Consider the following 56,989-nt stretch of genomic DNA (forward strand, 5'->3'; position numbering starts at 1 on the left):
ATGAAGCCCGGATCGACGTCTCCAGCGGCATGATACAACTCGCCATGGCAAGCCTGCTACTCCGGCGTGTCTGCCACTGAACAGGTTGTCAAACGGACTCTGAAAACTCAGAATGCTCGTAGGCTGAGCATAGGAAAATTGGCGCGCAGGCCATCGGTCGTGCTATCAAAGGAGGTGGCGCCCACCCTTAATGAGCCAAGCCAATGCGGGTGTTTCCTGAAAAGTACCGCCTGGAGGAGTTAGGAGGCGCGCGGGCGTCCCATTTCTGCAACGCAGACGACGCCTTTCAGCAACTTGTGGGAGACTGGGTGCTGCACCTCGACGGTCGGGCAACCGTAAGCCCCACCCTTGGTCAGGACGGCAGCATCGATCATTGGCTGGAAACGGACCGCTTCGACTCACCGCTACTTCAGGGGGCCTTCTTTCCGCTGGTCGTCGAGTGCAAATGGCACAATGAAAAATCGGAAAACCACGCGACCAACGTCCTGGCCGGATGGAAGGCTGTGGAACATAAGCTCACGAAGCAGGCGGAAGCTGGCTGGCCAGGCCTGTTCAGGCCATGGCGCCGCGCCCAAGGCTATCTGTATTGCGTGTCGGGCCGCATCTCCCAGGATACCCGTGACGAGTTGCAAAAGCGGATCGAGACCTTTTTCCGCAACCTCCCCGCGGACCGGCGCCCGCCCATCCGGTGGGTGTCGGTGGCGGACTGGTCGAACCTGCGCGCCACCTTCGACGCGCACGCTCGCCTGCGCGATGCGTGGCTCGGCAACGGGGCGGATGCGCTGCTGGAGCATGCCACCTACGAGGTGGGGCTGACCGGTGCCCGCGCCTACCTAAAGGACGAGGCGCTGGCCTTCGTCGCGCCGGCGGAGGACTCCAGCCAGCACCCGGATCGGCTGCTCGAACAGCTGGACAGAAAAGCGAACGGGGGCGGCGTTCTCCTGGTCGGCCCCGGCGGCATCGGCAAGACCCGCACCGCGGTCGAGGTGGCGCGGCGGGCCGTGGCGAAGGGATGGCGCGTCCTGCACGTCGCCGCCACAAGTCGCGACAGCCAGGGCAACGAGGCCAGGACGACCGTCGAGATGATCGCGGCGACCGCATTGCCGGGGATCGAGACGGCGCCCGTGCTGCTGGTCGTCGATTGCCTGGAGCAGTGCCAAGCGCTGAACAGCGACACCGACCTGCAAGCGCTGCGTCAGCGGGTCATCGGTCCGGCCGTGCAGCGCGGCGGCCGCCTCGCCGTCCTCGCCATCGCCCGGCCAGGCGCGGCGAAGGACCGGGAGAACGAGTGGAAGGGCTTTTTCACCTACCACACCTTCGCCACCGCGGAAGAACAGCGTGACCGCATCGTGCGCCGAATGGTCGAGGCCGTGGCTCCGAACGCCTGCCGGCGCTGTGGGATGGATGCACTGCTACCCGTCGTCGGGACGCGGCCGATTATCGCTCTGTTCATTGCCCGCGAGATCGAACGGTGCGGCGCCCTCAGCGATCTTTCCGTACTTCTCGCCAACGCTCGCCAGGACCAACCCAATCTGGGACGCTGGCTGGAAACCCGCCTGCGGGACGACGGGTTGGTGCCGACGCGAACCGCGGAGGGGACCGGCCTGCAGCGCCGCGTCCCCGAACCGCAGGCGGCTATGGTCGCCGCTGCGGCGGTGCTAGCCGCGACACCGCTGCTGTTTTCGAAGCTGCCCCAGATTGCGCTGACGGCCCTGCACACCGCAGGGGAAGGCGATGCGGAGGATGCACAGTATTACGTTGATCTGCTGGTGGAGATGGGATGGCTGGAACGCGATGGCGACGGGTATGCCTTTGTCGCGCATGACGTGGTGGCGGACGAGGTCGTCGAACGTTGCCTGTTCGATCCCGTAAGGAACCGCCCGCGCCCGAAGGTACTGGACGGACTGCTGCGACCGGGATTGGATGACCTGCGCGTCCTGGGCCGGTATGCCGCCACCTTCACCCGCGCCTTCGGTGAGCTGGAGGCCGACCGGCGCGAGGCCCTGGAGCGTGCCTTGGGCAACTGGCTCGACCGGCACGAAGAACTCTGTGGTCACGCGCTGCGGTCGGACAAGCCCGACACCGTGGCTTACGCCATGGGGGCGGTGCTCGCCTCTCCCTTGTCCGGCGCCGTTTTGGCGCACTGGGATGCCATTGTCCGGCCTTGGCTGGCTGCGTGCAGCGGCGTGCATGAAGCCCGTCACCTGCTGAGCCGAGCGCTGAAGACGGTCCCCGACGGCCGTTTCGGCGACCTCCGGATCTCCGCGGAGACCTGGATCGCAGCACACGGCCTGACACCCGCGGCCACTCATCTCCTGGATCCGCTTCTGGGCCGGAGCGATCTGGACGGCGAGGACGCTGCCCGCGCCATCGCTGCCACGTTCCGCTGGCTGGACCACGGGGACTCCGGCACAAGCGCTGAGGCCCGGTTCGTCCTGGCCCCCCTTCTGGGCCGGAGCGATCTCGATGACAACGATGCCGGCCGCGCCATCACCGCCGCCGTCCGCTGGCTGGAGCACGAGGACTTCGGCACAAGCGCCGAGGCCCAATTCGTCTTGCATCCACTTCTGGGCCGAAGCGATCTCGACAACAACGATGCCGGCCGCGCCATCACCGCCGCCTTCCGCTGGCTGGAGCACGAGGACTTCGGCACAGGCGCCAAAGCCGGGTTCGTCCTGGCCCCGCTTCTGGGCCGGAGCGATCTCGACGACAACGATGCCCGCCGCGCCATCACCGCCGCCGTCCGCTGGCTGGAGCACGGGGACTTTGGCGCACGCGCCGAGGCCGGGTTCGTCCTGGCCCCGCTTCTGGGCCGGAGCGATCTGGACGGCGAGGACGCCGGCCGCGCCATCACCGCCGCCTTCCGCTGGCTCGCGAACGGGGACAACGCACTCAGAGTCGACGCATCCCATGTGCTCAAGCCACTGTTGCGCCGGGGGAAGGAACTTGATCAGCGACAGCTTGAAACGGCGATATCCCAGGCTCATGCATGGACGAGTCTCCGCTGGAGGGACAGGGATGCGGAGTTCCTTCTGAATCGCCTGCTGCGACTGAGGCCACAAGTGTTGCATAGGCCACGCTGGCGGCAGCTTGCGGCGAGGGCGTTGGTGCGGCTGCGATCCGGGCTACCGACCGAGGGTGCGTCCACCGCGGCGGCGTTGCTGAGCCGCCCGGACGAGTTCCGCAGCGAACGCACACGGCGCTGGCTTTTGGCCCGTTATCTCGCGAGTGCTGCCCATCCTTTGGATAAGGGAAGTCGGCTGCCTGTGGAAATGCGTCTGTCTCTGCTGAAGCGTCTTTTCGCCACCGCACGGTCGTCCGGCCGAACCTACCCGGCACTGACCGCGGCGATTGCCGCATATTTCGAGACGCGCTGGATGGAGGAGGACGTCGATGGTTACGCCAACTTCCTCGCTCCGCTGCTGCCGCTTGCGCATCGCAGCGGCGACGCGCGGCTCGTGGAACGAGTGGAGGGGTTGATCGGCCGGATGCTGCGGTCTTCCATGCTGAGCACCGAAGGGCGGCGCTGGTTCGAAACGGCGAGCCATTCGCTCCTGCACAGCGGTGCATGGCTGGATCGGGAGCAGGGACTGGCGGCTCTCGAAAGGCTGGGCTTCGCCGGGACGTCTTTGGCGATCGTCGAAATCCCAAATCTCCCGAACGATTGAGCCCATGATCTCACGATCGGATTGGTTTTTTTCTAGGTCGGCAAGCCCTGCTGCCTGCTGAGCCATGGAGAAGTGAGTGCCCTGGAGGGTGTGATGGCGCGGCGGGTCTGTTGGGTTCGCCAAGGCTCGGAACGAGTTCTGGTGCCGGAGCATCGGGAATGCGCGGATGGCGGATGCGCATCCGCTATGAGAACCGCCGGACAGTGCTGAAGCTGAGCGGTTTTGAGCGGCTTCGGCTCAAGATCCAAAGCTGCGAGAACCCAGCGTATACCCGCCACCACCAGCCCTATCGGCCGGAGGCGGAAGGGCAGTTCACCCTGCCGCATCACGAGTTCGGGCTCGACGTCATTGCCCTGATCGGGGGGGGGGCGCCATCGCGAGCATCGCAGCGTACCGGAGATCCACCCCACTCTGCGCGAGCGCGGGCTGATGATCAGCGAACGCACGGTTACCAATCTACTCGACCGCTACGACGAACTGGTCGCCGCCACGCTGGACGCACCGTACCGGGCGGCGGTGGCCGCACAGGGTCGCGTTATCCTGACGCTGGACGGCTTGCAGCCGGACGTCGGGCACGAGGTGCTGTGGGTGACCCGCGATTGCCTGCCGGCACGGGTCCTGCTGGCGTGCTCGCTGTTTTCGGCGACCCAAGCCAACCTTCGCTGGGCTGCTACGGGACGTGATCACGGCGCTGCCCGTGCCGTTAGCTGGGGTGGTGAGCGACGGCCAGCATTCGATCCGGCGGGCGGTGGCCGAGGCGCTGCCCGGCGTGCCGCATCAATTGTGCCAGTTCCACTACCTGCGCGAGGCGGCGCGCCCTCTCTTCGAGGCCGACCGCCACGCCAAGAAGGAACTCAAGAAAACCGTGCGCGGCGTGTGGCCGATGGAGCGCCGGACCAAAGGGCAAGAGGGCGGTACCGCGCCGGTGGTTGCCGCCTACTGCGCCGCCGTGCGATCGGCGCTCACTGACGACGGCCACCCGCCGCTGGCCGCTCCCGGCTTGACACTGAAGGGCCGGTTGGAGGCGATTGCCCACAGTTTCGACCGGGTCGAGCAAAAAGGGGGCTGAGCCAGCCGTTGCGACGTTTGCGCGACCTGCTTCGACGCGGCTTGGTGCGGACTGCGGCGCTTTGGCCGGACGTGCGCGAAACCCACCGCTGGCTGCACGCGGCGGCCTACATCCTGGCCAACGCCGCCAGCCATCCCGCCGCTGTGGCGCAGGCGCGCTACGACCGCTTGATCGCGGTGTGGAGCACACGGCGCCACCGGGCCGGCGCCCTGACCGCGGCGGCCGATCACTTCGCGAAGGTCACCGCCAGCTATCGGCCCGGTCTGTTCCAGTGCTACGCCGTGCCCGACATGCCGCGCACCAACAACGATCTCGAACATCTGTTCGGCAGCCATCGCCATCATGAGCGCCGGGCCACCGGGCGCAAGGGCGCTTCGCCGTCCTTGGTGCTGCGCGGGGCCGTGCGCATCCTGGCTGCCACGGCAACCCGCATCGCTCCCTTCACCGCCCGCGATCTCGCCACCGACCACGCGCGATGGCTCAACCTCTGGCGGACTTTGGAAACCCGGCGCCAAGCCCGGACTTGGCGGACGCGCTTTCGAGGCAATCAGCAAACCTACCTCGCTGACCTCGACAGCCGCGCCTGCCAGCAAGGCTTGCCGATCTGTTTTTTTGCTGGGAGGAATTTCTCGTAATTGGCTTGGAACTGAAATTCCGTTCCCGTGCCTATGGGTGTTCTGGTAAGATTTCTACCCCTTTCGGTAGCGTTGACCAACGGCCATGTCTGTCACCATTCCCTTCCTCAATGTTTATGTTCTCTGGCATGCCGAAGCGAAGTGCCGGCCGATGGCCGGCGCGCTGTTCAAACTTTTGAGCTGGAACACCGAGCGGCCCTTCGCGCGAGAAATCGGCATACCTACGTTCTTCCGCACCCGGCCGGACGGGTGGTGGAACGCTGGACCGGCCGGCATCGACCTGGACGCAGCCGCTCACAGCGTCATCTTCGCGCTGGTCGAAAGCAAGTTTGTGCTGGATGACAACTGGGTCACGGCGCTGACGCGCTTGCAGGCCCAGGTGAACGCCTCCGGCAATCGCCACAGGCTGGTGGTGGTCGCCGTCGACCAGAACGGGCTTCAGCTTCCGGAAGCAATCACTGCCCGCTTAGCCGTCCGGCTGTTCGATTATCCGGCTGGCGTCCAGGTCCAGGAACTGTGCCTGCATGCGGCGGCGCAGATCAGCCGTGTCATAGAAGGCGGCGTTCCGGGCGCGCCGGCGGGTGTAAAGCTTTTCATCAGCCACACCAAACGCGACCCACGCTCACTTTCCCTGGCTAAGGAAATCAGGGAGCTGCTGACGCGGGACGGGCCGGCAATCAAGTACTTCTTCGATACGGTCAACATTGATGTTGCCGAGGAGATCGAGAAGGTGATCGAGACGGACATCGACCGCAGCACGCTGCTCGTTGTCCGCTCTGACGGTTACGCCGCCAGCCCCTGGTGCCAACTGGAGGTGTTAGCGGCCAAGCGCAAGCAGCGGCCAATCGTTATTCTCGATGCGCTGGAGGAGCGGGAGGATCGCACGCTGCCGTGCATGGGCAATGTGCCCTGCCTGCGCATCGACATCCGCCCCTCCACGAAGATGGCGGAGAAGCAGGCGCGCCTTCTCGACGCCGTTGAGGCGACCGTGGTCGAGACCATGCGCTTCCTCTATGTGCGCGGGCGGCTCGAATATCTGCGGAGCCTGGGCCGTCTGCCGACCGACGCGGTTGTGTCGCCTCGCCCGCCTGAAGACCGCGATCTGCGCCGCCTTGAGGCCCTTACCGCACACACCGTCGTCTATCCTGATCCCCCGCTGGCACAATGCGAGTTGGAAGACCTTCAGCACCCCCAAACGACGCTGATCACACCGCTGACCTACGGCGCGCGCGAACTGAGCCGCCGGACTGTTGGACTCTCCCTTTCAACACCGCCGGAGGGCTTGGATGAGGTCGGGCTTTCGGAGGCCCACCTGTCGGCAGCAACGGACCTGATCGCCAGGGCGCTGCTGTCCAAGGGGGTAACGCTGGCCTATGGCGGCGACCTGCGGTCGGGCGGAATCACGGACTTCCTGGTCGGCTTGGTGCGGGCGCACAACGCCACCCAGCGCGATCCCTACAAGCGGATTCGCAACTATCTGCCGTGGCCCAAGCACCTGACGGTGAGCGAGGATGAACTGGCAGGGCAGGCCAAGCACCTGCAGGTCATCCCCGTCCCACCGCCGCAGGACTTGGTGGACGCCGGCCTCGTGGACCCGCACACGGCTCCGGGGAGGGACAGCGCTGGGGGAGCCTACGCCTGGGCTCGTGGCATGCTGGCCATGCGCGAAAGGATGACGGCGGACACCGACGCGCGTGTCGTCCTGGGCGGCAAGCTTCGCTCCTTCACAGGGCGTTACCCGGGTATCGTCGAGGAGGTGCTGCTGTCGTTGCAGGCACGCAAGCCAGTGTTCATCCTGGGCGGTTTCGGTGGCGCCGCGCAGGCGGTGGCGGAACTGTTGCGGGGGGAGACACCGGCGAGGTTGGATACCAAGGCTATGCGCGCGGACCAGGACTATGACGCGATGGTCCGCTTCTACGACCGCGACATCGTGGACCGCAAGCTTCCGCTGCCGCCCATCGACTGCGAGGCCGTCTTCCGGGAGATCCGAAACGTGGCCGGGGCTGACTTGAACGGATTGAACAATGGCCTGTCGACGGAGGAAAACCTTGCCCTGCTCCGGATGCAGGACATCGATGAGGCGGTCTGGCTGATCCTGCAGGGCATGACCAGACTGTGGTCGATGGGGCGGGCGTGAGGCATCCGCCGTGAACGGTTTCCCGACCCGCACCGCCGTCATCCTGACCGCCATCCCGGTGGAAACCGGGGCTGTGCTGCAGCACTTGTCCAACCGCACCGTGGAGACGGTGACGGGAATGGTGTTCTACATCGGGAATTTCGGTGACTGGCGTGTGGCCGTGACGACTACTGGCGAAGGCAATGATCAGGCGGCTGCGGCGACGGAGCGGGCTATCGCCCACTACGCGCCGGAAGCGGCGGTGTTCGTCGGCATCGCTGGTGGCCTTAAGGATGTGGCTATCGGCGACGTGGTGGTGGCCGAGGTCGTCTATCCCTATGAGAAGGGGAAGCAGACCGACGAAAGGTTCCAACCGCGGCCAAAATCGCACCGCCCCCACTTCGAGCCTTATCAGCAAGGGCAAGCCTTGGTGCTCGATTCTGCTTGGTGGACGCGATTGCGGCAATCGGTTCCCGACGGCACAGTCTTCACCGGACCAGTGGCCGCCGGAGAGAAAGTACTAAGTACCACAAAGGCCGACCTCTATCTGTCATTGCGAAATCATTTTGACGACGCCCTCGCCGTCGAAATGGAGGGATACGGCTTCCTCGGTACGGTGTACAAGAACAGCTCGGTGAAGGGGCTTCTGGTCCGTGGCATCTCCGACCTGCTGAAGGACAAGAGCATCACCGACGCCGAGGGCAGCCAGGAGATCGCGGCCGACCGGGCCGCTGCCGTCGCCTTCGAAATTCTCGCCCGTCTTCCGGCGCCGGCGCCGATGCCAGCAATCATCCCTTCAGCCGTCGAGATCCGCGAGGTGGGACCGGGCCGCTTCGCCTGGACCGGGGCATTCGGGCCGGATCAGGCGGAACGGCTGTGGGAGGACCCTCCGCCAGTGGGGACCCTGCGCATCGCCGCCCGGTGGTCCGGCAGTCCGCCCAGGTTGCGGCGCGCGCTGCTGCGTTTGCTCTGCCATGCCCGGCGGAACGCGTTCCACGTCCAGGCCGTGGACCGGGACGAGTGGCGTCAGGGCTGCACCTCCTACCTAAACGAGCATATGCCCGTTCGCCTCTCCGGCGGGATCGGCGACCGATGGCAGGCCATGCCGGACACCGGCCCGCCGTCGCCCTCCGCACCGGGCGGGCAGCCTGCCGACGATCTCGCCGGACAGATCGAAAAGGCGCTCGACGAATGGTCCTTCAACCGGCTGGACGAAGGGGTGAAGGGCTGCCTGAGCCGGAGCTTGGCTTGGTCCGGCGGCGACGTTCTCGTCGAGGAAGCCTTGGCCGAGCGTCTGCTGGAGGTGTGGGACGCGTGGAAGGCCGAGATGGGCCCGGCGATCCGGCAGCGCTTTTTCGAAATGCTCGTCTCATTCCTCGACGACGAAGGCCAGCCCCAGGGGTGGGTCGGCATCGGACCGCAGACCATGGACGGCTGCATGGTGCCGGCCACCATCCTGGCCCTGGTCGTCGCCGAATGTGGCGACGCCATCCTGCACCCGCAGGGGGATGGGCCGTTGAAGCCGCACTGCGGAGTGCCCGGGAATCTCGCTTCCCAGCGGCTGTTCGGGCATTGCTCGGGCGTCCAAAGGGTCAAGGGCAAGCCGGTTACGCATCATACCGAAAAGCTCTCGCAGTTTCCGTGGCGATCGCGCTTGGTCGTCCTGAGCGGCCTGGAAAGCTCCTTGGCCCTGCAACACGCCACAACCCGCCTGATCGGCCGCAGGTCGTCGGACGGGCGGCTGAACGACATCAGTCTGGCTCGGCCCGTGGCACTGGCCTTTGAGAGCGATTTTGCCGACGCTTTGAGCGAAGGGCGCGCGGCTGTGGAACTCTATCTGCGCCAGATCTTCTACGCGTTGTGGAGCGAACAGGCCAATTACCTGAAAAACATCTCCTCCCCCGTTCCGACGGAAGCCGGTTCGAATGACTGATCTCGATATTCTGGCCAACGCCCTGGCCGTGCGCGCCGAAATGGTCCAGCACGATTGGCCCGACGCCCTGTCGCTCGCCGTAAGCCGCACGCCGAAAAACATGTTGAAGAGGCGTCTCTGGGTGGAGCATGCGGCGGCCGGGATCACGATGGAGGGCCGGCCTCTCGTCGCGGAGGACGATCTGCCGAGGCATGCCGCCGCCCTGTCCATCGGCTACCACCGTGTGCTCATCGGTTCGCTCGGCACGGATCCGGACAGCCATGCGGTGGAAGGGGAACTCCGCCGACACCTCAATCAAGCGGCCATCGACTGGTCCTGGCTCGGCCACACGGGCGACGATCTGCTGCTGATCCTCGTCGGACCTTCGGGGAGCGACGAGGACGAGGCGTGGCGCGAGGCCATGAACACCATCGAGCGCGACGAACGCGTGTGCCGCAAGCTGGTCTGGCTGCCGCCTTCGGACCCGAAAAAGCTTGGCGATGCGCTGGACGGCCTTTTGAACCGCACCTTCCTGGCGCGCCCCTGGCCGCCGACGCGACGGCACGACGGCACAGCGGAAGGACAGGGCGGCGAACACATCGCCGGATCGCCCGCAGGAGACCTCGACCGCGTGGCGCGGCTGTTCACGCGCATCGCTGGAGAGGGTTTCAGCGAAGACGAGGCGAAGCGGTGGATCGCGATCCTATCCGATCCAAAGGAAAGTCCGGATTTGGCCGAGCGGCTTGTCCACGCGCTGGAGGTCACGCCATGACGGACCAGATCTTCCTGAGCGAGATCCTGCTGGACAACTTCCGCAGTTTCGGCGCCGAACGCCGCATCCCGCTGCATCCTGGGCCGAGCGTCCTCATGCTGGCCGGGGCTAACGGTCTCGGAAAGACGACGCTCATCGAGGGCATCGAGTGGGCGCTGACCGACGGCATCCGCCGTTTCACGGGCCGGCACCCCAGCAAGGACATCGAGGCGGCGCTGACGCGCAGGGCCAGGGGTGTCCGTGCCGGCAGCCACGGCGTGACGCTGACGTTCGATGATGGCACGGTCATCACGCGCGGGCCGAAATCCCGCCCCAAGAAGGAACAGGTCATCAAGGACTTGGCCGTTCCCGATTGGCCGCACCCCATCCACGACCTGTCGGCCTACCTGGGCCTGACGCATTTCATGAGCCAATCGCCGATCCTTCGCCTGACCTCCCGCTCGCCGGAGGAACGGTGGAAGGATCTGAAGGATCTGACCGGCGCCGCCCGCATCGACCGCATGATGGAGCGGCTGGGACAGGGGATCAAACTGCAGCTTTTCAACGGTGCCAAGCGCGCAGCGGAAAAGCGGGATGCCCTCGCCAAAGCGCGGGAGGAGCTTGAGGATCTCCTGCGGCAGATCCGCGAGCACGATGCTCTGCTCGGCGCGGCGGCGGCCTATCCCGCCGAACATGTGATGGAGGAGGGCAGGGCGCTTATCGACCGGCTGCAAGCCGCAGCCGGCACGGCCATGTCCCGGCCCGACAACGCGGCTGATTTGCTGAAAGCACTCGCCTTGGCCGTCGAACAGGCGCAGGCAACGACGGAAGCGCAACGGACAGCGTTGGCACGGGCCGAAGCGCAGTTGCAGCCGTGGCAGGCGCGGGTCGCCCAGCTCATGCCTCTGGACCGCAGCATTGCCGGGGTGAACGCGCTGCTCACCGCATGCGGCCAAGTCCATCAAGCGGAAGAGACGCGTGATCAGCTTGAGCGGCGCCGATCCCTGCTGGCGCGCCTGCCGGCGCTGGACGCAACGATACAGGCGGCATCCGACCAACTGGAAGACTGCCGCGCGGCTGGCGCGGCGGCACAGGATGCCCAGGCGGAACTGAAGGCGCTGGATGCCCTGGTTGCCGAAATGGACGAACACGTCCGCAGCGACGAGAAGATCCTGGAGGGATGGCGGGCACTGGCCGATGCCGGGAGCCGTGCGCACAACGCCCTGCGCGCCGTTACCGACGAGGCACCTGACCGCGCGGCTGCCCAGGCCGCATATGATGCGGCAAAGGCGCATCAGGAGGAACTCCTGCACGCCCACACTCAGGCGGAACTGGAGTTGGCCGAGGCGGAGGCCCGCCGTGTCGCAGCGGCCGAAAGCGTTGAAGGCAAGGCGGTCCACCTCAGCGCGTTGGTCAAGGAGCTGCATGAGGGCCACACCGAGTGTCCGCTGTGCTTGACGGAGCACGGCAAAGGCGAACTGCTCGCCCGCGCACGCCGCGCGCTGGAACGGCAGGATCCGGAACTGAAGGTGGCCACGGAGCGTGTTTCGGCGGTGCGCGGCGACCTTGGGGCCCGCGTGGACGCGCTCACCAAGCACGCCCCCCGGCTCGCCGCCGCCCTTGCACGGCTCGACGCATTCAACACCAGGGAAGGCGAAGCGAAGGCCCTGGCCGAAGGGCTCCGTCACGACCCGCGGATCGGCGGGCGGCCGCTGGAAGGGTTGACCGAGTGGCTGGCCGACCGTCTCGCGGCTGCGGAAGTGGACGTGGCGCAACGTCGCGAGGAACGCCGCGCCCTTGATCCCCACGATACGCTCCAGGACCGCCTGTTGCGCGCCGCTGATGCGGTGACGCGCGCCAACGAGGCGATCGAGGCCGCCGAGAACGCATTGCGGCAGCGACGTGCGGAGCGCGATGAGGTCGCGCGCGATGCCTTGGCCGCTGTCCTAGGCTCCCTCGATCAGGACTTGCCGGCGACGGAAGCGGCGTTGGCCGAGGCCGAGCAGGCGGTCGCCAAGGCGAAAAGAGACTTGGCGGCGGCGGAACGAGCCCTGGATCCCGGTCTGGGCGTCAGCGACGGGAAGCAACCGCTCGCGCAGTGGGCGTCGGAAAAATTGGCAGCGCTGGCGGCGCAACGCGAGCCCCTCGCCGTCGCGCAGGAGGCCGCCTTGCACGTCTGGCAGGCGGCTGGGTTTGCTGGTGAGCCCGCGGCCGCGACCCTGGCGCTGGCGCGTGCCCAGGCCGAGGCGTGGGTGGACGTGGTGCGTGGCGTGGGCGAGCGATGCGCCGCCCTCACGGCTGGGTATGAGCGCTGGTGTGCCGACGAACGCCAGCAACGCCTGCGGAAGAGTATCGATGATCTTGTGAAGAAACACGACGCACCCGACGCCGTGGCGTGCCTGTCGTCGCTGGATGAACGGATCGCGGCGGCGGAATTGGATGCGCGGGCCTGGAGCCGGGCCCGCGGCTTGGTGGACGCTGTCGGCAGCAAAATCGAAGACGAACAGAACGACTTCATCCAGGCCATCATCGAACCGCTGGAAGAGCGGGCGAACGCCTTCGATTTAGCTTGGTCTTCCTTCCCCGATAGACGTGTCGGCATGGAGCACCGCCGTCTTCGCAACAAGTCGAAGGTGGAGGTGCTGGTGGATGGAGACGACGCGGAACTGCGCCTCAGCGAAGGGCAGGCCGGCGTCAAGGCACTCAGCTTCCTCCTGGCTGCCAGCACATCGCAACCCTGGTCGCGCTGGCGCGCTCTCCTGCTCGACGACCCGCTGCAATACAACGACCTTGTGCATAAGGCCGCTTTCCTCGATGTGCTGCGCCCCCTGGTGCGCGCTGAACGCTACCAAGTGATCATGTCGACCCACGACATTGAGGAAGCGCGCTTCATTGAACGCAAATGCCGCAACGCGGGGATCGCGTTCAGCCTGTGCCACCTTCACGCCATTGGAAAGAACGGCGTTGACTATTACTTGGAGTAATCGGCCAACGCCTGTTCTGGTTTGGCGCTGGCGCGGCTCTTCAGTCAGTTGCGGCCGCTTTGGCTTTGCTCGTTGACTGAGGAAGCGTCACACCGCCACTGGTGGCAGCGTCAATTCTCGGCGGTTGCGCGCCCCCGCAACCAAACCCACGCGAACAGCCCGCCTCCTCTGGAGGCGGGCTGTTCGCGTTTCGGGTTGGCGTCATCGCACACCGCCAGAATGCCGGCGCCAGAATGCCGGCCAGTTCGTCAAACAGGCGCAGTTCCTCAGAGGCTCCTCGCGGGCTGCTACCTTTCGACGTTCGCTGACCGTTCTAACCAGGCAGCCCGAGGACCAGGATTGCCGCTCAGCTCAGGGTGTACTCGGCAAAGGACGTGCCATTACCGGACAGCCAAGGCCGCTTGATCCGGCCGGCGGTGTCAGGATTGGGATGGCGACGCCGCGACGCCGCCCGGTGCCACCATCTGTCAGCCGCTAATCGTTTGCCCAGCGACATTCGGGGACCATTTTGTAGGTGTAGTCGGGTTCCCGATAGCCGTCCGGATTCTGCCGCTTTGGAAGTTTCACCTTCTCACGCGGCAAGTCCTCATAGGGAATGTGGGACAGCATGTGGCGGATGATGTTCAGCCGTGCGCGCCGCTTGTCGTCCGACCGGGCCACGTACCAGGGCGCCCAGGGCGTGTCGGTCGCAGCGAACATGTCGTCCCGTGCGCGCGAATAGTCGTACCAGCGGCTGTAGGACTTCAGGTCCATCGGCGACAGCTTCCACACCTTCCGCCCGTCGTCGATCCGCGCCTCCAGCCGGCGTGTCTGCTCCTCGGGACTGACGTCGAGCCAGTATTTCAGCAGAACAACCCCGGACTCGATGATGGCCTTCTCGACCTTGGGAACGGCATCGAGAAACTGTTTGACATGCTGATCCGTGCAGAAGCCCATGACCCGTTCGACGCCGGCGCGGTTGTACCAGCTGCGGTCGAAGATCACGATCTCTCCGGCAGCGGGCAGGTGGGGAATGTAGCGCTGGACGTACATCTGCGACTTCTCGCGCTCGGTTGGGGCCGGCAGAGCGATGACGCGGAAGACGCGCGGGCTGACGCGTTCCGTGATCGCCTTGATGGTCCCACCCTTGCCGGCGGTGTCGCGGCCTTCGAAGACGATGCAGACCTTGAGTCCCTTGTGAACGACCCACTGCTGCAGTTTCACCAACTCAACATGGAGTTTGGCGAGTTCCTTTTCGTAGCTCCGTCGCTTCAGCTTTTCGTGTACGGCGTCCTCGACGGCATGATTCGTGAAAAGACCTTCCGCGTGGCTGTGCTTCCGTGCCTTCGCATGCTTCGCCATCATCATCGCCCTGTTGTAGAAAGCGGACGCTTATCAGGGCACAGACGACAACGACGCGGAAGTATCCTGCCGCACGTTCCTCCCTGCTACGGTAACAGCTGGGTGTACGTGCGCCCGACTTGGGCCGCATCACGCCTTCCACAAGCCTGGGATCATTTTGCCAACAGTTCGCGTTTCGGGCGGTGCCTTGCTGATCCGCACGTGGTTGTCGTGGAACGCCGCGCCGCCGAAGGGGGCGACGGCGTCCGCTCCGGTGAGGGTATTGATGCCGCGTCCGCCGTCGTGGGCGCGGTTCGGCCAGATGGACTCCGCCACGACGACGCCCCGCCGCACGCCGTCGAAAAGCTGCGCGTGCAGGAAGACCGAACCACGCTGGTTCGCGACCTCCACCCGGTCGCCGTCGGCAATGTCCAGCGCCATCGCGTCCTCCGGGTGTATCCGCAACGACGGGCGGCTTTCCCGTGAGCGGGAACCCGGCGTCTCGGTGAAGCTGCTGTTCAGGAAGTTGCGCGCGGGCGCGGTGACCAGACGGAACGGATGTTCTGCATCCGCCTCCTCGATCACCGCCCAATGGTCGGGGAAGGCGGGCATGGCGTCCGCCGGACCGAAGGTGGCGGGTGCGGCGAAGGGCACCTTCGGCCATTGCGGCTTCAGGCGGAACTTGCCGTCCGGCCAGGCGAAGCCCTGGATGTAGTGAGCGGTTTCGAAATCCGGCTGCACGTCCAGGAAGCGGGCCGCCTCCAGCTCCTCCAGCGTGCCATGACCGGAACGCCGCAGCGTGGCGTCGATCAACTCGCGGGCGGTCATGTGGAAGCCGGGGTGCTGGTCCGACCCCAGCCGCTGCGCCAGCCCGCCGATCACCGCGTGGTTCGGGCGGCACACGCCCGGCGGGGGCACCAGGGCCGGGCCGAACAGGATGTGCTGGTTGCCGCCGGCCTGATAGAGGTCGTCGTGCTCCAGGAACATGGTGGCGGGCAGCACGATGTCGGCCATCCGCGCCGTTTCCGTCATGAACTGCTCGTGCACGCAGACGAACAGGTCATCGCGGGCGAAGCCGCGTCGGACGCGGGTCTGGTCGGGCGCCACCGTCACCGGGTTGGTGTTCTGGATCAGCATGGCGGTGACCGGTGGCCCGCCGCACAGCGCCTCCGCATCGCCTTCCAGGATCGGGCCGATGCGCGACTGGTCGAGCTGCCGCACCGCCGGGTCGCGGAGGTCGAGCCCCTCGATCAGCGTCTTGTCCCAGCCGTAGACGCCGCTGTTGCTGTGGAACGCCCCGCCGCCCTCAATCCTCCATGCACCGGACACCACCGGAATGCAGGAGGCCGCGTGCATGTTCACAGCACCATTGCGCGAGCGGGTGAACCCGTAACCAAGGCGGAAGAAGGACCGCTTCGTCCGCCCGACCAGTTGGGCGAAGGCCTCGATCTCCGCGGCGGGCAGCCCGGTGATGGCCTCCGCCCAGGCCGGCGTGCGGGTGGCGAGGTGGGCCTCCAGCCCGGCGGGATCGTCGCCGTGGCTGGCGAGGTAGTCGCGGTCGGCCAAGCCGTCGCGGAACAGCACATGCATCACCGCGCAGGCGAGCGCCCCGTCGGTGCCCGGCCGGATCAGCAGGGGAATGTCCGCCTGCTCCATGGTCGGCGTGCGGTAGACGTCCACCACGGCGATCTTCGCCCCGCGCTCCTTGCGGGCGCGCACGGCGTGGGTCATCACGTTGACCTGGGTCGACACCGCGTTCGTGCCCCAGATCACGACGAGGTCGGACACCGCCATCTCGCGCGGGTCCGCCCCGGCCAGCCGGCCGGCACCCGCCAGCCAGCCGGACCATGCGGGATTGACGCAGATGGTCGAGAAGAAGCCGGACCAGTTCCGGGCGTGGCGCAGCCGGTTGATGCCGTCGCGCTGAACGAGACCCATGGTGCCCGCATAATAGTAGGGCCACACGGTCTCGGCTCCGAACCGCCGCTCGGCCTTCAGAAAGCGCTCCGCCACGATGTCCAACGCGTCGTCCCAGGAAATCGGCTCGAACTGACCGGAGCCTTTCGGGCCGGTGCGGCGCAGCGGATGGGTCAGCCGGTCCGGGTGGTGGATACGCTCCGCGTAGCGGGCGACCTTCGCACAGATCACCCCGGCCGTGTAGCTGTTGTCCGCCGCCCCGCGGATTCGCCCGATGCGGGTTCCGTCGATGACCTCCACCTCCAGCGCGCAGGTGGACGGGCAATCGTGCGGGCAGGCGGAAGCGTGGCGGCGGGAAGCGGACGGGGTGGGCATGATGGTCCTTTTCGCGGCGGGCCGGCATCCTACGCCAAACCGCGCCCCCGAATCAGCCGGCTTATCGGCCGAGCGTCAGCGCGGGGCGATTCGGAAGGCCGGTGCGTGGTCGGGCTGCGTGGTCACCACCGCGACCGGCAGCACCGGCCGGGCGCCCGCCGGCAGGGAGATGCGGAAGCGGCGGAACAGCGCCGCCAGCACCAGCACCGCCTCGGTCAGGGCGAACTGCGCGCCGATGCACACGCGCGGCCCGGCGCCGAAGGGCAGGAAGGCGAAGCGGTCGGGCACCGGGGCGCCGGGAAGGAAGCGCGTCGGGTCGAAGGCGTCCGGGTCGCGCCACAGGCGCCGGTGCCGGTGCAGCACCCACGGCGCGATGGCGATCAGCGCCCCCGCCGGGACCCGAACGCCGCACAGGTTATCCTCGCCGAGCGACAGCCGCACGATGGTGTAGGCCGGCGGGTAGAGCCGCAGCGTCTCGTCCACCACCGCCCGCGTGAAGGGCAGGCGGGCCAGCGCGTCGTGGGCTCGCTCGGGATCGGTTTCGGGTGCTGTGTCGAGCGCCAGCGCCTCCTCCGCCACGCGCTCCTGCGCCTCGGGCGCCTGCGTCAGCAGCCAGCAGGCCCAGAACAGCGTGAGCGCGGTGGTTTCGTGCCCGGCCATGATCAGCGTGGCCACTTGGTCCCGCAGCTGGGCGGGCGTGAAGCCAGCGCCGGTTTCGGGGTCCGTCGCCTCGTCCATCAGGTCGAACAGGTCGCGCGGCCCCTCCGCCCGCCCGGCGCGCCGGCGTTCCGCGATTATGCCGTCGATCAGCCCGATCCAGTCCCGGCGGAAGCGCCGGCGCAGCAGGTCCCAGACGGTCGGCACGGCCAGGGGGAACAGGAAGTCCGTCGGGTGCGGCCGGGCAAGGTGCCGGTTGTAGCGGCCGATCATGCGCCGCAGGGCCGGGCCGAAGCGTTCCGTCTCCAGCGAGAACATCGACCGTCCGGCGATGTCGAGCGCCAGCGCCTGCATGGCGCGCAGCAGATCGACCCCCGCGCCGCCGGCGGCTTCCGCCCCAAGCCGGTCGAGCGCCGGACCGGTGGCGCGCGCGACGTGGCGGGCCAGCATCGGCAGCGTGCGCGGCGTGAAGGACGGGGCGAGCAGACGGCGCTGCCTTCTCCAGGAGTCGCCGCGCGCCAGCAGCACCCCGTCCCCGACGATCGGGCGCAGGATGCGGATGGTGGCCGGCGTCCGGCCGTAGTTGGCGTCGTTGTCGACCAGGACCCGCCGGATGGCTGCAGCGTCGTTGACGAGAAAGCTCGCCCGCCCAAGCACGCGGCGCTCCAAAATCGCCTCGTCATAGGCGCGGCGGGGCCACGCCGTCAGCGCGTTGGTCCGGAACGCGGCGAGCAACGCCCGCGGGGGCAGGTCGGTGGCCGGCGGCTTGGGGACCGGCGGCACGATCCCCGATTCAACAAGCGATGCCATGGCCGCCCTCTCTCCGCTCAGGCGTTGTCGCGTCCGCCGTCCACGGCAACGTTCCGGTCCGGCATACGGTCGGGTCCGCCCGGTTGAGGCTGCGGCCGGTCCCGGTCGTCGGATCCAGGCGCGGACCCGGCGGTCGCGCTGGTGCCGAGCCCGAGCACGCCCCGCGTCCCGCCCTCCGTCGCGCCGACTTGCGGGCCGCCCCCGGCCTGAGCTCCGTCCTGGCCGATGGCCGGCGTCGCCGGGCCGCCCAGGGCCGCCGGATCAATGCCCCCGCCGCCGGTGCGCGGGGAGGGGTTGTCCACCGATCCCGTGGGGGATCCGGTTGGCGCGTTGCGGCGCTCATCCTCGCTGGCGGGAAGGCCGGGGTCGCTGTGCGGGGTCTTGTTGTCCGGAGTCTTGTCGTCGGCACTCATGGCGAAATCCTGTCCTGAGAAAGCGGGTCGTTCCGCTCAACAGGATGCGCCGAGTCCCGTCACGTCGAACCATGCCCCGACGCTGTGCCGCAGATCCCGGTCGCGGTCCTCCTCCGGCGCCGGGGCGATGTCCCAGGCCCAGGATCGGTCGGGGGCGGGCAGGGCGACTCCCCACAGAGAGTCCTCCCGCTCCACCACGCGCCCGCCCTCCAGCCACAGGCTCTCGACGTCGGTGAAGAGCGCCGCCGTCTCCGCGCTGCGCGCCAGCCAGTCCAGATGCCCGCGCGCCAGCCCATGGGCGAAGGCGGCGCGCTCGGCCTCGGGCATTTTGGGAGCCGTCCGCTCGATGGCGTTCAGCGGCAGCAGAGGCAATTGCGACAGCAGATTGCACGACACCGCGAAGGCAAAGCGCTCTCCCTCCAGCACCGGCGGCGTCGGCACCGGCAGCGGCCCGCCCGCCGCCAGCGCTCCGTCCAACGGTTCCAACACTCCGCTCACATCCAGCGTGAGCAGCCTCACCGCCGGCATCCGCCGCACCTCTTGCCGAACGGAGCGCGTGTGGACCAGGTCCACCAGCACCACCTCGTCGAATCGCTCCACCAGTTCGGCCAGGGGAATCTCGATCAGCAGCCCGGATCCGGCGACCAGCGCCCGCCCGCCCCTGGGCACCCGCGCCGCGGCCTCCGCCACGAATCGCCGGCAGGCGGCGACATGCGGCGCCCAGGCGTCCTTCTGGCGCCGGTACCGCGCGCCGAGCGCCAACGCCTCGGCGAGGTATCCATAGCGCCGGGCCAGCGGCGGGTAGGGGGTGGTCAGATACTCGAAGGCTTCCCGCAGCACCGCGCGACACGCTCCCCCAGCGAAATTGGCCCCTTGACCGGAATCGGCCGCAGGGTACCTATGGCGGCATGGTCGAGATCAAGAAGAAAGCGGCCCTGGTCACGGGGGCTGGCAAGCGGATCGGGCGCGCCATCGCGCTCGACCTCGCGGCGCGGGGCTGGGCAGTGGGGGTCCATTACCTGAACTCCCGTGCCGACGCCGATTCGGTCGTCGCGGAGATCGCGGCCATGGGCGGCACCGCCGTGGCGCTTAAGGCCGACCTGGAGCGGGAATCGGAGGTGCAGGCCCTCGTCCCCGCGGCGGTGGAGCGGCTGGGCGCCCTGACCCTGCTGGTCAACAACGCCTCCCGCTTCGAGCGGGACGAGGTGGCCGACGTGACCCGCGATTCCTGGGACCGGCACATGGAGGCCAACCTCCGCGCCCCCTTCGTGCTGAGCCAAGCCTTCGCCGCGCAGCTTCCGCCTGAAGCACATGGGCTGATCGTGAACATCATCGACCAGCGGGTGTGGAACCTCACTCCGCACTTCGTCACCTACACGCTGTCGAAGGCCGGGCTGTGGACGCTGACGCAGACGCTCGCCATGGCCCTGGCGCCGCGCATTCGCGTCAACGGCATCGGCCCCGGCCCGACCCTGCGCAACGCCCGCCAGTCGGAGGAGGAATTCGCCGCCCAGCGCGACGCCACGCCGCTTCAGCGCGGGACCTCGCCGGAAGAGATCTGCGCGGCGCTGCGCTTCCTGATCGACGCGCCCGCGGCGACCGGGCAGATGATCGCGCTCGATGGGGGTGAGCACCTGGGCTGGGCGCAGCCAGGGCAGGGCTTCGTGCCCGTGGAATAAAACTTAGGTCATAGGCTCCGGAAAGGGGCCTTTCCGCGCGACCGCGCTTTGTACACATCGGACCCAAGGCGCGCAAGGGGTGGTTTTCATGGGGAGTAAATTTTTCGCCGCACCCCGAACGGCACCGCTTGACTCGAATTCTCCTCTGCCAAATCAATGACTTAGAAAAAACGCCTTAAAAATAGGCAGACCCCAGAGAGGCCTTGCGCCGCCTCGCTCCCAAGGTGTTAGTCCGCATGTTATCGACACACTTATCCACAGGAGTCGTGGATATTCTTCCGAGGGGGTGAGTCGTTCGTTCTAATCCTCCTGGGCAGGGGGCAGTTGACCCGGCCCGCGCGCTCGACGACATTCGGACCATGGCCGACACCGCTACCGACCCCACGGAACTCGCCCCGCCCGAGCCTTCCGCAGAGAACGCGTCCCCGGACGCCGCTCAAGGTGAATCCGCGCCCCAGCGCGCCCGCCGCCGCCCGGCCGACCTCGCCCGCGGCGCGGAGGTGATTCGCGAGCATCTGAAGACGCTCCCCCAGACACCCGGCGTCTACCGCATGCTGGCGGGCGACGGCGCGGTGCTCTATGTCGGCAAGGCGAAGAACCTGAAGCGGCGGGTGTTCAACTACACCCAGATCAACCGGCTCCCCGTGCGGCTCCAGCGCATGGTGTCGGAGACGGAGACGATGGAGTTCGTCACGACCCACACGGAGGTCGAGGCGCTCCTCCTCGAATCGAATCTCATCAAGCGGCTGATGCCGCGTTACAACGTGCTGCTGCGGGACGACAAGACCTTCCCGCACATCATGATCACCAAGGACCACGACTACCCGCAGCTGACCAAGCACCGCGGGGCGCGGTCGCGCGACGCCGACTATTTCGGCCCCTTCGCCTCGGCGGGCGCGGTCAACCGGACGATCACGGCGCTCCAGCGCGCCTTCCTGCTGCGCAACTGCGCCGACACGGTGTTCGCCGCGCGCACGCGGCCCTGCCTGCAATACCAGATCAAGCGCTGCACCGCGCCCTGCGTCCAGCGCGTCTCGCCGGAGGAGTATCAGGCCCAGGTCAACCAAGCCCGCGCCTTCCTGTCCGGCAAAAGCCGCGACATCCAGACCGAGTTCGCGGCGAAGATGACGGAGGCGGCGGAGAATCTGGACTACGAGACGGCCGCCCGCTACCGCGACCGTATCCGCGCGCTGACCGCCGTGCAGGCGCACCAGGACATCAACGTGGAAGGCGTCATCGAGGACGCCGACGTCATCGCCGCCTATGCGGAGGGAGGGACGACCTGCGTCCAGGTCTTCTTCTTCCGGGGCGGCCGCAATTACGGCAACCGCGCCTATTTCCCCAGCCACGACAAGAGCGCGGAGACGCAGGAGGTGCTGGCCGCCTTCATCGCCCAGTTTTACGAGAACAAGGCCGCGCCCAACCTCGTGCTGGTCAGCCACGAGCTGCCCGAACTGGACCTGCTGACCGAGGCCCTGTCCATGCGCGCCGGCCACAAGGTCGAGCTGGTGGAGCCCAAGCGCGGCGACAAGCGCCGCATCGTGGACCACGCCCTGACCAACGCGCGCGAGGCGCACGGGCGTCGGCTGGCCGAAAGCTCCTCCCAGGCGCGCCTGCTGGAAGGGGTGGCGGCGGTCTTCGGGCTGGACGGCCCGCCGCAGCGCGTGGAGGTCTACGACAACTCCCACGTCCAGGGCGCGCACGCCATCGGGGCGATGATCGTGGCCGGGCCGGACGGCTTCATCAAGAACGCCTACCGCAAGTTCAACATCAAGACCGAAGGGGCGGCCGGCGACGACTTCGCCATGATGCGCGAGGTGATGACCCGCCGCTTCGGCCGAGCGGTCAAGGAGGATCCGGAACGCACCCTGGGCACATGGCCGGACCTCGTCCTGATCGACGGCGGGCAGGGGCAGCTGAACGTCGTGCAGGAGGTGCTGGCGGAGCTGGGCATCGACGATGTGCCGCTGGTCGGCATCGCCAAGGGTCCGGACCGCGACGCCGGGCGGGAGCGATTCTTCATGCCCGACCGCGCGCCCTTCCAGATGGAGATGCGCGACCCGGTCCTGTATTTCCTGCAACGTCTGCGCGACGAGGCGCACCGCTTCGCCATCGGCACGCACCGGGCCAAGCGCACCAAGGCGCTCGGCAAGTCGATGATCGACGAGATTCCGGGGATCGGCCCGTCCCGGAAGAAGGCGCTGCTCCACCATTTCGGCAGCGCGGTCGCGGTATCGCGCGCCGGGCTGGCGGATTTGGAGGCGGTGGAGGGTATCAGCAAGGCCGTTGCGAAAAAGATATACGATCATTTCCATTCCGACGGTTAGAATGCCGTCACCCGGCGCCAGACCCTTCCGAATCCCGAGTCCGATCCGATGCTGACCAGCCTGCCCAACCTGCTCACCCTGTCTCGCATCGTGGTGATCCCGGTGGTCGTCGGGCTGTTCTACGTGCCGGAGGCGTGGGCGGCCTACACGGCCTGCGGCCTGTTCGCCGCCGCCTGCATCACCGACTATTTCGACGGCTATCTCGCCCGCGCGTGGGAGCAGGAAAGCGTCATCGGCAAGTTCCTGGACCCCATCGCCGACAAGCTGCTGGTCGCCGCGACGCTGATCATGCTGGTCGCCTTCGCGCGGCTGACCGGCCTGTCCGTTCTGGCCGCCGTGGTGATCCTGCTGCGCGAGGTGCTGGTGTCCGGCCTCCGGGAATATCTGGCCGGCCTGAACGTCGGCGTGCCGGTGACGTGGCTCGCCAAGTGGAAGACGACGATCCAGATGTTCGCGCTGGGCTTCCTGATCGTCGGCGACTACGGCCCGCCGCACATCCCCGTCACGCTCATCGGCACGCTGGGCCTGTGGGTCGCGGCGATCCTGACCTTCGTCACCGGCTGGGACTACATGCGCGCCGGCCTGAAACACATGATGGCGCACCAGCCGCCGAAACGGCCGAACCAGCAGTCCAAGGGCGCCCCCGCCAACACCGCCCGCACGCCCGGCTGAGCCGCCGCCTGCACTTGTCATTCGCACGCATGCGCGTTTCTGGTAATGGACGGGTGTAAGGCGCCGGATGAACCAAGGCGCCACGGCGGGAGGATAGGGGTTTCATGAAGACGTTCGGCCTGACGGGATGGAGCGGCAGCGGCAAGACCACGCTGATCGTCCGCCTGATTCCGGCATTGGTCCGCCGCGGGCTCCGCGTGTCCACGATGAAGCACGCGCACAAGGGATTCGACATCGACCATCCCGGCAAGGACAGCCACAACCACCGGATCGCCGGCGCCACGGAGGTGCTGGTCAGCTCGCCCCGCCGCTGGGCGCTGATGCACGAGATCCGCGACGACGAGCCCGAACTGTCGCTCAGCGAACTGCTGCCCAAGCTCTCCCCGGTGGACCTGCTGCTGATCGAAGGCTTCAAGCGCGAACCGCACGAGAAGATCGAAGTGTGGCGCCGCTCCGTCGGCAAGCCCCTGATCGCGCTCGACGATCCCACCATCGTCGCCATCGCCAGCGACGGCCCCGTCCCCGAATCCCCGGTCCCCATCCTCGACCTGAACGACGAGGAGGCGGTGGCCGCCTTCATCGTGGAGCGTTGTGGGCTGGTGGGGCGGTAAAGCGGTTGCCCCCACCCTCCCGCTTTCGCGGGTCCCTCCCTCCCCCGCTACGCGGGAGAGGGTATTGGGGCTTGCGGCGGAGTTCCCTCTCCCGCGAAGCGGGGGAGGGTTAGGGAGGGGGCAAAACCTTGCGGAAATGCTCCTTCCGCGATAAGAATAAAATCTTACAACATTCACCCCTCCGCCTCCACCCCATTGTGCAACCGGCCCAATCTGCACAACGATGCACAACGGGCTTCATACCAACCGCCCCGCCGGACTAGAGTGCGTCCATGGCTCAGCTCAGCAATGATTGCTTCGCCTTCGGCGGCGAGATGATGGCGGTGGAACAGGCTCTGGCCTTGCTGGCTGAGCGTGTCCGCCCGGTGACCGGCACCGAACGCGTCGGCCTTTCCGACGCTCTCGGGCGCGTGCTGGCGGAAGACGTGGTGGCGCCTTTCGACGTGCCGCCGCACGACAACTCCGCCGTGGACGGCTATGCCGTCTTCTTCGACGATCTGACGCCCGAAGCCTCGACCATCCTCCCGGTGACGGGGCGGGTGGCCGCCGGCCATCCGCTCGGCCGTCCGGGGCAGCGCGGGGAGGCGGTGCGCATCTTCACCGGCGCGCCCATGCCCGCCGGCTTCGACACCGTGCTGATGCAGGAGGACTGCAAAGCGGAAGGCGAGCCGGGGCAGGGAGGCACCGTCGCCATTCCCGCCGGCATCAAGCGCGGCGCCAACCGCCGCAAGGCCGGCGAGGACATGCAGCGCGGCGCCACCGTGCTGTCCGCCGGCCGCCGCCTCCGTCCGGAAGATGTCGGCCTGATCGCCTCGCTCGGCCGCGCCGACATCGCGGTCCGCACGCCCCTGCGCATCGCCGTCTTCTCCACCGGGGACGAGGTGCGGGAGCCGGGCGCGCCGCTCGACGCCGGCTGCATCTACGACGCCAACCGCTTCGCCCTGATCGCCGCGCTGCGCCAGCTTGGCTGCGCGGTGACCGACCTCGGCATCCTGCCCGACCGGCGCGACGCCATCCGCGACGCGCTGGGCGCGGCTGCCGACCGCCACGACGCGCTTATCACCTCCGGCGGCATGTCCACGGGGGAGGAGGATCACGTCAAGGCGGCGGTGGAGGCGCAGGGTTCGCTGCATTTCTGGCGCCTTGCCATCAAGCCGGGACGCCCGGTGGCGCTGGGCACGGTCCGGAACGCGGCCTTCCTCGGCCTGCCTGGCAATCCGGTGGCGGTGATGGTCACCTTCCTGCGCATCGCCCGGCCGATCCTGCTGCGCCTGATGGGCGCTGCGGAGGAGGCGCCGGCCTTGTTCCCCCTGCGCGCCGGCTTCACCTACAAGAAGAAGGCCGGTCGGCGGGAGTATGTGCGCGCCACGCTGGCCCGCGCCGCCGACGGCGTGTTGACCGCCGTCAAGCACCCGCGCGACGGCGCTGGCATCCTGTCGTCGATGGTCGAGGCCGACGGCCTCGTCGAGTTGCCGGAGGACGTGACCCGCGTCGAGCCCGGCATGATCGTGGAATTCCTGCCCTTCAGTGAGGTTCGGTGATGAAGGTCCTCTATTTCGCCTGGCTGCGGACCAAGATCGGCGTGGCGACGGAAACCGTCGATCTGCCGGCGGAGGTCAAGGACGTCGGCGGCCTCGTCGAATGGCTGAAGACCCGCAGCCCGAAGCACGCGGAGGCGCTGGCCAACTCCAAGGTCGTCAAGGTTGCCGTGAACCAGGAGCATGTCCCCTACGACCACCCGGTCTCGTCGGGCGACGAGGTCGCGCTGTTCCCGCCGGTCACCGGCGGCTGAGCCCCCGCGATGGCCGGTAGCGCGCCGCCGTCCCGCCAATATCTTTTCCAGCCGCCCGAGCACGGCTTGCAGGCGGAGCTGTATCTGCCCAAGCGCGCCGACTTCCAGGGCGTGCTTTACGACACGCTGACCGACGCGTTCAACGCGGCGAACATCCGCGCCTATCTCGCCGACACGCACACCCGCGCGCACATCGTCCGCCTGCTGGACCGGCACTGGCCGGAACTGGCCCACAACATGGACCTCATCGCCGCGCGCCTGTCGTCGGGCATCCAGGGCTACACCATGTACGAGGTGGACGGCGTCTACGCCGGAGCCGGCGGCGTGGTGTCGGAGCGCACGCAGATCGTCCGGCTGATGTTCGTTCCGGGGATGGACGCGCTGGCCGACCGCATCCCGCTCGACCCGGATCCGGAGCGCAACCGCGCCCGCGTGCGGGACGAGGCGCAGATCCTGCTGCGCAACTACGGCGCCGACGCCGCCTTCTTCAAGGCGCGCAACGCCGAGGCCCTGCAGCGCGGCGCCATCCCGGCGGAGCTGCTGGACCTCTGCCGCGCGCTGGAGGATTGGGTGGAGGAGGTCGGGCTGGTGCTGTTCGGCTACATCGCCGGGCGCGTCTGTCTGGCGATCCAGGACCGCAACCTGCGGCCGGAGGAAGAAATCTGGGTCACCTCGAACTGGGGCTTCACGCTGAACGCCCTGCGGCTCGGGGGAGACCCGAACAGTGGGGGGAACGCGCCGTGACGGTGAAGGTGCAGCGCGAGGATTTCGACGTCGGGGCCGAACTGGCCGCGATGACCCGTGGCCGGACCTCCATCGGCGGGGTGACGCTGTTCGTCGGCCTCGTGCGCGACATGGCGGGCGGGGAGGCGGTCAGCGCCATGACGCTGGAGCACTATCCCGGCATGACCGAAAAGCAGCTTGAGGCCATCGAGGCGGAGGCGCGGGCGCGCTGGCCGCTGGACGACGCGCTGATCATCCACCGCTACGGCCGGCTGGAGCCGGGCGACCAGATCGTGCTGGTCGCCACCGCCAGCGCCCACCGCGAGGCGGCCTTCGAAAGCTGCCATTTCCTGATCGACTGGCTGAAGACCAAGGCCCCTTTCTGGAAGCTGGAGGCCACCCCCGACGGCGAACGCTGGGTCGAGGCCAAGGCCACCGACAACGACGCGGCGGCCCGCTGGTCCAAGGATTCCTGAATCCGAACGCATGTCGGATGAGAGGCGCGCCACAGCCCCCGCGCCCCGCCGTGATTAACCTCTCCGCCTCGCCACCAAGCGAGCATACCGGAGGGATTAAGCATGCGCGTCTGGCCCATGGCCCTCGGCCTCTGCGCCCTGCTCTGGGCGGGGACGGCAAGCACCGAAACGGTGGTTCTGGACCGTGACCACGGCTGCCGGATCCGGGACCAGCATCCCGCCGCCGGCAAGACCGTCCACTGGACCGGCCCGTGCCGCAACGGCTTCGCCCAGGGCGGCGGCGTGCTGGAGTGGGAGCAGGACGGCGAACCGGCCGGCTGGGCGGAGGGCGTCTTCATCGACGGCCGTCTCGAAGGCCCGGCCCGTGTCGAGTGGGCCGACGGCAAGGCTTTCACGGGCACCTATCGGCGCGGGCAGGCCGTCGGCCACGGCATCCTGACCTTCCCGGAAGGCCATCGCTACGTCGGCGACTTCCTCCACGACCGGCCCTCCGGCCGGGGCGAATTCATCTCCTCCACCGGCACCCGCTACGCCGCGCGGGTCGATGCGACGGGCGCCGTCTGGCCCGGCGCGATGCTCGGCCCCCGGATCCGCTCGGCCGAGGCCTCCCTGCCAGGAGTCCGGCGTCTGCCCGAAAGTCTGGACGAGTGGCTGCGCGAACCCATTCCGGCACCCGACCGGTAGGCAGACCTGCGCCCGCCGCATTTGCCAACCACCCGCCGGCCATGCTCCCATGCCGTGCCATTTTCGGGAGATCGCGATGAGCTGGCAGACCCTGGGGTTGTTTCTGGTGACCGCCTTCGTGCTGTCGATGACACCCGGCCCCAACATGCTTCTGGCGATGAGCCTCGGCCTGCGCTACGGCGTGCGCCGCGCCGCCTGGGGCGGGCTGGGCATGGTCACGGCGCTGACGATCCTGGCAACCCTGTCGGTGCTTGGCCTCGGTGCCCTGCTGCAGGCGTCCGAACCGGCCTTCCTGACGGTGAAGTGGGCGGGCGTCGCCTACCTGACTTGGCTGGGCATCGCCGCGTGGCGCGCTCCTACGGAGCCGGCCGCCGCGGAGTCGGACAAGACGGTGATCGAGGAGGTGTCGGCCATCCGCCTGTTCCTGCGCGGCCTGTTCGTCGCCTTCAGCAACCCCAAGGCCCTGGTCTTCATGGCCGCGCTGTTTCCGCAGTTCATCGAACCGTCGGCCCCGCTCGGTCCCCAGCTCATCGTGCTGGTCTCGGTGATGGTGGTTGTGGAGTTCGGCTGGATCATGGCCTACGCCACCGGCGGCAACAGCATCGCCGCCCGCCTGTCCAGCGCCACCGCCACCCGGACCCTGAACCGCCTGACCGGCGGCCTGATGATCGGCGCCGGCGGGCTGCTCGCGCTCGCCCGCCGTCTCTGAGGTCAGTTCACGCGCCGCAGCGTGGCTTCGAGCCGTCCCTTGCCGGAGCGCTCCAGCCACGTCGCGGCCAGCCGCCCGTCGGGTCGGACGTGGTAGCGCAGCACGTTGCGGCCCTTCTCGTCGAAGATCAGCTCGTCGTTCTCGATGCGGCCCTTGCGGCGAACCCGCTCGATGATCTGGTCGGGCTCCATGCCCGGACCGAGCACATAGTCGGCATAGACCGTGTCGCCCTCCACCCGGTCAACCGCCAGCGCCACCTCGCGCCCGTTGATGTAGGCGCCGTACCAGGTGCCCAGGAAGGGGCGGGCGACCGACACCGGCTCCGACGACCCGACGCCGCGCGTGCCGGATTGAGCGGGGCCGGGCAGGGCGGCCTGCAGCAGCTCCGCGCTCGGCGTGCGGCCCCAGGCTTCGTCGCAGGACGGGTCGCCGGCCACAGGCGGCGCTTCGGCGAAGCGCACGATGCAGGCCCCGAACCGGCGGACGAACATGCCGGTCGTGGCGGCGCCGTGCCCGGTCAGCAGGGCCGGCTGGTCCACCACGATGTTGGCAAGCCCGCGCGAAGCCAGGATGTTGCGCGACACCTCGCCGCGTCCGCCCGGATCAAAATCGTCGCCGTGGAAGAAGAACAGCATGACCCGCGCCTGCCGCACGTTGCGCAGGATCGGCCAGAGCTGGGCCGCGTTGTCGCGGAAGCTGTCGTAGGCCTCCGCGAAGTTGCCGAAGGCGGCCGGGGCGGTGCCGACCACCGCGTCGACCCGGTCGCTCTGGCCCGCGGCCATCAGGGAAATGAAGGCCCCGAAGGACTGGCCGGTGAGCACCACCTGCCGGTACCCCCGGTCCTTGAGCTGGTCGGCATAGCCGGCCAGCGCGCGGGAGCTGTTGGGCAGGGTATCGCTGACCCGCATCCGGTCCAGCCGGTAGACGTCCCAGCCGGCCTCGCGCAGCGCCTTCATGTACAGAGGCGTCGGGGCGTTGGAGTCCTCCACCTCGATAGAGCGGCCATGGCTCCACACCACCGCGCCCCGCGCCCTGGTGGGGCCGAGCAGAGTGTCCTCGCCATAAGCCGGGTTCAGGCGAATCTGAGCGCTGGCCGGGTGGGCCGTCGCCAGCATCGCCAGTGCCACCAGCAGTCCGAGCAGTGCCTGTCCGAAAATCCGCGTCATCCTTCCACGCTCCAGTCATCGAGCGAGGTAAGAATTCGCCGTTATGGTTAATCCAACCTTTCCGATGCGGACTATCCCACCCTTGTCACAGGCCCGTCTATGCAAATGAGAATGACTCGCATTTTGGTTCGGAATGGGTTACGGTCGCCCCCGTCAATCTCCTGCGGAGGACGCAGCATGTGCGAGACGGTGGATGAGGGGCGTCTGTCGCCCTGGACGGTGACGGACCTGACGACGGCCGAGCGGGCGATCCTGATCGGTGTTCGCCAATGGTTCCGCAACGGGACGGCGGGTGGAATGGCGGCCATGCGGGCCGGCTTCGGCGTTGCCGGGGTGCCGTCCACGGCGTTGCTGCCCCTGTTCGCCCTGCTCGGCTCCTTCGCGGTCGCCGACGCGGGGCGGCCGGAGATCCGCTGCCCGCCCTGCGCGCGGGTCGGCATGGACGAGATCGCGCTGCTCGACGCGCTGGCCGCCTTGCAGGCCGGAGAGGAGGATGTCGCGGCTCAGCTCTTCGACCGTTGGCTGCCGCTGCTCGCCCTGGCGCTGGCGACGGATTCCGCCCGCGAGCTGGTCACGGTCCTGGACGGCGCGCGCATCCGGCTGCCGCGGCGCCGTCCGGCCCGGATCATTGCCCTAGCCGCGGAATAGAGACCGACGGTACGGAGGCCAGCGACGCGGCGGCCCGCCGCAACGCATCGCGGCGCAGAGTCTTCTGCAGGATCCACTGGTCGATGGGCACCTGCACCAGTTCCCCCGCCGGTGTGCGGTAGGAGTAGCGGCCCCGCTCGGTCCCGCAGGGCTCGTAGCCCAACCGATCATAGAAGGCCAGCACCCCGGCGTTGTCGCGGTCCACGCCCAGTTCGGCTTCCGCGAAGCCATACTCCACCACGGTGCGTTCCGCCGCCGTCATCAGGCGCGTGCCAAGCCCTTGCTTGCGGAAGGGCTGGAACACGCGCAAGGCCCACAGGGTGCCCCGCCTCAGGTGGCGTTTGCGAAGGAAGTCGATGCAGAGTTGGCCGGCGGGGAAGCCGTTGACCTCGGCGACCAGCAGAGCGCCGTTTCCGCGCTCCTGCGTGCGGAAGGCGTTGGCGATGATCTCGCGATGCGGGGTGTGCAACCCGAACCATTCCAGCGCCGGAAGGTCGTCCCGGCGGGCCAGCCGGATCGTGACGGGCAGGGTGATCGCATCGTGCGTCGCGGCGGCGTCCATTCCTCCTCCCAGGGCTCATGCCGTATGTTCCTGGAAACGGCTTTCGGAAGGCCGCGTTCCCCGGTGAACCGGCACACGTCCGTCCGCGTTGATCTCCCCGGTTGATCGAACCGGGGATTTATCGACGGAGGGGATGCGTGGACACTTTATGGCCGTCCGAGGCGGCCGATCTGCTGGACCGCGCGGCGGCGCATCTGCGGGCGCGCCGGGTCCGCGAAAGCCTTGAGCTGTACGAGCGCGCGCTGTCACTCGGCGTTGATCCGCTCGCTATCGGTGGGGAGCGGTGGAAAGCCCACATGCTGCTGGGCGAGTTCGAGGCGGCCTGGGCCGTCAGCGATCATGTGCTGTCCGCTATGGAGCCGGACGAGTTCAATCCGACGGACCGGCCTTTCCACCAACGCCCGGTTTGGGACGGCGCTACCTTCGACGGGCAGGCGGTTCTGGTGCGCTGCTACCACGGGCTGGGCGACATCGTGCAGTTCGCGCGCTACCTGCCGCTGGTGGCGGAGCGCGCGTCGCGCCTGTGGGTCCAGGCACCAGACGGTGTGCAGGCGTTGCTGGCGGGCCTTCCCGGCGTGGAGGGCGTCGTCCCGCTGTCGGACGAGGCTCCGATGCCGGCCTTTTCCGTGCAGGCTGAACTGATGGAGCTGCCCTTCGCCTTCCGCACGACGCTTGCGACGGCTCCCGGCGGCGTTCCTTACCTGTCGACCGAGACGACGCGGATCGCCGCGCAAGCCGCCAAGCTGCCGCAAGGCGGCCCTCGAGGCGACCGGCTGCGCGTCGGGCTCGCCTGGGCCGCCGGGGCCTGGGACGGCGGGCACCGCTCACTGCCGCGGCACCTCGTCCGGCGCCTGATGGATGTGCCGGGCGTGGACTGGGTTTGTTTGCAGCGCGGCGCGCCACTGGACGACGCCGAAAGCTTGCCCTTTTGCGACAAGCCCCCGCGGACCACGGACCTGCGCGACACCGCGGCGATGATCCAGACCCTCGACCTCGTGTTGTCGGTGGACACGGTTGTCGCCCATCTCGCCGGGGCGCTCGGGAAGCCGGTCTGGACGTTTCTGCACCACGAGGCAGACTGGCGCTGGCTCCTCCACCGGGACGACAGCCCCTGGTACCCGACCATGCGGCTCTTCCGTCAGCCCTCACGCGGCGATTGGAACTCCGTCACCGAACATGCCAGGGTTGCGCTTGCTGAGGCGTGAAAGAGCTTGATGGGTGCGCATTGCGAAAATTACCTCTCACATCGCGAGAGAGGTCCATAGGATTAACAATCCCTGAACGCGCATCGGTCTGGAGAGGACCAAAGAATTATGACATCTGTCAGCGTTGACGCCCGCTGCGTGTCAGGTTAGGGTCTAAACCAGTTCAGGGCTGGACAATTCAGCAGTACACCGACAAATTTTCCGGGATACCGGTCGGGCGATGGAGGGCAGGGCAATGATGAGAATCGTGAATCTGGGGCGCACTGGCCTTTTCGTCGTGATGCGCGGCGGCGCGCTGGCCACTCTGGGCGGACGCAGCCACTGGCGCTCGCTGGACGACGTGTGGATGGCGGCGCGGGCTGAGAACGTGACGATCAGCGACATGGTTGTCCGCACGGCCATGTAACGCGGTCCGGCAGGCGGACACGCACAGCACAAAGCAAGAGCGCCGGCGGCTGCCATCCAACCACCGGCGCTCTTGCTTTGTGCTCAGGTCTTCCTGAAGCGGATTTCAATCCGCTTTGGACCGCGACGGCGGGCCCGGACGCTCGTGCGTCTGAAGCCCGGCCTCTCGCGGGAACTTCGTTCCCGCTGGCGGCAGGCGGATGCCACAGGCATCCGCTGAGAGCCGGCGAGTGAGGCCATTTGAATCTGAAGCGAACGGAAGTTCGCTTCAGGGAAGGGGCGTCGGTCAGCCGGCGCGCACCCGGGCCAGGAACCGGTCGACCTCGGTGCCAAGCGTGGTCGACTGACGGGTCAGTTCGTTGGTCGCGCCAAGCACGTTGCGCGCCTCGCTGCCCGTGTCGGCTGCCGACGCGTTCACGCGCACGATGGTTTCGCTCACCTCGCGCGTGCCGATGGAGGCCTGCTGAACGTTGCGGGCGATCTCCGTCGTGGCGGCACCCTGCTCCTCCATGGCGGTCGCGATGGAGGTCGAGATCTCGTTGATTCGCGAGATGGTCTCGGAAATGGAGCGGATGGCGCCGACCGCTTCCTGGGTCGCCCCCTGGACCGCACCGATCTGCGAGTTGATCTCCTCGGTGGCCTTGGCCGTCTGGTTGGCGAGGCTCTTCACCTCGGACGCCACGACCGCGAAGCCCTTGCCCGCTTCGCCCGCGCGCGCCGCCTCGATGGTGGCGTTCAGCGCCAGCAGGTTGGTCTGGCTGGCGATGTCGTGGATGAGCTTCACCACCTGACCGATGCGGCTCGCCGCGTCGGCAAGGCCCTGCACGGTGTTGTTGGTGCGCTCGGCCTGCGACATGGCCTCGCTGGCGATGGCGGCCGACTGGGTGACCTGATGGCTGATCTCGCCGATGGAGGCGGTCAGCTCTTCCGCGGCGGCGGCCACAGTCTGGATGTTGACCGACGCCTCTTCCGCGGCGGCGGCCACCACGGTGGACTGGGCGCTGGTCTCCTCCGCGGTGCGGGTCATGTTCTGGGCCGTGCTCTGAAGCTGCTGTGCGGCCGACGCGACGGCCTGCACGACGCCCTTCACCTCACGCTCGAACGAATCGGCGGTGCTGCCCAACTCGCGGGAGATGATCGCCGCCGTGTTCAGGTCCACATAGACCGAAGTCGCCAGGTCCATGTCGAGGAAGACCGCCTTGTTGACCGCCTGAAGCAGCAGGGCCAGCTTCTCCGGCTTCTTGCGGTAGACCTGCGCGCCGAGGTCGATCAGCTTGTTCATCATGAAGCAGTAGGCGCCCATGTACCAGCGCGGCTCAAGGCCGATGCGCTGGTGCGCCTGACCGATTTTCAGCACCTGCGCCATGTAGGCGTCGTCGAAGGTGCCGGTGAAGACGTTCTTCAGCCAATGCTGCTTCTGAAGATCGCGCGCGCGCCCCACGACGCTCGGGTTGGTCAGCAGCGGTGCAACCTGCGGGACGGCGCGGAGATAGCCGTAGAAGTCCTCCAGGAAGCCGTCGATCCGCTGAGCCAGATGGGGCTGGAATTCCCGAAGGGTTGATTTTGTGCCTTCGTCGATCCGCAGAAACGAGATGCGATCGACAATGGACTGGGTCTGAGCGGCATGCGACATGGAGCGACTTCCCCGCGAGATAGGTCGGCGTCAGGGTAACAGGATTTGTGTAGAATGCAAAATATTCGACTCTACAACCGGCACTATGCCTGCCGCGTGGGGTTGAGGAAACGGTATGCATTGTCGCAGGCCTGTTGCGGGCAAAAAATTACCGGCGGCGCCCTCAGGGCAGCCGCCGGTTGGAATTCAAACCATCGTTGCAGAAGCCAACGGTTGCGTCGGATTTCCTTCTCACGCCGCCGCGTGCTGCGCCGCCGGGCGCCGCAGGGCCTGGGCCGCGCTGAGCACGGCCTTCTGCAGCTTCTCGAAGGCGCGCACTTCGATCTGGCGCACGCGCTCGCGCGACACGCAAAACTGCTGGCTGAGCGCCTCCAGCGTCGAGGGGTCATCCTTCAGACGGCGTTCGAACAGGATGCGCCGCTCGCGGTCGTCGAGCCGTTCCAGGGCCTGACCGACCAGCCGCCGGCGCAGGGCCAGCTCGTCGGCCTCGGCGATCACGTTTTCCTGGGTCGGGCGGTCGTCGGCCAGCAGTTCCAGCCAGTTGGTCTCGCCGTCGCTGGACAGGGTGGCGTCGAGCGAGCTGTCGTTGGAAGCCAGGCGGCGGTTCATCTCCACCACCTCCAGCTCCGGCACGTCCAGCTCCGTGGCGATGGCGGTCACTGTTTCCGGCGACAGGTCGCCCTGTTCCAGCTCCTCCATTTGGCTCTTCAGGCGGCGCAGGTTGAAGAACAGCTTCTTCTGAGCGGCCGTGGTGCCCATCTTCACGAGCGACCAGCTGTGCAGAATGTATTCCTGGATGGCGGCCCGAATCCACCATGTGGCGTAGGTCGCAAAGCGGAAGCCGCGTTCCGGGTCGAACTTCTGCGCCGCCTGCATCAGGCCCACGTTGCCCTCCGCCACGAGATCGGCGAGCGGAAGCCCATAGCCGCCGAACCCCCGCGCGATCTTGATGACCAGGCGCAGATGGCTGCCGACCAGACGTTCCAGCGCCACGCCGCTGCCGCGTTCGCGCCACGCCACGGCGAGTTCGCGCTCCTCGTCGGGCGCCAGGATGGGGAACCGCTTCGACTCTTCGACGTATCGGGACAGGCTGGCGTTTTCACCAGTCAGGAGTTTCTTGAGCACTCCAAGGCCTCCTCTCTCCAACGCTCCACCGTCGTCCGCGACACCATCCCCTTCCGGTGAGCGCTTATGCGTCGCTCATCGTTTCGGCTTTTTGTTTGTGGGATTTTGCCGAAATTATCCAAGGATGTGCCAATCGGACATTGGTACTGTGCCGCTACCGCCAAGTTGGATCAAGCCCGTAAACGGCGTCGCAGCAATATTTTTTGGCGTATGTCCGGGCTATTCTGCCGCCGCGACAGCCGACAGGAGCGAATGAACTTTTGTCGCATCATATCGTGTTGCGGGTCTGACGTTTGGGTGACGGGGGAATGTGGGCTTCTCCTTTTGGTCTGTACTCGGCCACATGGCGGTGCCTTCTTTGAAACACTCGGCCATTCGGCCATAACCGTTAGGCGGAAAGGCATGCTCCGCCGGGAGGGAAGGGCCGGGAAACCCCAGGTGGAACCGGGCCCCTGTTCAAGGTTGCGTCCGCCATGCTATCCCGGACGAAAAGCCACGGATCTCGCCCATGCTCATTCGCGACAGCCGCCCTGAAGACCTGGATCGCATCCAGGCCATCTACGCCCACCATGTGCTGAACGGCCTAGCCACCTTCGAGGAGGTGCCGCCGGACGTGGGCGAGATGGAACGCCGCCGCAGCGACGTGCTCGGCCGGGGCTTTCCCTACGTGGTGGCCGAGATCGGCGGGATCGTCGCGGGCTATGCCTATGCCGGACCGTACCGGCTGCGCACGGCCTACCGCTTCACCGTCGAGGATTCCATCTACATCGACCCGGACTTCACGGGGCGGGGCATCGGGCGCGCCATGCTGGCGTCGGTGATCGAGCGTTGCGCCGAGGCAGGATGCCGACAGATGGTCGCGGTGATCGGCGGCAGCGAGAACGCGGCATCCATCGGCCTGCACCGGTCGCTCGGCTTCGCACCGGTCGGCGTGCTGACATCGGTCGGCTTCAAGTTCGGGCGCTGGGTCGACAGTGTGCTGATGCAGCGCAGCCTGAACGAGGGCGACGCCACGGCTCCGGGCCGCTGAAGACTCCGTAGGCATAAAAAGGGCCGTTGGGATGCCCAACGGCCCGAGTCTAGGGAGGAAACGCTCCAGAGGCGTATGTCGAAAGCCTATGCCGCATTGCACAATCGCGCTATGCGCAGAATGTCGCAGTCGCCGTTCTCTTGGCAGAAGCCCTTTTGACGGAAAGCCGTTCCGGTAAAGACATCGGGCGCACCCGGTGGATGCGCCCGATCACAACACGGAAATGGTGTGGACCGTCAGTCCTGCACGACCCGCTTGCGCCCCAGCCCAAGCTTGGTGGCCATTTCCGACCGCGCCTTGGCGTAGTTCGGGGCGACCATGGGGTATTCCGCCGGCAGGCCCCACTTGGCGCGGTACTCGTCCGGCGTCAGGTCGTACACGGTCTTCAGATGCCGCTTGAGCATCTTCAGCTTCTTACCGTCTTCCAGGCAGACGATGTAGTCGGGCGTGACCGACTTCTTGATCGGCACGGCGGGTTCCTGCTCGGCCTTGGCCGGAGCGGACTTCTCTTCGCCGAGACCGCGGAACGCGCCCTGGACGTTGTTGATCAGCGCGGGCAGGTCACCCACCGCGACCGGGTTGTTGCCGACGTAGGCAGCGACGACCTTGGCGGTCAGCGCCTGCAGCTCCGATGGTTCCATGGACATGGTGGGGCTCCGCTCCGATCGCGTGCGTATCAGCCGTTGACCGAGTCACGCAGCTGCTTGGCGGGCTTGAACTTCGGCGCCTTGGAGGCGGCGATCTTCACGACCTCGCCGGTGCGCGGGTTGCGGCCTTCGCGAGCGGCTCGCTCCGCCACCTCGAAGATGCCGAAGCCGGCCAGGCGCACTTCCTCACCACGGCCCAGCGCCGAGGAGATGCCTTCGAACACCGACTGAACGACCTTCGCCGCTTCGGTCTTCTTGATGCCAGCGCTGGTCGCGACGGTCTCGATGAGCTCGGCCTGGTTCATGCGTAACTCCATTGGGCTGGATCGATTGTGGATTTTTTCGAGTTATTGGCAGAATGAAACCATCCGCACAAGAGCGAAGCCTTCAAAAGCAACCGCAAGTGTATTCCAGAACCTGAATTCTTGCCTAAACTGTGGCGTGAATGCATCATCGGGTATGTCATTTGGCCGGATGACCGCGGCGCAGCGATCCGCCGCGCTGGCAATTCGCCCGACTCGCCGGGCAGCACCTTGAATGGTTGTCTTGCGACACCACCTGCAAGGCGTTCGGGTCCGGGCCCCTCTGGCGGCTGAGGCGTCAGCCGTGATGTCGGATACCGCTTGGGTTCACTGCAGACGCAGCGCCATCAAGTGGGTCTCGCGATGGATTCCCTGTTAGCTCCCGTTCTTCTCGATTTCATGGGAAAGCCGGTTTGGGTGTGGCTTTCCTTTCTCACCGTCGTCCTGGCCCTGCTGGCCTTCGACCTGGGTGTTTTGAACCGCCGCGACCATGAAATCGGCGTGGCGGAAAGCCTGCGCCTGTCGGCCTTCTACATCGCCGTCGCTCTTCTGTACGGCGGCTGGGTCTGGTGGTCGATGGGCGAGACGGCCGGCATCCAGTATTACACCGGCTTCTTCATCGAAAAGAGCCTGTCGCTCGATAACGTCTTCATCATCTCGCTGATTTTCGGCTATCTCGCGGTTCCCCGCGAACTCCAGCACCGGGTGCTGTTCTGGGGCATCCTGGGCGTGATCGTCATGCGCGGCGCGATGATCGCCGCCGGGGCCGCGCTGGTCAGCGAGTTCGACTGGGTGCTCTACCTGTTCGGCGCCTTCCTGCTGGTCACCGGCGTGAAGATGCTGTTCGCCGCCGACCACCAGCCGGACATCGCCGGCAACCCCGTGTTTCGCTTCCTGCGCCGGCATCTGCGCATCACGGACGGGTTCCGTGGCCAGCGCTTTTTCGTCCGGGAGGCCGCTCAGAACGGCCGGGTGTTGCTTCACGCCACGCCGCTGTTCCTGGCGCTGATGATGATCGAGTTCGCGGACCTGATCTTCGCGGTGGACAGCGTTCCGGCGATCTTCGCCATCACGACCGATCCCTACATCGTCTACACCAGCAACATCTTCGCCATCCTTGGCCTGCGCGCGCTCTACTTCGCGCTGGCGGCGATGGTGCACCGCTTCCGTTACCTGAAATACGCGCTGGCGCTGGTGCTGGTCTTCATCGGCGGCAAGATCTTCTACACACAGGTCTTCGGAAAGCCGGAGCCCCTGTTCTCGCTGGCGGTCACGCTCACGCTGATCGCCGGCGGCGTGGCGGTCTCCCTGCTCAAGACCCGCCACGAAGCGCGGCACGCTGCCGCCGAATAAGGGTCGGGGAAGGCGAGGGGCCTGCGTGGCCCCTCCCAACCCGTCCAGGCGCTACCCTCCGAAACCCAGGCGCTTCAGCTCCTCGATGGAGGTCCTGGCGCTGGTGTGCAGCACGAAGGTGCCCCCGGCCGTCTCCCACGGGTCGCGGGCCTTTTCGCGGTCGTCCACCAGCACCTTGCCGGGGCCGCCGTAGCGGAACTTGTCCTTCGCCATGCAGGTGATGACGCGGACGTGCGGCCCCAGCATGTGGGCAACCCAGCGCCGCTTCTGCTCCGGCGCCCAGGATCCCAGCGGCAGGCCCGTCAGGATCGTCGGCTCATAGGGCTCGCAAAAGCGCCAGAGATCCTGCGCGTCGTGCATGAACTCCAGCGTGCCGAAGAAGTCGGGGTGGCGGGACAATTCCCGCCACATGACCTTCATCGGCAGCTCTTCGGGGCGCTTGCCGGTGACCGCCTTCACGCCCCGGTCGAAATCGGCCAGCACCCCGTCGAGGTCGAGAAACAGGTCAAGCGTCGCCATCAGCCACCTTTCAGCTCCGCACGTTCCGTGAACTCGTCCAGCGCCTGCGGGTTGGACAGGGCCTCGGTGTTCTTGATCGGGCGGCCGTGCACGGCGTCGCGCACCGCCAGCTCGGTGATCTTGCCGGAACGCGTGCGCGGGATGTCGCTGACCTGGACGATCTTGGCCGGGACGTGGCGGGGCGAGCAGTTTTCCTTGATGCGCTTGCGGATCGCGTCCTCCAGCGCCTTGTCCAGCGTCAGCCCCTCGCGCAGCACCACGAACAGCACGACGCGCACGTCGCCGTCCCATTCCTGGCCGATGCAGACCGCCTCGTTGATTTCCGGCATCTGCTCCACCTGACGGTAGATCTCCGCCGTGCCGATGCGCACGCCGCCGGGGTTCAGCACCGCGTCGGAGCGGCCGTAGATCACCCAGCCGCCGTGCACCGTCTGTTCGATGAAGTCGCCGTGCGTCCAGGTGTTGTCGAACCGCTCGAAATAGGCGTTGCGGTACTTCTTGCCGTCCGGATCGGCCCAGAATCCGACGGGCATGCTGGGGAAGGGGCGGGTGCAGACCAGTTCGCCCTTCTCGCCGCGCACCGCGTGCCCGTTGTCGTCGAAGGCCTCCACCGCCATGCCCAGGCCGGCGGTCTGAAGCTCGCCCGCCCAGACCGGCGCCGTCGGATTGCCCAGCACGAAGCATGACACGATGTCCGTCCCGCCGGAGATGGAGGCCAGATGCACGTCCGTCTTGATGGCCCGGTACACGAACTCGAAATTCTCCGGCATCAGGGGCGAACCGGTGGAGGTCAGCGTCCGCACCGTGTCGAGCTTGTGCGTCTTGATCGGCTCCAGCCCCGACTTCTCGACCTGCTGGATGAACTTGGCCGAGGTGCCGAACAGCGTCATGCGCTCGGCATCCGCATAGTCGAACAGGATGTTGCCGGTCGGCGCGAAGGGCGAGCCGTCGTACAGAAGCAGCGTCGTGCCGCTGGCGAGGCCGGAGACCAGCCAGTTCCACATCATCCAGCCACAGGTGGTGAAATAGAACATGCGGTCGCCGGGCCGCAGGTCGGTGTGCAGCCGGTGTTCCTTCACATGCTGGATCAGCGTGCCGCCGGTCCCGTGCACGATGCACTTCGGCTTGCCCGTGGTGCCGGAGGAGAACAGGATGAACATCGGGTGGTTGAAGGGCACCCGCTCGAACGTCACCTCGGCCGCGGCGTGCGGGGCCAGGAAGTCGGGATAGCGCACCGCGTCGCGGATGCCGCTGACGTCCGGCTCCTCGTTCACGTAGGGGACGATGACCGTGCGCTTGACGGTCGGCAGATCCTTCAGCACCTCGGCGATCTTGGCGCGGACGTCGTGGGACTTGCCGTTATACCAATAGGCATCGGGCGCGAAGAGCACGGTCGGCTCGATCTGCCCGAACCGGTCGGTGATGCCCTGGACGCCGAAGTCCGGGGAGCAGGAGGACCAGATGGCGCCCAGGCTCGTCACGGCCAGCATGGCGGCCAGCGTCTCCGGCATGTTCGGCATCACCGCGGCCACCCGGTCGCCCTTGCCGACGCCCAGCGCCTTCAGCGCCTGTTGCAGGCGGGAAACCTGGGCCTTCAGCTCCGCGCCGGACCAGCGGCGCTTCTGCTTGTCCTCGGCCCAGAAGACCACCGCCTCAGCCTCCGGCGCGCCGGCCAGCAGGTTCTCGGCGTAGTTCAGCTTCGCCTCCGGAAACCACTGGGCGCCGGGCATCTTGTCGCCGTCCTTCAGCGCCACGCTGCCCAGATCGCCCTTCAGTCCGGCCCACTCCCACAGGAAGCGCCAGAAGTCCTCCTTCCCGGCAACCGACCAGTTGTAGAGGTCGGCATAGTCCGCCATGCGCAGGCCGAAGCGGGCGTTCGCGGCCTCGCGGAAGGTGGTCAGGTTGGCGGAGGCGATGCGCTCCTCCGACGGCGTCCACAACGGCTGATCCATGGGTCTCTCCTCCCTCTCGGGAATGTCCAAATTGTTGTTGGGCCAAATTGACGTTTGGTTGGCGCCAGAATAGCGGCCCCGGGGAACCTTCGCCAGTCGGTCCGGTTGCACCGCGAAACGGCGGGGGCGCGGATGACGGTCATTGGAATTTCGGGGTCCTACGGAGGACTCAACCTGGGCGACGAGGCGATTCTCACCGCCGCGGTCGAACAACTGCGCGCGACGGTTCCGGATGTCGAGGTGGTCGTCTTCACCCGCAACGCCCCGCACACCCGCGAGAACCATACGGTGGACCGCGTGCTGAACCCGCGCGAGGCCACCCGCGACGAGATTACGCCGGAGGTGGAGCGGCTGGACCTGCTGCTGCTCGGCGGCGGCGGAATCCTCTACGACAGCGAGGCGCAGACCTACCTGCGCGAGGTCACCATCGCACAGCGGCTGGGCATCCCCACCTACACCTTCGCCATCGGCGTCGGCCCGCTGAAGGACCGGGTGGAGCGGGACGCCGTCCGCGACGGGCTGGACCGCATGGCCGGGATCACCGTCCGCGAACCCAGCGCCAAGCGCCTGATCGAGGAGATCGGCGTGCATGTCCCAGTGACGGTCACCTCCGACCCGGCCCTGCTGCTGACTCCGGAGCCCTTCACCGACGCCATGCTGGCGGAGGCGGGCATCCCCCGCAACCGCCCCCTCGTCGGCCTGTCGGTGCGCGAGCAGGGCGCGGCGGCGCCGGACCTGTCGGAATCGACCTACCACCAGCTTCTGGCCGAGGCGGCGGACTACATAATCGAGCGGTTCGGCGCCGATGTCGTCTTCGTGCCCATGGAGCGCGCCGACGTGCGGGAGGCGCACCGCGTCATGGGCCGCATGGCCCTGCCGGAACGCGCGCACCTGCTGAAATACAGCTATTCGCCGCGCCAGATCATCGGGCTGATGCAGCATCTGGAGATGGCCGTGGGCATGCGGCTGCATTTCCTGATCTTCGCCGCGATCACCGGCACGCCGCTGATCGCGCTGCCTTACGCCTCGAAGGTCTATGATTTCCTCACCATGCTGGGGCTGGAACCGCGCGCGATGGCCTCCCACACCACGGCCGGCACCTTTCTCGCCGACCTCGACCGGCTGTGGGACCACCGCGCGGAGCAGAAATCGCTGCTGCGCGACCGGCTCCCCGTCCTGCAAGACCGCGCCCGCCGCACCGCCCCGCTCGCCGTCCAGGCAGTGCGCAATTCCCCTCTCCCGCCCCTGGCGGGAGAGGGAGGGACCCATGGCGAAGCCATGGGAGGGTGAGGGCAAGGTCAGCCCGAGAATCCGGGCAACGCGAGCGCAGGATTCTCGATGAAACCTTGCCCTCACCCTCCCGCGCTTTCAGCGCGGGCCCCTCCCTCTCCCATCGGAGATGGGCGAGGGGAGTGACGAAGCGCCCAAGAAGGAGAAAGCCGTGCCTGTCCTGAAACGACCCACCCATCCGGAAACCGTCACGCTGCCGCCACGCCGGGCCACACGCGTGGGGCGCTGCCAGGTGCTCGTGGTCGGTGGCGGGCCGGCTGGTCTCGGCGCCGCCATCGGCGCGGCGCAGGCCGGCGCCGACACGATCCTGGTGGAGCGCTACGGCTTCCTCGGCGGCAACGCCACGGTGGCGCTGGTGATGCCCTGGATGAGCTTCTACACCCAGCGCGGCTCGGTCGCGGTGGTCGACAACACCCGCCTGATGCCGCAGGACCACGGCCCCGGCGAACCCGTTGTGGGCGGGGCGCTGGCGGTCTTCCTGGGGCGCCTTTACGCGAGCATGGGCGCCATCCCGCCGTCCCCGGACACCGGCTTCACCGTCCCCTTCGACCCGGAAGTGCTGAAGGTCACGGCGCAGGAGATCCTGGACGAGGCGGGCGTGACGGTGCTGCTGCACGCCTTCGCCTCCACCGTCCTGGGCGAGGAGGGGCGGCCGAACGCCGTCGTGTTCGAAACGAAATCCGGCCCCGTGGTGATCGAGGCGGACTGCATCGTGGACTGCACCGGCGACGGCGACATCGCGGCGCTGGCCGGCTGCGCCTACGAGGTCGGGCGGGAGGAAGACGGCCTGACTCAGCCCATGACGCTAATGTTCCGCATGGTCGGCTTCGACCACGACGCCTTTTCCAGCTTCGTCACGCAGAACCCGACCCAGTGGCGCGGCGTCCATGGCCTGTGGGACTTCGTGTCCAAGGCCACGGCCAACGGCGACCTGACCCTGACGCGCGAGGACATCCTGTTCTTCGCCACGACCCACCCCGGCGAGATCGCGCTGAACTGCACGCGGGTGACCGGCGTGCTCGGCACCGACGTTTTCGACCTGACCCGCGCGGAGTGGGAAAGCCACCGGCAGGTCGCGCAGATCGCCGCCTTCCTGCGCAAATATGTCCCCGGATTCGCCCAGGCCTACAACTGCCAGACCGGCACCGGGATCGGCGTCCGCGAGACGCGGCGGATCGTCGGCGACTACGCCATGACGGCGGACGATGTGCTTGGCGCGGCCAAGTTCGACGACGCCATCGCGCGCGGCACCTACCCCGTGGACATCCACAGCCCGACCGGGCAGGGCACGGTGCTGAAGCGCGTGCCCTCAGGCGAATGGTACGAGGTGCCGATGCGCGCGCTGCTGCCCAAGGGGGTGGACAATCTTCTGGTGGCCGGCCGCTGCATTTCCGGCAGCCACGAGGCCCATTCCTCCTACCGCGTCACGCCCACCTGCATGGCGACGGGGCAGGCGGCCGGCGTCTGTGCGGCCATGGCGGCGCAAAGGCAGGAGCGGTCGCGCGACATCGCGGTCGGGGCGGTGCAACGGGAGTTGCTGCGCCAGGGTGCCCTGCTGCGCGAGCCGGGCGCCTGAGAACAGGCGGGAGAAGCTATTTCCGCTCCCAGACCTTCGTCTCGATGTAGCGGTTGGCGAGGAAGCGGTAGGTCTGCTTCTGCAACTGCTCGACGGCCGGCGATTTCTCGATGGGCGTGCTGTCCCAGGCCTGGAGCAGTTCCTCCCACTCCAGCAGCTTGGCGCGCAGATCGTCGCGGATCTTGCGGATGAAGCGGACGGTGGTGTCGAAGGAGCGCAGCGCGCCGACGACTTCGCCGGTCTGCGCGTCCGCCTGTTCGAAGATCGCGTCATAGCCCTTGATCGGCTTCTGGATCAGACCCTGCATGCGGGCGATCTCGCTGCAGAAGGTGCGGTCGGTTCGGTAGAGCTGGCCCAGCTTGGTCAGATTCACGCTGATGGCGCGAATGTGGTTGAAGCGGTCGCGCAACGCTTCGATGTAGGACAGTTCCTGAGTCAAATCCTCGATGCGGTCGGTCAGGAACTGCTCGTAATTGTCCGTCAGGCCCATCTTCGCGGCGATTTCCGCGAAGGCGGTCTTCATGCGCTGCTTGGTCTGCGGATCCTCGACGACCTGCTCCAGCTCGTCGGCGTCCACCACGATCATCTCGCTGCCGGTGATCCAGGAGACGAGCTGCACCGTCAGGCGCCCCTTGGCGATGGCGCGGTGCTTGTCCTCCACCGACCAGGAGGCGCGGCCGTCCAGCAGCTCGCCCGGGATCTGCTCGCCGGGGCGGATCTGCTTCACGTAGTTCAGGCCCTTGGTCACGATCTCCAGCAGGCGGGCGTCGTGGCTGTCCTCCTTGATGTCGAAGGACTCTTTCAGCGTGTTGAAGGGCAGGGCCGCCTTCAGGTCGCCCAGCAGAATGTGCAGGACGGGCTGCTTGGCGCCCGGATCCAGGCAGAAGAAGGCGCCCGAAATGCTGAAGATCTTGTGCTCGAAGTCGAAATGCGTGTCCCGCATGGGGGCCGCCGGCGCAGCTTCCTCGGACGGCTGCGCCGCGGCGGCGGTCGCCGGGTCTGGTCCGGAGTCGGTGTCGGTTGCGTCGGTCATCGTCGTGAAATCCGTGGGGACAGTGGTTCGGAGACTACAGCATATCCCGCAGCCGGAACCAGAGCATCGCGAGGACAAGCGCCGGTGTGCGGAAACGCCGTCCGCCGGGGAAGGCCTGATGGGGCAGGCGGGCGAAGACGTCGAATCGCTCCGCCGTGCCGCGGATCGCCTCCGCCATCACGCGGCCCGCCATGCCGGCCAGCGCCACGCCGTGCCCGGAATAGCCGTGCGCGAAGCAGGTCGTCGGTGACAGGCGTCCAACCTGCGGCATGCGGTTCATGGTGATGGCGACGTGGCCGCCCCAGAAATACTCCACCGCCGCGCCGCGCAGCTGCGGGAACACGGCCAGCATCTTGGAACGCATGGTCTGCCGCACCCCCGGCGGATCCATGCCCGAATAGCTGACGCCGCCGCCGAACAGCAGCCGATGGTCGGCCGAACGGCGGAAATAGTTCAGCACCAGATTCATGTCGCTGACCGCCGCGTTGCCGGGCAGAAGGGAGGCGGCGGTCTCCGCCCCCAGCGACTCGGTGGCGATCAGGTAGGTGGCGACCGGCATGATCATCGTGGACAGCCGCGGCGCCAGCGTCCCCAGATAGGCGTTGCCGGCCAGCACGAGAAAGCGCGCCCGCACCGTCCCCTTCGGCGTGGTCGCGCGCGGCTCCGCGCCGGTGTCGATGGCGGTGACGCGCGAGTCCTCGAAGATGCGCACCCCCGCCTTCGCGGCGGCCCCGGCGAGTCCCAGCGCGTAGTTGAGCGGGTGCAGGTGGCCGCTGCCGGAGTCGAACAGGCCGCCGACATAGGCCTCGCTGTTTACCACCCCGCGCACGGAGTCGCGGTCGAGCGCGCGGACCTGCCCATAGCCATACTCGCCGCGCATCTCCCGCTCCAGCTCCGCCACGTCCGCCATGTGGCGCGGCTTCACCGCGGCGTAGAGGAAACCCCAGGTCAGGTCGCAGGCGATGCGGTGGCGCTCGACCCGTTCGGCCAGCAGCGTCTTCGCCTCCTCGCCCAGGTCCCACAGGCGGCGCGCGTCCTCCTTGCCGACCCAGCGTTCGATGGTCGCCATCGGCTTGTTGTAGCCGGTGATGATCTGCCCGCCGTTGCGGCCTGACGCGCCCCAGCCGACGCGCTGCGCCTCCAGCAGCACCACGTCGAAGCCGCGCTCGGCCAGTTCCAGCGCCGTCATCAGGCCGGTGTAGCCGCCGCCGACCACGCAGACGTCGCACGACAGCTCCCCCTCCAGCGCCGGGTGCTGCGGCTGCGGAGTCGCGGTGTCGGCGTACCAGGACCGGAGGTAGGAGGGCTTCGGCATCCCTGCCGAGGTAGGGGAGGGACCCCCGCCCCGTCAACCTCTCCGTGGGCTCCCCGTGGGCTCTGCATGGCCGTCCACACGTTCATCTGGACAGGATCCACCTTCCCCTCTGGCGCGAACCGCCGGTCCGCGCTCATATTAGGGGGCGACATCCACAGCAGGGAGGGGCTGCCCACCGTCCGGTGCGGTCCATACGTTCATGGGTTTCATGGAAGACTTCATCAAGAAGAACCGCATCACCGAAGTGGAATGCCTCGTGCCCGACATGTCGGGCATCGCGCGCGGCAAGATCGTTCCGGCCGAAAAGTTCCTGCGCATCCTGCGCGACCGCGGCCTGCGCCTGCCCGAGGCGATCTTTGTCCAGACCGTCACCGGCGAGTATCCGGAGGACGACACCGTCACCTCGGACGAGAATTCCGACATCTACATGATCCCGGACGAGCGGACGATCCGCTTCGTCCCCTGGTACGAGGAGCCGACCGCCCAGGTCATCACCGACTGCGTCTACGCCGACGGCAGTCCGGTGGACTTCTCTCCCCGCCACGTGCTGAAGCGCGTCCTATCCCTGTACGAGGAGCGCGGCTGGAAGCCCATGGTGGCGCCGGAGCTGGAGTTCTTCCTCGTCCAGATCAACAAGGACCCCGACTACCCGCTGGTGCCGCCGGTCGGCCGCAACGGCCGCGTGGAGAGCGGGCGGCAGGCCTTCGGCATCGACGCGGTGAACGAGTTCGATCCGATCTTCGAGATGGTCTACGACTTCTGCGAGGCGCAGGACATCGACATCGACACCCTGACCCACGAGGCCGGGGCCGCGCAGATCGAGATCAACTTCAACCACGGCGACGCGCTGGAGTTGGCCGACCAAGCTTTCCTGTTCAAGCGCACGGCGCGCGAGGCCGCGCTGCGCCATCAGGTCTACGCCACCTTCATGGCCAAGCCCATGCAGAACGAGCCGGGCAGCGCCATGCACATCCACCAGTCGGTGGTGGACGCAGAGTCGGGCCGCAACCTGTTCTCCGAAGCCGACGGCGGCGACAGCAAGCTGTTCATGGCGCACATCGCCGGTCTTCAGAAATACCTGCCCTACGCGATGCCCCTGCTGGCGCCGAACGTGAACTCCTACCGGCGGCTTGTGCCGAACTCCGATGCGCCGATCAACGTGCATTGGGGCCGCGACAACCGCACCACCGGCCTGCGCGTGCCGGTCTCGCCGGCCGACTCGCGCCGTGTGGAGAACCGCGTCGCCGGGGCGGACGCCAACCCCTACCTCGCCATCGCCGCGTCGCTCGCCTGCGGCTACCTCGGCATGGCGCAGGGGCTGGAGCCGACGGATCCGGTGAAGGGCTCCGCCTACCGTCTGGCCTTCACGCTGCCCCGCCACCAGGGCGACGCGCTTCAGAAGTTCAACGCCTGCAAGCCGCTGAAGGACGTGCTGGGCGAGAAGTTCCTGGACGCCGTGACCTGCGTGAAGGAGGCCGAGTACGAGGCCTACCACCGTGTGATCAGCTCCTGGGAACGCGAGAACCTGCTGTTGAACGTGTGACCCGATTCCGTCCCTCTTCCGTCCCCGGCTTGAGAGGGGGCGGGAGAGGGATCTTCGCACCCGCAAATCGTTGACAACCCACCCCTTCGTGGGTGCAATAACGGCCGCGCTGGGGACGCCGTGCGGAGCGCGCCGCACCCCTGTGAAACAACAAAGAATTCGGGGGCACTCTGTGATGAAACGACTCGCTCTCAGCCTCATCGGCGCGGTGGCCGCCGTCGCTCTGGCCGGCCCGGCGATGGCCCAGGCCAAGAAGCCCGTCAACATCTACATCTGGAACGACTATCTGGGTGAGACCACGCTGGCCGACTTCACGAAGGCCACGGGCTACGAGACCAAGGTCGACCTGTACGACAGCCTTGAGCTTCTGGAGCAGAAGGTGCTGGTCGGCAAGTCGGGCTACGACGTGATCGTTCCCACGGCCGAGCCGACCCTGTCGCGCATGATCCAGGCGAAGGTCGTCGCCCCGCTCGACAAGTCGAAGATTCCGAACCTGAAGAACGTCGATCCGAAGGTTCTGAAGCTGCTGGAGAACTCCGACCCCGGCAACAAGTTCGCCGTGCCCTACCTCGGCGGCACCGTCGGCATCGCCATCATCCCGGAGAAGATCAAGGCCGTCGCCCCCGACGTCCCGCTGGACAGCTGGGACCTGATCTTCAAGCCGGAGGTGGCGAAGAAGGTCGCCTCCTGCGGCATCACCGTCATGGACTCCGCCATCGACGTGATCCCGTCGGTGCTGAACTATCTCGGCCTCGATCCGAACTCCCAGAAGAAGGAGGATCTGGACAAGGCCGAGAAGACGCTGATGTCCGTCCGTCCCTACATCAAGCAGTTCGTGACCGGCGGCAACATCAACATCCTGGCGGCCGGCGATGCCTGCGTCGTGATGTCCTACAACGGCGACGCCATCCAGGGCGCCGCCCGCGCCGAGGAAGCCAAGAACGGCGTGAAGGTCGAGTACGTCACCCCGAAGGAAGGCGTGCAGGTCTGGTGGGACACGCTGGCCATCCCGGCCGACGCCCCGAACAAGGCCGGTGCCTACGAGTACATCAACTTCGTGCTCGACCCGGCGAACATCGCGGCCATCTCCAACAAGGTGAACTACGCGAACGCCGTCCCCGCCTCGCTGGCCAACGTCGACGAGGCGGTGAAGTCCAACCCGGCCGTCTTCCTGCCGGAGACCAGCAAGGTGAAGCTGTTCTCCCTGAAGCCGATCAGCCAGTCCACCGATCGCGCCCGCACCCGCGTCTGGACGAAGGTCAAGACCGGCAAGTAAGCTGGTCCCGACAAGAGCACGCACACCAAGCGCCCCGGCCGGTCCCACAACGGGAACGGCCGGGGCGTTCCCGTGAGAAGAGGACCCGATGGCCGTCCAGCCGATCCGCAAGCCCACGCGCTTGGTACCCTGGCAGGATCCCGCGCAGACGCCCTACGTGCGCATCGAGAAGGTGACCAAGACGTTCGGCGATTTCGTCGCCGTGGACGACGTCAGCCTGTCCATCTACCGGGGCGAGTTCTTCGCGCTGCTCGGCGGGTCGGGCTCCGGCAAGACGACCCTGCTGCGCATGCTGGCGGGATTCGAGACGCCGACCGAGGGCAAGATTTACATCGACGGCGTCGACATGGCCGGCATCCCGCCTTACGAGCGGCCGGTCAACATGATGTTCCAGTCCTACGCGCTCTTCCCCCACATGACGGTGGAGCAGAACGTCGCCTTCGGCCTGAAGCAGGACAACGTGCCGAAGGCCGAGATCCGGGAGCGGGTGGGGGCCATGCTGGATCTGGTCCAGCTCGGCCGCTTCGCGAAGCGCCGGCCGCACCAGCTCTCCGGCGGGCAGCGGCAGCGCGTGGCGCTGGCGCGCTCCCTCGTCAAGCGGCCGAAGCTGCTGCTGCTGGACGAGCCGCTGGGCGCGCTCGACAAGCGCCTGCGCGAGCAGACCCAGTTCGAGCTGGTCAACCTCCAGGAAAAGCTGGGCGTCACCTTCATCGTGGTCACCCACGACCAGGAGGAGGCGATGACCATGTCCAGCCGCATCGCCGTCATGAACCACGGCGTCATCGCCCAGACCGGTACGCCGACCGAGATCTACGAATACCCGCAGTCCCGCTTTGTCGCGGAATTCATCGGCTCCGTGAACATGTTCGAGGGCAGGGTGGTGGAGGATCAGGCCGACCATGTGCTGATCCGGTCGGAGGACGCGGGCTGCGACCTCTGCATCAACCACGCCGTTGCGGTGCCGGCGGGCGCCACGGTGGCCGTCGCCGTCCGTCCGGAAAAGATCGCGCTCAGCAAGGAGCCGCCGCCGGGCGCCGACGGGCGCAACCTCGCCACCGGGATCGTGCGGGAGATCGCCTATCTTGGCGACGTGTCCATCTATCTGGTGGAGCTGACGACGGGCAAGACGGTGCGCGTGACAGCGCCCAACGTCGTGCGGCGGACCGAGATGCCCATCACCTGGGACGACGAGGTCTACCTGACCTGGCGGCCCTTTGCCGGTGTGGTGCTGACGCAATGATGAACCTCCTGCGCCGGGTCGGCCTGTGGGGGCGGGGGGCCGTGCTGGCCGTTCCGTACCTGTGGCTGCTGCTGTTCTTCCTGGTGCCGTTCCTGATCGTGTTCGGCATCAGCCTGTCGGAGTCCATCATCGCCCAGCCCCCCTACGCGCCGCTGGTGCAATGGCTGGTGGACGAGGACGCGGGCACGTCAAAGCTCCAGCTTCTGCTGAACCTGACGAACTACCTGCGGCTGGGCGGGGACGATCTGTACGTCCTGGCCTATCTCAACTCGGTCAAGATCGCGCTGGTCACCACGCTCTGCTGCTTGGCTCTCGGCTACCCCATGGCCTACGCCATCGCCAGGGCGGAGCCGGCGAAGCGCGGGCCGCTGATGATGCTGGTGATCCTGCCCTTCTGGACCAGCTTCCTGATCCGCATCTACGCCTGGATCGGCATCCTGAAGGCCAACGGCGTGCTGGACAATGTCCTGCGTTGGACCGGCCTGACGACCGAGCCCTTCGAACTGCTGTATTCCGACTGGGCCGTCTATCTCGGCATGACCTACTGCTATCTGCCCTTCATGGTCCTGCCGCTCTACGCGACGCTGGAGAAGATGGACCCGACCCTGCTGGAGGCGGCGGCCGACCTCGGCTGCCGCCCGTGGAAGGCGTTCCTGACGGTGACGCTGCCGCTGTCGCTGCCGGGCATCGTTGCCGGGTCGCTGCTGGTCTTCATCCCCTCGGTCGGCGAATTCGTGACTCCGGAACTGCTGGGCGGGCCGGACACGCTGATGATCGGCCGCGTGCTGTGGAACGAGTTCTTCGCCAACCGCGACTGGCCGGTGGCCTCGGCGGTGGCGATCGCACTGCTGCTGTTCCTGGTGGTGCCGATCATGGTCTTCCAACATGTTCAGGGCCGTCAGGCGGAGGCCGAGCGATGAAGCGGATGGGGTTCCTGGCCTGGGCGCTGTGGTTCGGCTTCGCCTTCCTGTACGTGCCCATCATCCTGCTCGTCGTGTATTCCTTCAACGAGTCGCGGCTGGTCACGGTGTGGGGCGGCTTTTCGACGAAGTGGTACGGGGAACTGCTTCACAACGACCAGCTTCTGGGCGCGGCTTGGCTGTCGCTGGAGGTCGCGGCCATGTCGGCGACGGTCGCCATGGTTCTGGGCACCATCGCCGGGCTGGCGCTGGCGCGCTTCGGGCGGTTCCGCGGACGTACGCTGTTCGGCGGCATGATCACCGCCCCGCTGGTCATGCCGGACGTCATCACCGGCCTGTCCCTGCTTCTGCTGTTCGTGGCGATGGAGCAATTCATCGGCTGGCCCGACGGGCGCGGCGTCACCACCATCACCATCGCGCACACGACCTTCACCATGGCCTATGTGGCCGTCATCATCCAGTCACGCCTCGTCAGCATGGACGAAAGCCTGGAGGAGGCCGCGATGGACCTGGGCGCGCGCCCGGCGAAGGTGTTCTTCGTCATCACGCTGCCGATCATCGCGCCGGCCATCGTGTCCGGCTGGCTGCTGGCCTTCACCCTGTCGCTCGACGACGTGGTGGTGGCGAGCTTCGTCTCGGGGCCGGGCTCCACGACGCTGCCGATGGTCATCTTCTCCAGCGTGAAGTTCGGCATCAGCCCGCAGATCAACGCGCTGGCGACCCTGATGGTCCTGGTCGTCTCCGCCGGCATCTTCATCGCCAGCCTCGTGATGGCGCGGCAGGAACGGCAAAAGCGGCAGGATGAGCAGATGGCGGTGCAGGGCGGGTGACGTTTCCCGCTCCCCGCATCTGCACAAGCACCGCATAAAAACCTCGCCCGCCTCCGGCGGGAGAGGGAGGGGCCCACCGCAAAGCGGTGGGAGGGTGAGGGCAAGGTGTCCCCGAGAAGCCTGCGCTTGCGTTGCCTGGATTTTCGGGCTGACCTTGCCCTCACCCTCCCGCACCTTCGGCGCGGGCCCCTCCCTCTCCCATCGGGGATGGGAGAGGGAATAGGGCGTCTTGATCCGTTTCCGGAGTCCCGCTACTCTCGAAACGCCAACGCTACACCTGTGCCTCAAATCATTCGCACCACCAGAGCCCGTGCACGGCGTCACGCGCCATGTCCTCCGGACATAGCGCCTGTTGATTCGTGCACAAACCGTTGTGCATCCGGTGCACAATGGACGCGCACGAACAACGCGCATCAAGCCGTTGCCGCTAAACGGAAATGGATGCATACGTCCCATTGTGCAGCCCAAGCCCTCGGCACAATCCGCCCAAGGGCGCACAATCACTGCCATGCGCCAGCCGCATAGGGGATGCCCAAACTGTCCCTCTCGCCCAACAATCCCCAAAAGCACGCCTGCGAACAGTTTGACCGGCTTCGCCCCGTACCTGCCCAAAGGTGAAGGGCAGAGACCATACCCGTTACCGGGGGTGGCCGCGGGCTGTTGTACTTGCTATCTTGTCATCATCTGCAACAGCGAAAGAGGCCGCATCGTGCGCGCGCTTTTATGGTTCCCCATGCTTCGTCTTGGTTTTTCAATGCCTTTCGCGGCCTCTGTCCGCCGCTATTCGGACCGCCCGCCCTCCCGCCGCTGAGCGGTCGAGCGCTAGCCCTTTCGGGCTCCCTGGTGGCCGTTGCCAAATCCGCTTTCCCATGGTTAGGGTGATCCGGGACAAATGACGCACAGGTCCAGGAAATAGGGCCGGCGTTCTACAGGATCGTTGGGAGACTTCGGGATGACGACACCGGCGGCGGAAGGCTTCACCATGCCGGGCGAGTGGGAGCAGCACGCGCGCTGCTGGATGGCATGGCCGTGCCGTCCGGAAACCTGGCCCGAAGGGGCCTTCGACGCCGCCACCGCCGCCTACACCGAGGTCGCCCGCGCGATCAGCCGGTTCGAGCCGGTGACCATGGTCTGCGATCCCGCCGATGTTGCCGACGCGTCGCTCGCCTGCGGCCCCGGCGTGGAGATTCTGCCGCTGCCCATCAGCGACTCCTGGATCCGGGACACCGGCCCCAGCTTCGTCACCAACGGCCAGGGCTTGGTGGCCGGCGTGCATTGGCGCTTCAACGCCTGGGGCGGCAACTATCCCGGTTGCGAGAAGGACAAACAGGTCGGTCGCCTGCTTCTGGAGCATTTGGGAATGCGCCGGTTCGAGGCGCCGCTGGTGATGGAGGGGGGCTCCTTCCACATCGACGGTCAGGGCACGCTGCTGACCACCGAACAGTGTCTTCTGAATCCCAACCGCAATCCGAACCTGAGCAAGGCGGAGGTCGAGGGGCAGTTGAAGGACCAGCTCGGCGTGTCCACGATCATCTGGCTCGGTGAGGGGTATCAGGACGACGAGACGGACGGGCACATCGACGAGATCGCCTTCTTCGTGAAGCCGGGGGTCGTGATGGCGATCACCACCGACGACCCGGGCGACGCCAACTTCAAGGCATTCCAGGACAATCTCGACCGGCTGAAGCGCGCCCGCGACGCCCAGGGCCGCGAACTGGAGGTGATTCCGGTGCGCCAGCCGGCCCGTCGCGACGAGAACGGCGTGCGGCTGACGCTGTCCTACACGAACCTGTACATCGCCAACGGCGGCATCGTCATGCCGGCCTTCGAGGATCCGGCCGACGACGACGCTTTCCGGGTCGTGCGCCGGGCCTTTCCGGACCGTGAGGTCATCCAGATTCCGGCGCTCGACATCGTTCGCGGCGGCGGCGGCATCCACTGCATTACCCAGCAGCAGCCCGCCGCATAGCCGACTTTGCGCCCGACGGGCCGCACGGCGTGGGCGAGGGCAGGGCAGCCTTTCGCCCCATAATCCCCGGCTCCGCACGAAACGCAGCTTGAATCTGCGCCCGCCTGAGCGCATTCTCTTAACATGCAGTTAAACCCGCTCCAGATGCCACAGGTGGCAAAGCCCCAACCGCCGATCACCCCGGCGGTGCAGATGGCTTTGTCCCCGACGGTGCAGGCGGCGCAGCAGACGACCACCACGGTCCGCACGCAGACGATCCAGGCGCCGCAGGCAGCCGGCAAGGCGGACAACCCGCGCGACGTGCGCAGCGCGACCCAGACCGGACAGGCGCTCGACACCCAGGCCGCGGCGCTGAACGCCCGGACGAATGGGCAGGGCTATGGCGCGCGCAGCCGCGGGTCGCTGCTGGACGTCACCGTATAATCGGCCTCTCAGACCTTCGAATCGAGCAGCGATTTCAGCATATCGTCCTGCGTGCGGACGACCGACAGGTTGGCCTGATAGGCCCGGCTGGCGGCGATCTGGTTGACCCGCTCGCGCGCGGGATCGACGTTGGGGGCCGCGACCATCCCTTGATCGTTGGCGAAGGACGCGTCCGGCTCGTACTCCGGCAGATAGGCCGGGGTGATGGGCTTGAACACCGCGCGCGTCCCGGCGCCCTCGGCCCCGGCGCGTTGCTCGGTCTGCACCACGTCCAGGGGCTGATAGGCGCCCGGTTTGCCGGCCGGGACGTTGCCGGCGGAGTCGGGTAGGGCGCCTTTGGTCAGGGCATTGGCGGTGTTCGACGCCGACGCTTCGATCCGGCGGGTTTGCGCCATCATGCCGCTGGCCGCGATGGAAAGGGAACCGGACATGGTCGTGCACTCTCGCGAGTGTTGGATGCACCACTCTACCACCCAGGCGCGGGAATGGCACGCTTTGTCCGATCCATCAGCTATCCTGGCGGTTGAGAAAGCCTTCGCAATTCGTTGAAATCACCGAAAGCGGCTGTATCTTTCCCGGCGCTTGCGCCATTATCAGGTGCGGAGCGCGGGCATTTCCTCGCGCTTCCGCTGGATGCTGCGCCTGTGTTTCCGGAGCCTTTCGCGTGATGTTCCACTCCGCCTTCGACATGATTGCCGCCGGGCGCACCGACGTCGGCCGCACGCGGTCGCGCAACGAGGACAGCTTCCACCTCAGCGCCGAGACGGGCATGGCCGTCGTGTGCGATGGCATGGGCGGACATGCAGGCGGCGACATCGCCAGCCGTATGGCTGCGGAGGCCATCGCCGACTTCATCCACGAATTCAATCCGGGCGAGCCGGCCAAATTGGCCCCGGCGGCCCCCGCGGACGACGATTGCACGCTGTCGGAATCCTACTCCGTGGAACCGGCTGTGCAGAACGCCATGTCGGTCGTGCGCTCCGCCGTGCAGATCGCCAACAAGCGCATCCACACCCTGAACGTGGAACGCGGCTTCGCTGAAGGGCGGGGCATGGGCACCACGGTCGTCGGGCTGTGGCGGGTGCCGGGGACGGGCAAGGTGATCGCCTTCCACGCCGGCGACAGCCGGCTGTACCGCCTGCGGGATGGCGAGCTACGCCAGCTCACCCGTGATCACAGCCTCTATCAGCTGTGGCTCGACAATGGCCGGCGGGGCACCGCTCCGCACAAGAACATCATTGTCCGCGCGCTGGGCACCGGGGAGCATGTGGATCCGGAAATCACCGTCCACAATCTGATGCCGGACGATGTCTACCTGCTTTGTTCCGACGGTCTGAACGGCATGGTGCCCGACGCGGCGATTGCCCGCATTCTCGACCGGGAGCCACGGCACCAGCCGGAGGAAAGCTGCATCCGGCTGATCGACACCGCCAACCAGGCCGGCGGACACGACAACATCACCGTCGTCGTCTCGCGCTTCGCGCCGCGCGCGTGAGCCTCTACGGCGCGCCGGTCGTGATGAACCGGGCGTCGGCCAGAGCCGTAACGCCCGCCGTGTCCAAGGCCCGCTTCAATTCCGGCAGATAGGCCGCGGCCGCTTCGGCCTCGGGTCTTGGCGTCGGGAACAGCGGAGATGCGCTCGCCACCACAACGACCAGTTCGCTGCCGAAAGGCGGGCCGATGGACCAGAATCGGCCTCCGGCCTTCCGATCGCCCAACCGGCGCACCGCGCGAGGCTCCACCCAGGCGCTCGGCTCCAGCGGGTTGGGAAGCAGGTGCACCACATTGCCGTCTGTGGTGTAGTAGTCGACCTGCAAATGCGCCGGGAAATCCGGCCCAACAACATCAAGCACGAGGTCCTGGCCGCCACGGATGGGATCGTCGGGCGTGCTCAGATGAATTGATACGGACCCGGATGCCGATCTGTTCGCCACACGCAAGGGACTGAGCAAGGACAAAGGTTCGCAAAGGGCAGGGGCCGCAAAGCGCACCAGATCAACGACGGGCCAATCCTGAACGTGATCCTGCACAATGGCTTTGATCCGCGACCGCAATCCATCGCCGCCGGCTGCTGTGCCTGTGACCGTCACGCTACCGTCTTGAAACGCAACATCGATCATTCCGCACGGCAGGTCCTGCAAGGCCATGCGCAACGTATCGAGATAAGGTGGGGTCGGGGGTGCGTCCGGCACGGTCTCGGCGAGCGGCACCGGAACCGGTTCACTCGCTGGCAGGCTTTCAACAACTGGTTCCGCCGGCGCGGGTGGATTGGATGCTGTTTGTGCCGGAACCTCCGGCACGGGCTTCAGATCAGCCAGTGGCTGTGGTTGTTCGCTGGATGACACCGACGGTGTCGTCGCAACGGCCATCTCGACGGGCGGGGTTGGGGCCGGTGGGTCCTCTTGGTGCCAAAACGCCACGAAGGCGATCATCGAGGCGACCGTCGCCGAGACGACCAAGGGCATTTTTTTGAACCCGCGCGCTCCGTTCACCACGTCGCGTCCTTCAGATGTACGCAGAACCGTTGTACCGCGTTTCCCAAAAGCGTCCAAGGGTGGAGCATTCATCGGGTTGCCCTGGGACGTGCGATTTATCGTATAACCTCGATTATGGAAAATGTTGCCATGGAATGGAGCGGGGCGCTTTTCCGTCTCTTCCGGTCTCCGGGCCAATGGACTATCGTCGCGCCCTCGCATGTGCATCATACCGAAGGCTGCTCCGCATGGC

The 56,989-nt window shown here is 67.1% G+C and carries 48 protein-coding genes and 1 pseudogene (1 of these 49 cut by a window edge); 32 read left to right on the forward strand and 17 right to left on the reverse strand.

What is annotated here, in order from left to right; all coding sequences use genetic code 11:
• Positions 1-308 precede the first annotated feature (308 nt).
• From ACSVC7_RS14145 to ACSVC7_RS14170, 6 genes and pseudogenes are all read left to right on the forward strand, one after another.
• On the forward strand, positions 309-3,668 hold the full coding sequence (locus tag ACSVC7_RS14145; RefSeq protein ID WP_483508370.1) for a hypothetical protein: 3,360 nt from the start codon (positions 309-311) through the stop codon (positions 3,666-3,668).
• Positions 3,669-3,841: 173 nt separating this feature from the next.
• Positions 3,842-5,372: pseudogene (locus ACSVC7_RS14150) on the forward strand (ISNCY family transposase).
• An 85-nt stretch (positions 5,373-5,457) separates the two neighbouring features.
• Entirely contained in the window at positions 5,458-7,509 is a 2,052-nt protein-coding gene (locus ACSVC7_RS14155) for a TIR domain-containing protein (RefSeq protein ID WP_448204978.1), read from the forward strand.
• A gap of 10 nt (positions 7,510-7,519) precedes the next feature.
• Positions 7,520-9,421: an ABC-three component system protein gene (locus ACSVC7_RS14160; protein WP_448204979.1), complete on the forward strand. Its 1,902-nt coding sequence runs from the start codon at positions 7,520-7,522 to the stop codon at positions 9,419-9,421.
• Positions 9,414-10,172, forward strand: a complete 759-nt coding sequence (locus tag ACSVC7_RS14165; protein ID WP_448204980.1) for an ABC-three component system middle component 1 — start codon at positions 9,414-9,416, stop codon at positions 10,170-10,172. Before ACSVC7_RS14160 ends, ACSVC7_RS14165 begins: the two co-directional genes overlap by 8 nt.
• Positions 10,169-13,135 carry an AAA family ATPase gene (locus ACSVC7_RS14170; RefSeq protein WP_448204981.1) on the forward strand — a complete coding sequence of 989 codons (2,967 nt, stop codon included), beginning with the start codon at positions 10,169-10,171 and terminating at the stop codon, positions 13,133-13,135. Before ACSVC7_RS14165 ends, ACSVC7_RS14170 begins: the two co-directional genes overlap by 4 nt.
• 474 nt (positions 13,136-13,609) lie before the next feature.
• Here ACSVC7_RS14170 and ppk2 read toward each other — a convergent pair whose 3' ends face one another.
• From ppk2 to ACSVC7_RS14195, 5 genes are all read right to left on the reverse strand, one after another.
• The gene (ppk2, locus tag ACSVC7_RS14175) at positions 13,610-14,482 is read right to left on the reverse strand and encodes a polyphosphate kinase 2 (protein ID WP_448204982.1); all 873 of its coding nucleotides are present in this window, start codon (positions 14,480-14,482) and stop codon (positions 13,610-13,612) included.
• A 123-nt stretch (positions 14,483-14,605) separates the two neighbouring features.
• A complete protein-coding gene (locus tag ACSVC7_RS14180; RefSeq protein ID WP_448204983.1) occupies positions 14,606-16,747 on the reverse strand; it encodes a molybdopterin-containing oxidoreductase family protein in 2,142 nt (713 codons plus the stop codon).
• 75 nt (positions 16,748-16,822) lie between these two features.
• Positions 16,823-18,214 (reverse strand): cytochrome P450, encoded by a 1,392-nt coding sequence (locus ACSVC7_RS14185; protein ID WP_448204984.1) that lies wholly within the window; start codon positions 18,212-18,214, stop codon positions 16,823-16,825.
• A gap of 17 nt (positions 18,215-18,231) precedes the next feature.
• Positions 18,232-18,627: a hypothetical protein gene (locus ACSVC7_RS14190; protein WP_448204985.1), complete on the reverse strand. Its 396-nt coding sequence runs from the start codon at positions 18,625-18,627 to the stop codon at positions 18,232-18,234.
• A 36-nt stretch (positions 18,628-18,663) separates the two neighbouring features.
• Positions 18,664-19,467 (reverse strand): hypothetical protein, encoded by an 804-nt coding sequence (locus tag ACSVC7_RS14195; RefSeq protein WP_448204986.1) that lies wholly within the window; start codon positions 19,465-19,467, stop codon positions 18,664-18,666.
• 68 nt (positions 19,468-19,535) lie between these two features.
• Here ACSVC7_RS14195 and ACSVC7_RS14200 point away from each other — a divergent pair, with 68 nt between their 5' ends.
• The 10 genes from ACSVC7_RS14200 to ACSVC7_RS14245 all read left to right on the forward strand — a co-directional run bounded on the left by ACSVC7_RS14200 (position 19,536) and on the right by ACSVC7_RS14245 (position 28,300).
• Positions 19,536-20,306: an SDR family oxidoreductase gene (locus ACSVC7_RS14200; protein ID WP_448204987.1), complete on the forward strand. Its 771-nt coding sequence runs from the start codon at positions 19,536-19,538 to the stop codon at positions 20,304-20,306.
• A 359-nt stretch (positions 20,307-20,665) separates the two neighbouring features.
• Positions 20,666-22,633, forward strand: coding sequence for an excinuclease ABC subunit UvrC (uvrC, locus tag ACSVC7_RS14205; RefSeq protein ID WP_448204988.1), 1,968 nt, complete (start codon positions 20,666-20,668; stop codon positions 22,631-22,633).
• Positions 22,634-22,681: 48 nt separating this feature from the next.
• Positions 22,682-23,305 carry a CDP-diacylglycerol--glycerol-3-phosphate 3-phosphatidyltransferase gene (pgsA, locus tag ACSVC7_RS14210; protein ID WP_448204989.1) on the forward strand — a complete coding sequence of 208 codons (624 nt, stop codon included), beginning with the start codon at positions 22,682-22,684 and terminating at the stop codon, positions 23,303-23,305.
• 104 nt (positions 23,306-23,409) lie between these two features.
• Positions 23,410-23,916: a molybdopterin-guanine dinucleotide biosynthesis protein B gene (gene mobB, locus ACSVC7_RS14215; RefSeq protein WP_448204990.1), complete on the forward strand. Its 507-nt coding sequence runs from the start codon at positions 23,410-23,412 to the stop codon at positions 23,914-23,916.
• A gap of 272 nt (positions 23,917-24,188) precedes the next feature.
• On the forward strand, positions 24,189-25,457 hold the full coding sequence (gene moeA, locus ACSVC7_RS14220; RefSeq protein WP_448204991.1) for a molybdopterin molybdotransferase MoeA: 1,269 nt from the start codon (positions 24,189-24,191) through the stop codon (positions 25,455-25,457).
• Positions 25,457-25,708, forward strand: coding sequence for a molybdopterin converting factor subunit 1 (gene moaD / locus ACSVC7_RS14225; RefSeq protein WP_448204992.1), 252 nt, complete (start codon positions 25,457-25,459; stop codon positions 25,706-25,708). Before moeA ends, moaD begins: the two co-directional genes overlap by 1 nt.
• Before the next feature lie 9 nt (positions 25,709-25,717).
• A complete protein-coding gene (locus ACSVC7_RS14230; protein ID WP_448204993.1) occupies positions 25,718-26,452 on the forward strand; it encodes a hypothetical protein in 735 nt (244 codons plus the stop codon).
• Positions 26,449-26,907, forward strand: a complete 459-nt coding sequence (locus ACSVC7_RS14235; protein ID WP_448204994.1) for a molybdenum cofactor biosynthesis protein MoaE — start codon at positions 26,449-26,451, stop codon at positions 26,905-26,907. Before ACSVC7_RS14230 ends, ACSVC7_RS14235 begins: the two co-directional genes overlap by 4 nt.
• A 102-nt stretch (positions 26,908-27,009) precedes the next feature.
• A complete protein-coding gene (locus tag ACSVC7_RS14240; protein WP_448204995.1) occupies positions 27,010-27,591 on the forward strand; it encodes an MORN repeat-containing protein in 582 nt (193 codons plus the stop codon).
• Between the two features lie 76 nt (positions 27,592-27,667).
• Positions 27,668-28,300: a LysE family translocator gene (locus ACSVC7_RS14245; RefSeq protein ID WP_448204996.1), complete on the forward strand. Its 633-nt coding sequence runs from the start codon at positions 27,668-27,670 to the stop codon at positions 28,298-28,300.
• 2 nt (positions 28,301-28,302) lie between these two features.
• On the opposite strand, the gene ACSVC7_RS14250 is transcribed toward ACSVC7_RS14245, so the two are convergent.
• Positions 28,303-29,466: an alpha/beta hydrolase gene (locus tag ACSVC7_RS14250; protein ID WP_448204997.1), complete on the reverse strand. Its 1,164-nt coding sequence runs from the start codon at positions 29,464-29,466 to the stop codon at positions 28,303-28,305.
• A 177-nt stretch (positions 29,467-29,643) separates the two neighbouring features.
• On the opposite strand from ACSVC7_RS14250, the gene ACSVC7_RS14255 reads away from it, so the two are divergent.
• The gene (locus tag ACSVC7_RS14255) at positions 29,644-30,114 is read left to right on the forward strand and encodes a hypothetical protein (protein ID WP_448204998.1); all 471 of its coding nucleotides are present in this window, start codon (positions 29,644-29,646) and stop codon (positions 30,112-30,114) included.
• On the opposite strand, the gene ACSVC7_RS14260 is transcribed toward ACSVC7_RS14255, so the two are convergent.
• Entirely contained in the window at positions 30,092-30,676 is a 585-nt protein-coding gene (locus tag ACSVC7_RS14260) for a GNAT family N-acetyltransferase (protein ID WP_448204999.1), read from the reverse strand. The two genes, ACSVC7_RS14255 and ACSVC7_RS14260, sit on opposite strands and share 23 nt — an antisense overlap.
• A 137-nt stretch (positions 30,677-30,813) precedes the next feature.
• Here ACSVC7_RS14260 and ACSVC7_RS14265 point away from each other — a divergent pair, with 137 nt between their 5' ends.
• Both ACSVC7_RS14265 and ACSVC7_RS14270 read left to right on the forward strand, forming a co-directional pair.
• Positions 30,814-31,881, forward strand: coding sequence for a glycosyltransferase family 9 protein (locus ACSVC7_RS14265; RefSeq protein ID WP_448205000.1), 1,068 nt, complete (start codon positions 30,814-30,816; stop codon positions 31,879-31,881).
• A gap of 235 nt (positions 31,882-32,116) precedes the next feature.
• Positions 32,117-32,287, forward strand: coding sequence for a hypothetical protein (locus tag ACSVC7_RS14270; protein WP_448205001.1), 171 nt, complete (start codon positions 32,117-32,119; stop codon positions 32,285-32,287).
• Positions 32,288-32,572: 285 nt separating this feature from the next.
• Here ACSVC7_RS14270 and ACSVC7_RS14275 read toward each other — a convergent pair whose 3' ends face one another.
• A complete protein-coding gene (locus tag ACSVC7_RS14275) occupies positions 32,573-33,919 on the reverse strand; it encodes a protoglobin domain-containing protein (protein WP_448205002.1) in 1,347 nt (448 codons plus the stop codon).
• A gap of 231 nt (positions 33,920-34,150) precedes the next feature.
• Positions 34,151-35,044: an RNA polymerase sigma factor RpoH gene (rpoH, locus tag ACSVC7_RS14280; RefSeq protein WP_448205003.1), complete on the reverse strand. Its 894-nt coding sequence runs from the start codon at positions 35,042-35,044 to the stop codon at positions 34,151-34,153.
• A gap of 508 nt (positions 35,045-35,552) precedes the next feature.
• Here rpoH and ACSVC7_RS14285 point away from each other — a divergent pair.
• Positions 35,553-36,074 (forward strand): GNAT family N-acetyltransferase, encoded by a 522-nt coding sequence (locus ACSVC7_RS14285; RefSeq protein WP_448205004.1) that lies wholly within the window; start codon positions 35,553-35,555, stop codon positions 36,072-36,074.
• 236 nt (positions 36,075-36,310) lie between these two features.
• On the opposite strand, the gene ACSVC7_RS14290 is transcribed toward ACSVC7_RS14285, so the two are convergent.
• Both ACSVC7_RS14290 and ACSVC7_RS14295 read right to left on the reverse strand, forming a co-directional pair.
• Positions 36,311-36,721, reverse strand: coding sequence for a Ros/MucR family transcriptional regulator (locus tag ACSVC7_RS14290; RefSeq protein WP_448205005.1), 411 nt, complete (start codon positions 36,719-36,721; stop codon positions 36,311-36,313).
• A gap of 29 nt (positions 36,722-36,750) precedes the next feature.
• Positions 36,751-37,026 (reverse strand): HU family DNA-binding protein, encoded by a 276-nt coding sequence (locus ACSVC7_RS14295; protein ID WP_209879703.1) that lies wholly within the window; start codon positions 37,024-37,026, stop codon positions 36,751-36,753.
• Between the two features lie 360 nt (positions 37,027-37,386).
• Here ACSVC7_RS14295 and ACSVC7_RS14300 point away from each other — a divergent pair, with 360 nt between their 5' ends.
• A complete protein-coding gene (locus tag ACSVC7_RS14300) occupies positions 37,387-38,376 on the forward strand; it encodes a TerC family protein (protein WP_448205006.1) in 990 nt (329 codons plus the stop codon).
• Between the two features lie 51 nt (positions 38,377-38,427).
• Here the strand turns inward: ACSVC7_RS14300 and ACSVC7_RS14305 are convergent, their stop codons facing one another.
• Both ACSVC7_RS14305 and ACSVC7_RS14310 read right to left on the reverse strand, forming a co-directional pair.
• On the reverse strand, positions 38,428-38,895 hold the full coding sequence (locus ACSVC7_RS14305; RefSeq protein WP_448205007.1) for a hypothetical protein: 468 nt from the start codon (positions 38,893-38,895) through the stop codon (positions 38,428-38,430).
• Entirely contained in the window at positions 38,895-40,847 is a 1,953-nt protein-coding gene (locus ACSVC7_RS14310) for an acetoacetate--CoA ligase (protein ID WP_448205008.1), read from the reverse strand. The genes ACSVC7_RS14305 and ACSVC7_RS14310 overlap by 1 nt, the downstream gene beginning before the upstream one ends.
• Before the next feature lie 132 nt (positions 40,848-40,979).
• Between ACSVC7_RS14310 and ACSVC7_RS14315 the strand changes: the two genes are divergently transcribed.
• Positions 40,980-42,137 (forward strand): polysaccharide pyruvyl transferase family protein, encoded by a 1,158-nt coding sequence (locus tag ACSVC7_RS14315; RefSeq protein ID WP_448205009.1) that lies wholly within the window; start codon positions 40,980-40,982, stop codon positions 42,135-42,137.
• Positions 42,138-42,288: 151 nt separating this feature from the next.
• Positions 42,289-43,713: an FAD-dependent oxidoreductase gene (locus ACSVC7_RS14320; RefSeq protein ID WP_448205010.1), complete on the forward strand. Its 1,425-nt coding sequence runs from the start codon at positions 42,289-42,291 to the stop codon at positions 43,711-43,713.
• 16 nt (positions 43,714-43,729) lie between these two features.
• Here ACSVC7_RS14320 and ACSVC7_RS14325 read toward each other — a convergent pair whose 3' ends face one another.
• Positions 43,730-44,746 carry a hypothetical protein gene (locus tag ACSVC7_RS14325; RefSeq protein ID WP_448205011.1) on the reverse strand — a complete coding sequence of 339 codons (1,017 nt, stop codon included), beginning with the start codon at positions 44,744-44,746 and terminating at the stop codon, positions 43,730-43,732.
• Positions 44,747-44,780: 34 nt separating this feature from the next.
• Entirely contained in the window at positions 44,781-46,061 is a 1,281-nt protein-coding gene (locus ACSVC7_RS14330; protein ID WP_448205012.1) for an NAD(P)/FAD-dependent oxidoreductase, read from the reverse strand.
• A gap of 199 nt (positions 46,062-46,260) precedes the next feature.
• Here ACSVC7_RS14330 and ACSVC7_RS14335 point away from each other — a divergent pair, with 199 nt between their 5' ends.
• From ACSVC7_RS14335 to ACSVC7_RS14365, 7 genes are all read left to right on the forward strand, one after another.
• Positions 46,261-47,604 (forward strand): glutamine synthetase family protein, encoded by a 1,344-nt coding sequence (locus ACSVC7_RS14335; protein ID WP_448205013.1) that lies wholly within the window; start codon positions 46,261-46,263, stop codon positions 47,602-47,604.
• 175 nt (positions 47,605-47,779) lie between these two features.
• The gene (locus ACSVC7_RS14340) at positions 47,780-48,880 is read left to right on the forward strand and encodes an extracellular solute-binding protein (protein ID WP_448205014.1); all 1,101 of its coding nucleotides are present in this window, start codon (positions 47,780-47,782) and stop codon (positions 48,878-48,880) included.
• An 88-nt stretch (positions 48,881-48,968) separates the two neighbouring features.
• Positions 48,969-50,120: an ABC transporter ATP-binding protein gene (locus ACSVC7_RS14345; RefSeq protein WP_448205015.1), complete on the forward strand. Its 1,152-nt coding sequence runs from the start codon at positions 48,969-48,971 to the stop codon at positions 50,118-50,120.
• Positions 50,117-51,040: an ABC transporter permease subunit gene (locus ACSVC7_RS14350; protein ID WP_448205016.1), complete on the forward strand. Its 924-nt coding sequence runs from the start codon at positions 50,117-50,119 to the stop codon at positions 51,038-51,040. Before ACSVC7_RS14345 ends, ACSVC7_RS14350 begins: the two co-directional genes overlap by 4 nt.
• Positions 51,037-51,870, forward strand: coding sequence for an ABC transporter permease subunit (locus ACSVC7_RS14355; protein WP_448205017.1), 834 nt, complete (start codon positions 51,037-51,039; stop codon positions 51,868-51,870). The genes ACSVC7_RS14350 and ACSVC7_RS14355 overlap by 4 nt, the downstream gene beginning before the upstream one ends.
• Positions 51,871-52,822: 952 nt before the next feature.
• Positions 52,823-53,839 carry an agmatine deiminase family protein gene (locus ACSVC7_RS14360; protein WP_448205018.1) on the forward strand — a complete coding sequence of 339 codons (1,017 nt, stop codon included), beginning with the start codon at positions 52,823-52,825 and terminating at the stop codon, positions 53,837-53,839.
• A gap of 153 nt (positions 53,840-53,992) precedes the next feature.
• Entirely contained in the window at positions 53,993-54,262 is a 270-nt protein-coding gene (locus ACSVC7_RS14365; RefSeq protein WP_448205019.1) for a hypothetical protein, read from the forward strand.
• A gap of 8 nt (positions 54,263-54,270) precedes the next feature.
• Here the strand turns inward: ACSVC7_RS14365 and ACSVC7_RS14370 are convergent, their stop codons facing one another.
• Positions 54,271-54,693, reverse strand: coding sequence for a flagellar basal body rod protein FlgC (locus ACSVC7_RS14370; RefSeq protein ID WP_448205020.1), 423 nt, complete (start codon positions 54,691-54,693; stop codon positions 54,271-54,273).
• A 236-nt stretch (positions 54,694-54,929) separates the two neighbouring features.
• Here ACSVC7_RS14370 and ACSVC7_RS14375 point away from each other — a divergent pair, with 236 nt between their 5' ends.
• The gene (locus tag ACSVC7_RS14375; protein ID WP_448205021.1) at positions 54,930-55,757 is read left to right on the forward strand and encodes a PP2C family protein-serine/threonine phosphatase; all 828 of its coding nucleotides are present in this window, start codon (positions 54,930-54,932) and stop codon (positions 55,755-55,757) included.
• A 4-nt stretch (positions 55,758-55,761) separates the two neighbouring features.
• Here ACSVC7_RS14375 and ACSVC7_RS14380 read toward each other — a convergent pair whose 3' ends face one another.
• Complete coding sequence (locus ACSVC7_RS14380; RefSeq protein WP_448205022.1) at positions 55,762-56,754, reverse strand: DUF4384 domain-containing protein; 993 nt, start codon at positions 56,752-56,754, stop codon at positions 55,762-55,764.
• 230 nt (positions 56,755-56,984) lie between these two features.
• Here ACSVC7_RS14380 and ACSVC7_RS14385 point away from each other — a divergent pair, with 230 nt between their 5' ends.
• A protein-coding gene (locus ACSVC7_RS14385) for a lysozyme inhibitor LprI family protein (protein WP_448205023.1) crosses the window boundary here: on the forward strand, positions 56,985-56,989 show its beginning. It continues 1,171 nt past the right edge of the window; 5 of the gene's 1,176 nt are visible here — the first part of the coding sequence; the start codon lies at positions 56,985-56,987; the stop codon falls past the right edge of the window.

The organism is Azospirillum mesophilum (assembly GCF_053470405.2).

What these genes read in the sequence shown, in the direction of transcription:
- ACSVC7_RS14155 (WP_448204978.1), top strand. Translation starts at nt 5,458, where the DNA reads ATGTCTGTCACCATTCCCTTCCTCAATGTTTATGTTCTCTGGCATGCC.
- ACSVC7_RS14165 (WP_448204980.1), top strand. Translation starts at nt 9,414, where the DNA reads ATGACTGATCTCGATATTCTGGCCAACGCCCTGGCCGTGCGCGCCGAA.
- ACSVC7_RS14170 (WP_448204981.1), top strand. Translation starts at nt 10,169, where the DNA reads ATGACGGACCAGATCTTCCTGAGCGAGATCCTGCTGGACAACTTCCGC.
- ppk2 (WP_448204982.1), bottom strand. Translation starts at nt 14,482, where the DNA reads ATGATGATGGCGAAGCATGCGAAGGCACGGAAGCACAGCCACGCGGAA.
- ACSVC7_RS14180 (WP_448204983.1), bottom strand. Translation starts at nt 16,747, where the DNA reads ATGCCCACCCCGTCCGCTTCCCGCCGCCACGCTTCCGCCTGCCCGCAC.
- ACSVC7_RS14185 (WP_448204984.1), bottom strand. Translation starts at nt 18,214, where the DNA reads ATGGCATCGCTTGTTGAATCGGGGATCGTGCCGCCGGTCCCCAAGCCG.
- ACSVC7_RS14190 (WP_448204985.1), bottom strand. Translation starts at nt 18,627, where the DNA reads ATGAGTGCCGACGACAAGACTCCGGACAACAAGACCCCGCACAGCGAC.
- ACSVC7_RS14200 (WP_448204987.1), top strand. Translation starts at nt 19,536, where the DNA reads ATGGTCGAGATCAAGAAGAAAGCGGCCCTGGTCACGGGGGCTGGCAAG.
- uvrC (WP_448204988.1), top strand. Translation starts at nt 20,666, where the DNA reads ATGGCCGACACCGCTACCGACCCCACGGAACTCGCCCCGCCCGAGCCT.
- pgsA (WP_448204989.1), top strand. Translation starts at nt 22,682, where the DNA reads ATGCTGACCAGCCTGCCCAACCTGCTCACCCTGTCTCGCATCGTGGTG.
- mobB (WP_448204990.1), top strand. Translation starts at nt 23,410, where the DNA reads ATGAAGACGTTCGGCCTGACGGGATGGAGCGGCAGCGGCAAGACCACG.
- moeA (WP_448204991.1), top strand. Translation starts at nt 24,189, where the DNA reads ATGGCTCAGCTCAGCAATGATTGCTTCGCCTTCGGCGGCGAGATGATG.
- moaD (WP_448204992.1), top strand. Translation starts at nt 25,457, where the DNA reads ATGAAGGTCCTCTATTTCGCCTGGCTGCGGACCAAGATCGGCGTGGCG.
- ACSVC7_RS14230 (WP_448204993.1), top strand. Translation starts at nt 25,718, where the DNA reads ATGGCCGGTAGCGCGCCGCCGTCCCGCCAATATCTTTTCCAGCCGCCC.
- ACSVC7_RS14240 (WP_448204995.1), top strand. Translation starts at nt 27,010, where the DNA reads ATGCGCGTCTGGCCCATGGCCCTCGGCCTCTGCGCCCTGCTCTGGGCG.
- ACSVC7_RS14245 (WP_448204996.1), top strand. Translation starts at nt 27,668, where the DNA reads ATGAGCTGGCAGACCCTGGGGTTGTTTCTGGTGACCGCCTTCGTGCTG.
- ACSVC7_RS14250 (WP_448204997.1), bottom strand. Translation starts at nt 29,466, where the DNA reads ATGACGCGGATTTTCGGACAGGCACTGCTCGGACTGCTGGTGGCACTG.
- ACSVC7_RS14255 (WP_448204998.1), top strand. Translation starts at nt 29,644, where the DNA reads ATGTGCGAGACGGTGGATGAGGGGCGTCTGTCGCCCTGGACGGTGACG.
- ACSVC7_RS14260 (WP_448204999.1), bottom strand. Translation starts at nt 30,676, where the DNA reads ATGGACGCCGCCGCGACGCACGATGCGATCACCCTGCCCGTCACGATC.
- ACSVC7_RS14270 (WP_448205001.1), top strand. Translation starts at nt 32,117, where the DNA reads ATGATGAGAATCGTGAATCTGGGGCGCACTGGCCTTTTCGTCGTGATG.
- ACSVC7_RS14275 (WP_448205002.1), bottom strand. Translation starts at nt 33,919, where the DNA reads ATGTCGCATGCCGCTCAGACCCAGTCCATTGTCGATCGCATCTCGTTT.
- ACSVC7_RS14285 (WP_448205004.1), top strand. Translation starts at nt 35,553, where the DNA reads ATGCTCATTCGCGACAGCCGCCCTGAAGACCTGGATCGCATCCAGGCC.
- ACSVC7_RS14290 (WP_448205005.1), bottom strand. Translation starts at nt 36,721, where the DNA reads ATGTCCATGGAACCATCGGAGCTGCAGGCGCTGACCGCCAAGGTCGTC.
- ACSVC7_RS14295 (WP_209879703.1), bottom strand. Translation starts at nt 37,026, where the DNA reads ATGAACCAGGCCGAGCTCATCGAGACCGTCGCGACCAGCGCTGGCATC.
- ACSVC7_RS14300 (WP_448205006.1), top strand. Translation starts at nt 37,387, where the DNA reads ATGGATTCCCTGTTAGCTCCCGTTCTTCTCGATTTCATGGGAAAGCCG.
- ACSVC7_RS14305 (WP_448205007.1), bottom strand. Translation starts at nt 38,895, where the DNA reads ATGGCGACGCTTGACCTGTTTCTCGACCTCGACGGGGTGCTGGCCGAT.
- ACSVC7_RS14310 (WP_448205008.1), bottom strand. Translation starts at nt 40,847, where the DNA reads ATGGATCAGCCGTTGTGGACGCCGTCGGAGGAGCGCATCGCCTCCGCC.
- ACSVC7_RS14315 (WP_448205009.1), top strand. Translation starts at nt 40,980, where the DNA reads ATGACGGTCATTGGAATTTCGGGGTCCTACGGAGGACTCAACCTGGGC.
- ACSVC7_RS14325 (WP_448205011.1), bottom strand. Translation starts at nt 44,746, where the DNA reads ATGACCGACGCAACCGACACCGACTCCGGACCAGACCCGGCGACCGCC.
- ACSVC7_RS14330 (WP_448205012.1), bottom strand. Translation starts at nt 46,061, where the DNA reads ATGCCGAAGCCCTCCTACCTCCGGTCCTGGTACGCCGACACCGCGACT.
- ACSVC7_RS14335 (WP_448205013.1), top strand. Translation starts at nt 46,261, where the DNA reads ATGGGTTTCATGGAAGACTTCATCAAGAAGAACCGCATCACCGAAGTG.
- ACSVC7_RS14340 (WP_448205014.1), top strand. Translation starts at nt 47,780, where the DNA reads ATGAAACGACTCGCTCTCAGCCTCATCGGCGCGGTGGCCGCCGTCGCT.
- ACSVC7_RS14345 (WP_448205015.1), top strand. Translation starts at nt 48,969, where the DNA reads ATGGCCGTCCAGCCGATCCGCAAGCCCACGCGCTTGGTACCCTGGCAG.
- ACSVC7_RS14350 (WP_448205016.1), top strand. Translation starts at nt 50,117, where the DNA reads ATGATGAACCTCCTGCGCCGGGTCGGCCTGTGGGGGCGGGGGGCCGTG.
- ACSVC7_RS14355 (WP_448205017.1), top strand. Translation starts at nt 51,037, where the DNA reads ATGAAGCGGATGGGGTTCCTGGCCTGGGCGCTGTGGTTCGGCTTCGCC.
- ACSVC7_RS14360 (WP_448205018.1), top strand. Translation starts at nt 52,823, where the DNA reads ATGACGACACCGGCGGCGGAAGGCTTCACCATGCCGGGCGAGTGGGAG.
- ACSVC7_RS14370 (WP_448205020.1), bottom strand. Translation starts at nt 54,693, where the DNA reads ATGTCCGGTTCCCTTTCCATCGCGGCCAGCGGCATGATGGCGCAAACC.
- ACSVC7_RS14375 (WP_448205021.1), top strand. Translation starts at nt 54,930, where the DNA reads ATGTTCCACTCCGCCTTCGACATGATTGCCGCCGGGCGCACCGACGTC.